Genomic DNA, 57671 nt, shown 5'->3' with positions numbered 1-57671 from the left:
TAAACCCTGAACAACTGGTCTGGCCAGTTAACCGGGAGCAATCGCTGGAGCTGCTTAAGCATTTTACCGATAACTGCCTCATGTTTTTTGGTACATTTCAGGATGCCATGCAATCCTCACAGTGGTCCCTTTATCACTCCAGGCTCTCTTTCTCGCTCAATTCGAAAATGATATCCCCTCAGGAAGTAACACAGGCTGTGGTAAAGACCTGGAGAGACAATCCTGATACGATATCCTTAAACCAGACCGAAGGCTTTATCAGGCAGATAATCGGCTGGAGGGAATACATGAGGGGGGTCTACTGGCTTAAAATGCCGGAATTTGAAAAAGTAAACTTTTTCAGTCATAAAAATCCCCTACCCGGTTGGTATTGGACAGGTGAAACTAAAATGAACTGTCTGAAACAATCCATAAAGCAATCGTTGGATTATGCGTATGCCCACCACATCCAGAGGTTGATGATCACAGGGAATTTCGCCTTACTGGCCGGAGTACACCCCAATGATGTTGACGCCTGGTACCTGGGCATTTATATTGATGCCATACAATGGGTTGAAATAACAAATACCCGTGGTATGAGCCAATATGCTGATGGGGGTGCTATCGCTACCAAACCCTATACAGCCAGTGCCAATTATATCCATAAAATGAGTAACTATTGTGATGGATGCTCTTATAACTACAAGGAAAAAACATCCGAGAATGCGTGTCCGTTCAATAGCCTTTACTGGAATTTTCATGACCGAAACCGTGCACAGTTGGGAAACAATCCAAGGCTGGCTATGGGATATCGGTTATGGGATAAAATGGCTCCAAAAGAAAAAGCAGCTATATTGGAGAAAGCTGATTGTTACCTCAATCAAATTGAGAGTCTATAAATTTTTTTTAAAAAATATATTTATAATTAAGATAAGCGGTTCTGTCGCATCTGTTTGTTAAAATCCAAGAAATTCGAGTACTATAACTTTATGCTGCCAGTTTGCAGAATGATTTGAACGTAGTTGCCCCAGGATTAATCATCTGATTCTTTCTCAACATATGTATAACTTCTATTCCACTAAATGTTCTCTTAGCTGATTCAAAACTTTTAAAGCCTAAGCTGTTTTGTATTCTCCATTTTATAAAACGATGATTTTGCTCCACAATATTATTAAGATATTTACATTGACGAATTTTAATTTTAGGGAAAGAACGTTTATTATAAACCTTGATAGCCCCAGTATTGGAAACACTTTTATCAATATTGATGACTCTTGGTTTACAATTATTAGTAATCGCTTTGATTAAAAAAGATTGGGCACTCATCCTCTGCCTTTTTCTGGTCAACAGAAAATCAACTGTATTGCCTGATTTGTCAACTGCCTTGTACAGATAAAACCAAACATCTTTTCACTTTAATATATGTTTCATCCATTCTCCAACTCGTCCCAACGAAAAGTTTTCTCTTTTTCATTTGCAACTCAATAAATGGTGTAAACTTATACACCCAGCGCTGAATCGTAGCATGGTCAACCTAAACGCCGTGAATCTTCATTATCTCTTCAACATTGCGGTAGCTCAAAGTAAACCTAAGCTTAAAATATACGGCCTGAAGAATTATAGATTTCGGATAGCAATGATCTTTGATATTCATGAAATAAAGATTTTAAAGACCAAAGGTAAAACATATGTATAGATGCGACAGAACCATAACAGCCTATTTATACTTTTAAACAGTCCGGGGAAGCGGAGTCTTGATCAGATACAAAAAAGCCATCGGGTTCCAATGGCTTTTTTGTATCGTTCTTATTCGCCTGAGGCATACCCCAGAGGAGTATTCCCTGATTTACAGTCCTGACTAGAATCATTCCGTATCTATGGCAATTTTACCATAAAAGTTCTCATCACCCTTTTTGTATTCCAGCAGGCTATGGGCTTTACCTATCTCCGTCAGCGAGAACACCTTGTTGACTATCGGTTTTAGCTTTCCGGTCTCGACCAGTCGTGTCAGCTCATCGAGTTTGTTCCTGTTCTGTCGGGTAAAGACAAAATGGTAGGTGGCATTTTTACCCCATGCGTGAATAAGGTTCTGCGGGATCTCTATATCCACCAAGGTCACTACCTGGCCTAACTGGCTTAGAATCTTTCCGCTGTCAGACAGGGTATTGCCCCCGATGGTATCGATAATGATATCAACCCCTTTGTTATCGGTCAGGCGCTGAATGGCGGCAATATAATCCTCATTTTCATAATCAATCACATAATCGGCTCCCAATCCGGTTAGGAACTCATGATGGACCTTGCGTGCCGTAGTGTAAACGATGGCGCCCATTGCCTTTGCAATCTGAATGGTAGGTATACCTACACCACCTGCCCCGCCGTGAATAAGAATGGTCTGATTGATTTTCAGCTGTGCCCTTGTAACGAGCATCTCCCAGGCTGTACCGGCAGCAAGGGGAAGTGATGCAGCCTCCAAATGGCTGATGTTTTTTGGTTTTATACCAATGATAGATTCATGTGCACAATGGTATTGGGCATAACTTCCCTGGCCTTTAAAAATTTCAGGGGTATAATAGACCTCGTCCCCGACTTTAAAATTCTCCACTCCCGGTCCCAGTTCGACAATCTCACCGGAGACGTCATGGCCTGTTGTAACCGGCAATACCAGTTCGTTTCGGTAATCACCCCTGCGCACCTGGTAATCCAGAGGATTTATGGAAGTGGCTCGTACCCTTACAAGGACTTCCTTGAAGCCGGGTCTTGGGGTTGGTATATCCAAAATTTCGAAATTCTCTACAGAGCCAAACTCTTTTATAACTGCTGCTTTCATATTAATTAGTAAATTAGGTAAAAACCTAAATGTTATTTAAAAAATTTAAAGTTTATATTTTATATGGTTGGCCAGATCCTGAAGTAACTGCTCGTTCCTTTTATAGTAGGTCCATTGGCCCTTCCGGGTAGCAAGAAGGATCTTTGCTGCCGACATGGTTTTCAGATAGTCGGATACAGTAGGTACCGACATTCCAGCTTTTTTGGCAATATCGGATACGCACACACCCAATTGGGGCGTTTCGTCACTCAGTTCCTCTTCAGGGAAATGGGCAAAGGGATCCTTTAACCAGGTAAGAATATTTAAACGTGTCTCGTTGGAGAGTGACTTTAGTATTTCTAATAATTCCATGGGTACAAATTTAGGAAATTACCTAATTACCTACAAATATAAATACATATTTTTTTGTGAAATACGCTATTCCCACTATTTACGGGCCCTGACAGATAGAAAAACACCACCATATCGAAAAAAAAGGTATGCTTTTTCGACAAATACGGCCTTTTCTGATACTTTCGTACTGTCAAAAAACGGCTTTAGTCGCCTACATACCTCTGTATTACAACTGAAAGTGTCAACAAGCTGCGTTTCAGCCAGCAGGATTCATTACTAAGGTTAAAGCCGATGGCGTTCCGTTTGTTTGTGCATAAAGTAGTATTCTTTTATCTTACGAAGTAATCCAAATAATACATTAGTCAAAAAAATGAAACGAAGATATTTCTCACAGTTTGCCATTTTATCTGGGTTATCGTTACCACTTATATATTTCTAAAAGGTTGGCATTCTCAGATAAGCTTACCTTAGGTATATTGTTTTTGATTTCGACTTTGAATTCGGGAATAAGTTCTACTGTTTTAAAATCAATAGGCTGTCCTTCTATCATATAACGTGCTATTTGATCAGTAAGCTCTCGTTTGTCTAAATAGGCTGCTCCTACGGTAATAAAATCATCAACGGATAGGATTTCATTATTATTTTTTTCTTTTCTTATCGCGTACAGGTCCAGTAACATATTCCTGAGGGTAAATTTTCCGTTTGATACTACTCTGATTTGGTTATCGAGGTAAAAAGCGTAAATCAAACCTCGTCTGTAGGGAAGTTTTCCATAAGTAGCGTAATCGGTCCAGTATTTTGCAGCGATTGAATCATTATGTACGCCTTTTATCTCACTCTGGTAATGCTGTTTGAAATTATCTTCATTAAGGTAATTCAGAAATTCTTCCTCATCATAAAGTTTACTATTTGCCAGATTAATGAGTGCGGTATAATCGTTAAATCCTTCACCAAACCATTGGTGGTCAAAGCTGTCTGTACCGAACATGATTTTTATTCCTATCCAGGTATGGGCAGTTTCGTGTGCGGTAACGTAAATTTCCCATGTTCCAAATTTCCTTCCCAATTTCATTATAAAGCCATTGTTTATCCCGAAACCGCCTGCCCCAATTTCTGTTTGGTTGTTTTGCAGTGCCGTTACGGACAGAAAATAAAACGGAAAATCGGTATCGTTCCAGAACCTGTGGATGCTTGGGAAATAGCTTTTAAAAAAGGGTATGAGACTTCCCTGCAAATCATTACCATACCTATCTTCTTTTGTAGTTACACTAAAGTATGGGACACCCAAAACGCTGTATTCCATAACGCTAATATTATTTCCCATAACAAAGCACACTGCATTGGAAAGGTCCTCATAATAAACCGAAAGCTTTTCTGATGGACTTTTCTGAGATGGATCTATGGAATTAAAATAGCTGAAGTTTTTTGGGTAACTGTGCCATCTGAAAGATACCAGTGGATTGCTTTTATCGGTTACTGTCAAGGCAAACTGCTTGTTTACAAGGGTTAATACTCCTTCACTGATGACAGGTCTGAACAGTTCGGTTTGAGATGCCCGAGTGGGTAGATCAGGTGGAAGGGAACCGTCTATTTCATAACTAATTGTGTGTTTATTGGCTCCGTTGTGGTATACGGAGATCTGTCTGTTCACTTCATCTACCCTGACTACTTCCGGCTCTGAGGACGTGATATTTCTGATGACTTTAAATATATCGGCCTGCCCTCCCCAATTTGGGTCTCCAAATATAAAGACAGTACTATCTTTCTGATGTGCAGAATACGTGAGTTCAACTCTTAGTACTGATGACTGTCCATCCCACTTGAGTACATAGTCCATGAAAGGTTCCTCTTGTGCGTAAGAGCAGATTGTTAAAAGTACAAAAAGAATGAAGCTAATCTTGCTATTTTTTGGTGTCATAAGCTTATTTTTTTTTTACTAGTATTTTCGATTTGGATGGCTAGAGCTGCGGATAATTCTTCTTCCTACTCTAAATTACATAATGGTGTCTTCTACCTGTAGTATATATACTATCAATTAAAGTAACCGTTGTAGATTTATGTCTATCATATCCATGGCTATACACACTTATAAGCAGCCTGTTGGTATTCATTTGATATTTTTTTACTTAACTAAATGACTGATTTGTGGTCTGTACAATACCTGGTCGTACAGCTACAGCGATGGCCTGAACCTGTCTTCACCGATAGCGGATCCCACTTCGCTACGCTGCCGCAGATACCTAAAGGTATTTTAATGATTTTCCCCTTTACCGATACTCTTACATAGAGCGGACATGTGCCGTTTCGGCGCTGCTTATCGGTACGTATTATGCCCTTTACATAGAAATATCCCATACTGTTACATGCGCTACTATAAGATTGCAGCCCACCGAATGCATGATAGCAGCGGACCTTTCTCAATAGCAGACTCCGCTTTCCTCTTGTACTGTCATCTTTTTACCCCCTCCTACCGTCTTTCTTTCCGATCCGACCCAGGTGGGTAGTACGGAAACTATCATCAAACTTCAGCCCGAAACCAAAGAACCGGTCCATTGCCGAGTGGCCGAAAAAGATTACCCCTGTCAGCATAACCCACTGAAGGCCAAAACTGCAACCTAAAAGCAGAACCAGGACGGCCACCAGCTTGTGGTGGAAAACATTATAAAGCCGGGCACCTGCCTTTGTCCCCGCCAGGTAACCGATCATTGAAAGGTCAGGTAAGAGAAGACAGGCAGGAAAGACCCACCAGCTGTAGTCTAGATAGGCAAAGAAGGCAACGGACAGCAAAAACTGTCCGAGTTCCTCAAGCTTTATAAGCGTATTCATTCCTTTTGTCATTTGTTTTGCTTTATTAAATAGTACAAAACCTGAACTGCCCTCTACAGGAGCTCGGAGACTACCGAAACAGGCCCCGAAATGATCTTTTCAATAGGACATTTCCCTCCTATATCCAGTAGTTTCTGTCGCTGTTCGCTGTCAAGGTTACCCTCAAGGCGTACTTCCTTTATAAAGGTCACCTGATGCGTGGTGAGGTTCCTTTTGAAGCCCACCTTAATCTCGACACCCTTGAGATCCCAACCCTTACGGTCAGCATACATCCTAATGGTCATCACTGAACAGGCTGCCAGTGAAGCCTCCAGTAATTCGGTGGGGGTAAAACCCAGGTCCTCTCCGCCCACCTCAAGAGGCTCGTCGGCGCTAATAATATGGTTTTTCGCCTGTATTTCGGTTTTATATTTTTGCTTTCCTATTCTGGCAACAGTAGTTTTCATATTCTGATAGTTCGTTATTTTTTAAGTTTAGGTTCCGGTAAGGGTACTTTGGCTGTCTCATTGGGTACTCCGGCAAACCGGCCCTGTCTCCAGTTCTCTTTTGCCTGTTCAATAAGATCCCGGCTTGTGGCCACAAAATTCCATTCTATGAAGCGTTCCTCCGGGAAGGGCGCTCCTCCAAAAATGTATACTGTTGTTCCCGCTTCGATCTCAAAGTCGCACAAACTGCTGTCTTTAGCAACTAAAATCTGTTTGGGTCCGTAGCTGTGCCCTTCTGAGATTACGGTTCCTTCCAGGATGTACAATGCACTTTCCCCAAAGAGGTCCGCTCCCAGACGTACCGTTTTGCGCTCTCCCGATTTGATCTCCATAAAATAAAGCGGACTGTAGACCGGAACCGGTGATCTCTTTCCGGCCACTTCCCCCGCAATAAGCTTAAAATGTATTCCTTCTTCCTCCCAAACGGGTATCTCATCCGCCCCAATATGGGCAAAGGAGGGATCGCACTGCTCCCACTCTTTGGGCAGGGCTACCCAGATCTGCAGCCCGTGAAGGCCTTTTTCCCTACCTCTCAGGTAATCGGGGGTGCGCTCGGTATGTACCACACCCCTGCCCGCTGTCATCCAGTTTACCTCACCAGGCTTTACTTCCCTGGCCGTACCGAGGCTGTCACGGTGAAACACGTTTCCTTCAAATAAGAAAGTTAGCGTGGAAAGACCGATATGCGGATGCATATCAATATCGATATTCTCATCCGTGCCTAACGCTACAGGTCCCATATGGTCAATAAATATAAAAGGGCCTACCATCCGCTTTTTACGGAACGGAAGCAGCCGCCCCACCATAAAGTTGCCGATATCGGCAGCTCTTTCCTCTATTATGAGTTGTGTATTTGACATTAGCTGTTGAATTTAAGTTTGCTGATCATCGCATCGGTAATATCGTCCGAATAGATACTGAAGGAATTGATCAGTGTCCCTCTCACTGAATATTTTTTGGAGCTTATCGCATATATTATAGAAGCACTCTCTGCACTGGAGTCTTCCTCATCAAGCCTGAAATAGCCGTCTATCTCAAATTCATCGGGGAGCATATTGTAGATTCCATTACTGCACGCAATGCAGTTTCCCTTCAGGCTTAAGTCTTCTGTATATCCCAATTGCTTCAGGTCATTCAGAGCTTCAATCAGGTTGTCGTACGATCTCGCCTCAGGATTTCTTTTAAAATTGGTCATAGCCCTTAAATTTTTTACTTACGATACGTTTCCACTCCGGGTTTCTCTTAATATAGGCAAATACAAAAGGGCAAAACGGTAACAATTTTATCTTGTGCTCCTCCAGATAGTGAAGGGTTTTCTCAATTACGGCAGTCGCTGCCCCCTTACCTGCCAGTTCCGGTTCGGTTTCGGTGTGTACCAGAGCAATCTGGTTCCCGAATTCACCGTAATTTATAAAGGCATAGCTGCCATCGATCGCTATCTCAAAGCGTTTTCTATCCACATTCTTTACCAGTTGGATATCTTCAAATATTGGTTTCATATTGTATATGTATTGTCGCTACTTTCAAACAAGTATCGTCCGTTTTTATTTTTAATCCTCCAGGAGGTCGCCTGTATGTAAGGGGCGTGAATACATCTCCAGAGAACCGTCCGGTTTTTTGGGCCACTGTTCCATTGGCCTGTCCCAGTAGAGCTCCACCCCGTTTCCGTCCGGGTCATCAAGGTAGAGGGCAAGGGATACGCCGTGGTCGGAGAGCCCCGTCAGGGGATACTGCGCCTCCTTGAGTCTTTTGTATACCGCTGCCAGGTCCTTCTTCTGCGGATAGGCAATAGCGGTATGGAACAGTCCCACGCTGTGCTGATCTGCACGGGGGCTGTCCTTACTGTACCAGGTATTCAGGCCGATATGGTGGTGATACCCCCCGGCTGCCAGAAAAGCAGCCTGATCGCCATACCGCAGGGTGATACCGAATCCCAGCAGACCGCAGTAAAAATCTAAGGAACGATTCATATCGGCGACCTTAAGGTGGACATGGCCAATCCTGGTCCCGGCAGGAATTTCATATTCTTTTTCCATCATTGACAAAAGTGTTGGTGAGCCCTTCCCTCTGAGGTTGTACCAATTTGACGGTATAGCACTCTGGGCGTATATCAGGCTGCTGTTTTATCGTATTGTAAGGACAGCGCCGGCTTTTACCGGCACTGTCCTTTAATAGTATTGGATTACTTCTTGCCAAAGAGTGCCTCACGCAGTACGGCGCCAGCCTGGGTCAGAGCTTCCTGTACACCGGCAATATCAGAGAGCGGGTTAAGCATCCCGTAATCGTGTATCATTCCGTTGTATACCGTAACGGTGACCGGCACCCCTGCCTCATCCAGTTTGCGGCCGTAAGCCACACCCTCATCAAAGAGAATATCATTTTCGGCTACCTGAATCAATGCGGGAGGCAACCCCTTCAGTTCCTCCAGGGAAGCATTGATCGGTGAGACATATTTCTGTTTTCGCTCTTCCGGGTTGGGGATATACATGTCCCACATCCATTCCATGATAGGGGTGGTCAGAAACCTGCCCTGTCCGTATTTTTTGTAAGAGGGACGGCTGGTGTCAGAATCCACAAGCGGCCATAACAGGAGCTGAAAGGCAATTTTGGGACCGTTCTTCTCTTTGGCCATTAGGGAAACAACCGTGGACATATTACCGCCCACACTGTTTCCGGCTACTGCTAATCGGGAACCGTCCACACCAATTTCACTGCCGTGCTCGGAAACCCATTTGGTAGCGGCATAACCCTGATTGATTGCCACAGGGAACTGGGCATCGGGTGTTGGCGTGTAGTCGGGAAATACCGCTACCGCCCCACTGCTGACAACCAGATCCCTCACCAGGCGTCTGTGGGTAGGGTAATCACCCAATACCCATCCCCCGCCATGGAAGAACATAAATACAGGAAGTCCGTCCTTGGCTCCCTTGGGTTTTACAATGTGGATGGTAAGGGTCTGCCCGTCATGCGTAGTTATCTTCCTTTCGGACTCTTCAATATCGCTATAATCATAGGATACGGATTGCTGTGCATTTACAAGGACCTGTCGTGCCTCCTTAGGGGGCAGGGATTCCAGTGGTGGCCCGTCACCGCTGTTAAGCGCTGTCAGGAATATACGGGTCTCTTTTGAGATGTTCGGATCTTTTTCTCCGGGAATTGTCTGTGCCATACTAGTTGAATTTATTAAGATTGAAATAAAAAATAATACTGTTAGTGATAATCGTGAATGTTTCATAATGTGAAAAGTTTTAAGGGGTTACTACTATTTTAGAGTTCCGTTGTATTGGTGCTGAAAGGTGCCTGTCGTTTCGCTATTTTCAGTTCGGCCAGGTACTGATGGATCTGGCTTATTGCCATGGAACCCTCCCCAACGGCGGAAGCGACCCTTTTAACAGAGCCCTTCCTGACATCTCCTACGGCGAAAAAACCGGATATGCTGGTCTCCAGGGACTGTGGTTTCCTGTGCCTGTAAAGTGCGCACTGTCCCTGTAAGTTGTCAGTGACGTCCGGACCGGTATAAATGAAACCTTTATCATCCATGGCAATCAGCGAACTGAGCCAGTCAGTGCAGGGTTTTGCCCCTATGAATGTGAAGAGATTGGAAATCCCTATCCTTTGCTTTTCCCCAGCCGTATCCAAAACTACTGATTCCAGATGATGCATCCCGTTAAGGGCAGTGACCGAGCTCTTGGTGTGAACGATAATATTGGGCGTTGTATAAATACGCTGGACCAGGTAGTCGCTCATTTTAGCCCCCAGGTCCTCCGCACGGATAATAATATGGACCTCATGGGCATGATCTGCCAGAAACAGCGCTGCCTGGCCCGCCGAATTGCCACCACCCACAACCCCGACAAGCTCATTTTTGCAGGCGGAGGCATTCATGGCCGTGGCCGAGTAAAAAACCCCGCTGCCTTCAAAGTGGTCAATGGTGTTTATCGGCAGACGCCTGTACTCTGCACCGGTGGCCGCAATGACCGCCCTGGCATTAATGTTTTTACCATTGGAGACACATACGCTGAAATGGTCGCCGTTATACTCTACCTTTTCGGCCTTCTGGGGAATCGAAAGGATACAGCCAAACTTCTGCGCCTGTATGTAGGCTTTGTTGGCAAGATCGTTACCCGATATTCCTGTGGGAAAGCCCAGGTAGTTTTCGATTTTCGAACTTTTACCGGCCTGTCCCCCCGGTGCGTTGCCGTCTATTGTTACCACACTGAGGCCTTCCGATGCCGCATATACACTGGCAGCAAGGCCTGAGGGCCCCGCCCCCACCACCAGTACATCATATATCTCGTCGCCAAAATCGGATAGTACACCGGTCTCTCTGGCCAGTTCGGCAATCGTGGGCTTTTTTACTATCTCACCGGTAATGTTTATAAGAATGGGCAGATCATCATCGCTGAGACTGAAACTCTCCAGCAATTGGCGCGCATGCCCTGATGCATCGGTATTGTGGAAGGTATGCCAGATATGGTTCTTTTCCATAAAATCACGCAGGGCGTAGGTATCCCTGGATTTTTCTGAACCGATGACCTGAATCCCCCCGTTAAAATCCCTCAGCATCGTTTCCTGGCGCTGTATAAAGGCGCTCAGCAGCACATCACAGATATCACTGTGCTTTGCGATGACCTCCTTAAGCCGTGTCGGGGTAATACGAAGGACCGTACTCCCCTTTGAGGCATAGGCATCAAAAGGGATGCTGCGCTCGGACAGCATACTGTTGTCACCGGTAAACTCATTGATACCGTGGGTGGCAAGCACCTGATTTTCATTAAAGGGATCCTTAATGTGTATGGCGCCCTGCAACACAACATAAAAATCATACGCGCTGTCCCCGACACGGAAAACTGCGGTCTCTTCTTCAAATGTGATCAGGTCTGCAAATCCCCTTAGGGTAGCAATCTGCTTCTGGGTCAGAACAGGAAATCTGGGATCGGTCATAGTGGAAAATTATTAATTGTTATATTTCGTCTTATATACCGCTTTTTGTAAGGCTAATCGATACCGTGTTTTTTTAGGAATTCGTTAAGCTGCGGTATGGTCGGGTTCTTTATGAAATCATCTGCAAAGACAACTGTCGGAAACTTCAGTTTACCCTCATACAGGTTTCGTATCCTGGTATTTGCCGCATCATCGGTCTCCACATTGAAATCATCAAATTCAATCCACCGGCCCTGCATGTAATTACGAAGGGAGGAGGACTTAGGACACCAGTCGGTCCCGTACAGCTGTAATTTCTGCTTATTCATGTCTTTGAATCAGTTTGTTGAAAATCGGATAAATCCTCTCGGCATTGGATACCACAAAAGGTGTAAGGGACATCAGCAGTATCGATACCGCCAGAAATATCTGGTAATTGTTATCACTGATCAGTCCATGGCTCAGTCCGCTCTGTGCCAGTACAAAGGAGAATTCCCCGATCTGTGCGATGGAGAAACCAACAGCAAAAGCCGTCTTCCACTCCAGCCCCATTACCTTAACGGCAATAATGCCCGCCATAGCCTTTACAAAAAAGGCAAACAGGGTCCAGAACACGATCCATCCCAAATCGGTCAGGAATACCTGGTAATTGAGAAGCATACCCATCGAAATGAAAAAGAAACTCATAAACACATACCGGAATGGCAGAAAACACGAAATGGCCATGTGGTTGTAATCGGTTTCTGCTATAATCAGGCCGGCCACAAAGGCGCCCAGTGCCAGGGAAAGCCCCAACTGTTCGGTCATCAGGGCAATACCCGTTACAATAAATACGGTGGCAATGAGAAAGACCTCCTGGCTCTGTACCTTCATTACCGTTTTCAGGAAGTAAGGGATCACATAGCGTGTCAGGAGATAGGCAATGCCGCCCATCAAAACCAGTTTACCCAGTAACCATCCCAGTGCTGTCAGAGAGTCCCCTCCCTCGCCGGCAAGAAGGGGTGTGAAGAGCATCAGCGGAACAATCATTACATCCTGAAACAGTAATACCGCTAAAATGAACTTCCCGTGAGCCGTGGCTATCTTGTTGGAATCCTGGAGGGTCTTGATCACAATGGCCGTACTGCTTAAGGCATATAAGAAACCCCAAAAGACGCTCTCCTGCCAGCTGGGCCGCATCGCAAGCCAGATAAGCCCGGCCGTCAAGGCAATGGTAAATAAAACCTGTGCGCTCCCGCCCCCCAGAACGTACTTCTGGATCTTCTTAAGGTTGGTAAAGGAAAATTCAAGGCCAATGGTAAACAATAACAGTATGATTCCTATCTCCGCATAGACCTCAACCTCCTGCATATTGGCAAAATAGGCTGACGTGTTCGGGCTGAGCAGGATTCCGGTAATGAGATAACCGATGATATACCTTATCTTAAGGAAACGGCAGATAATGATGACAGCTGTAGCCACGCCGAAAATGGCACAAATATTTATAAGTATATGATGTTGCATGACAGGATTTTTACGATTCTTTGTAACCCAATGCCCCGGAAGGGCAGGCATTAATCTGGTCTTTTATAGCCTGCGCCGGGGCATGCTCGGGTGTAATCCATGGCGAACCTTTGGGATTGTAGACCTTCGGAAGGGTCTTCACGCAGATACCGGCATGGATGCACTTTTTAGGTTCCCAGGTTATTGTCAGATTGTCTTTTCTGTATTCTTTTATAGTTGCCATAATAGTCTGATTTATGATTTTAATACGTCCTTAATGTCTTCCGACTTTTTAAACATCATTGCCGCAAAGGGACACAGGGGAATGATCTTCACTTCCTTTTCCCTGGCCATCTCTACAATCTTATAGAGCATCTGCTTCCCTACACCCTTTCCGTTATAGGCCGGTTCAACTTCCGTATGGTCGATAATGATCAGCTCCGGTCCGGCTATCGAATAGGTCATCATCCCCGCCCGTTTTTCATTCTCCCTTGCCAGGGCATGACCCTTGGAATCGCCTTGCTGTAGTAGTATTTCCATAATTATTGGTTTTTATAGTATTATTCGTAACGTTTATTGCCACAGGATAGAAATGCCCAGTGCCTGTCTAGATCCTTTAAAAAAGCTGCCGAAAACAGCACTTTATCCTTGCTGCCCTTTTCAGGACGATTTTACAAACTGAAGGACGATACCTATTCTGACACTGTCGCTTACCACGATGTTCCCCTGTTCGGTCAGGGCACTCCAGGTAAGGTTAAAATCCTTTCGGTTCACCGTTACATTTCCCTCAAATCCCGCTTTGGTCTGTCCATAGGGATCGATAGCAATGCCATTGAAATCCATATCGATAGCGATTTCTCTGGTAATGCCTTTTATTGTAAGCACGCCCAACATCGTTTCCCCGTCAAAGGAGGTGGAGGTGAAGCGTATCTCAGGATAGTGTTCCGCATCGAAAAAATCAGGTGACTTCAGATGTTCGTCCCTGTCTTTGTTTCTTGTATTGACAGAGGCCGTCTTGGCCACAAAGGTAAAATCCGCATCAATGAAACCCTCATTTGTGGCTTCAGCTCTTGCGCTATACTCGTCAAAATGACCGGTCACCGTTGTGATCATCATGTGCTTTACTTTAAAGCTGATCTCCGAATGCGCCGGGTCAAGGTTCCATAGTGTTCTTGTCTTTTCGCTCATTTAATTGAATTTAGTTTAGAATTAAGCTATTCCTTCTGAAAGCCGCCATGGCAATTCACGGCGACCTCCTCTTTTATGTGTACTTGGTATTTGCCCTTTCCGACAGTACTAACCGGTTAACCGATAATTTAACCATCTGCCTTTTGTACCTCCCCGCTACTCCGACGTTCCCTGATATAAAGCGAATCGCATGCCATAGAATTAAATAACTGAAAATCATCATTTTAGAAAAAAATAAGCCAAAAATAATTTCTGAATTATCGTAAATTTCTAAAATATGAGAAATTTACACCCAACAGTCCGCAGTACCGGTGCCCACTATTTGTTGGGGCTTGACTCTATCCCTGCATTACGGGTTCCGTATCCTAAAGCCTTACCTGAGCACCAGCAAACCCAAGCAGTATGTCCTTACCCATGCCCATATCGCTGAGATAATCCCCTGAATTGAACCAACTGCCTCCCAGAAGAAGCAGGACATCCGGGGTAGCCTGATAGGTGATGGCTCCGGAGATCTGACTCCCTATGTAACTGGAAGTCGCATTATTCGATTCAAAAAAAGGAACCATATTGGGCCTGTATAAACCGTCTTTTTTGCTATAACGCCATAAAAACGCATAGTCAAAGGAAAAAGTTATCTTCCCGGTAAGGTGGAGTTTTACACCGGGATGAACATCCATAAGGTTGCTTGGCGCGATTGGAGCTGCCATGCCAAAGTAGGCTCCGGGACCGAACATAGTGTTGAGTGTCTGCTGATTGCGATCATACGGATTGCCGTCACCACTGATAATATCGGCTTTGCATCCCAGCTCGGGAGCGTATTTCATATCAGAAAAACTATAGGTTGTCGAAAAGGCGATACTCCAGGCTGATATGCCGCGACGGCCAATCGATCCGAACTGATACCCCCCTTCCAGGTCATAGTTCCATCTGCTGTCCTTACTGAAGACACGCGCAGCAAGGGTATGTCTTTTTTCCATACCCGGCCCGTCATAAAAAAGTGCATGGCGGTTGTAAAATCCCAAATAATAGAAATTCAGGTTAGGAAGTGATCCAAAAGTGGTACGGTCCAAAAATAATCCCCACACTTTTAGCTCTGGGGAAGACCGGTCGTCAAAAATACCAAGCTTATCCAGGACCGCATGCAGGTAAAACATACTGGCCCGAAACTTCTCCCTGGCATAAATCCCCTCCACACCATCAAAAGATCTGCGGCTGTTGGGGGCATCCCTGAGAGAAATCAGGCGTTGTGACCCGAAACTCACCTCCTGCCTTCCAAGGCGGATAGTAAGAGGTATACTCTCAAGGGGTTGAAATTCCATAAAAAGCTGGTGGGCTTCCAGGGCGTTTTCCTCCACAGGCACCGGAGCTATCCTGCTACCTGCCAGGGCACTCTGCAGTTCCGCAAACAAGCGAAACCGATTACCGAATTGCAGTTCAGTGTGAAAAAGCCATCTGCTGAGCAGATAGCCGTCAGGGTCCCTCGAGGCAGGGTTCCAGTTCTCATTATCCAGGAGAAGGTACTGAAACCTACAGCTGCCACCAAAACCGGCATGCCCATCTTTACCTATCTGAATCCGTTTCAGGCTTTTGTACCCATCTGGTGCTGAATCCCCCAGCGTGAGGGTATCCTTCTGTTGCCGCCCAAGCGTCATGGACTGCTGTGCCGCAGCACAACAGCAGATACACAGGAAAAATAAAAAGAAAAGGCGGGTCATTACATACTTTTGTTTATAAGGTTCAGTACAGTAAGGCCTTACCCCTACATTACTGAACCGATAAGATTTAGGAGGTTGTTTTAGTTTTGCATTTCAGATCTTTTACAGCTGCCCTTTTATCAGTGGTATAACCTCTGAACCTATCAATCCGATGGATTCCAGCAACTGTCCGTGCGATAAGCCGGCATTATCCATCTGAAAGGTAAACCGGTCCACGCCCCCGAGCGCCTTGCTGTGTCGTATCAGCTTCTCGGCAACCTGCTCGGGGCCACCCACCACAAGGGCACCCTGAGGTGCGGTCATGGCATCAAAGCCGGCCCTGGTCACAGCCGGCCAGCCCCGTTCCCTACCCAATTTGGTCCACTGCTCGGCATAACCTGGATAGTAATCTGCTATAGCCTTCTCATCACTGCGGGCTACATAGCCCGGTGAATGCAGTCCTACGCGCAAGTCCTGCGGTAAGAATCCTGCTTTTGCCCCGGCCTCCCTATAAAGGTCAACAAGGGGACGGAAACGCTCCGTTTCGCCCCCAATAACTGCGACCATCAGAGGAAGCCCGAGCATACCTGCCCGTACAAACGATTCCGGGGTACCCCCCACACCCAGCCATACCGGTAATTTTTCCTGAAGCGCCCTCGGGTAAACAGGCTGGTTGTCCAGTGCCGGGCGGAACTGTCCTTTCCAAGTGACAAACTCCTCATCGCGGAGCTGCAAGAGCAGGTCCAGCTTCTCCTTAAAGAGCGCATCATAATCCCTCAGGTCAAAGCCGAACAGCGGATACGCCTCCGTTGCCGAACCACGTCCCACAACCAATTCTGCACGCCCTTTGGAAATAAGGTCGATTGTCGCAAAATTCTGGTATACGCGTACCGGATCGGAAGTACTCAGTACCGTTACCGCGCTGGCAAGACGGATACGTGTGGTCCTTGCTGCGGCCGCAGCAAGGATTATTGCCGGTGCGGAATCCAGAAATTCCTTCTTATGGTGTTCTCCTATGCCAAACACATCCAGCCCTGCCCGGTCGGCGGCGGTGATCCTATCGAGTAACTGTTCCATAGCTGCTACACTGCTGAGTGTATTGCTGCCATATCGTGCCGAGGCAAAACTATCTATTCCGATTTCCATTATTCCTGCTTTCTTTTATGGGTTTAACTATTTGTATTTGCTAAAGTGTACCGAATGCGGGTAAGCGTTACGGTTCCTATAAGGGCTTTACAGTGCCCCTCATGGTATAAAAACTACCGTCAGGTAAGGTGGCATTGCTGTAGATCACGCCGTTTTGATGATCTTCCACATGGGTAACTGTCGCTCCGGAAGCTTCCTTCCATGCTATCATATATACATCGGGCCGTATTTCCGCCAGGGTGATAGCCACTCTTTCCGAATGGCCTTTATCAGTAAGGCCTCCACCATCTAAGACCGTAAATACCATACTGCTTTCCGATTCGAAATGCAGTTCCGTTTTCAGGATACCTACATCCATAAGGTACCTTTTGCCTGTTAGTTTATTTGCCATAGCCTGCGATATTAAATGATGTCATGGCATTACCGCTGGCCGATTCTGAGGCTGGGGTCTCCTGCTGTACTACATCCCAATGTTCCGCTATCTTACCGTCTTCCAGTCGGAAGATATCCACTACGATAACCGGGGCCGGACCCCAGCCATGGACAAGACTGTGGGTAATCACAATATCACCCTGCTCCACTATGATACCGGGCTGCCACTTAAATTCCTTATCAAGAAAGGGCAGCAGCTCTATCAGCCCCTTGTGTCCGTTTATCATTGAGGGATTGTGCTGCAGGTAGGATTCCTGCCAATAGCGCTCTATGGCACTGCTGTCCTTTTGGTGAAACAATTCATTCATTGCTTTCAGTACGATTTCTTTATTGTTCATTGTATCTTTATAATGATTAAAAATTTATTTTTTTTATTATCAGTAATTGCGGTTATGGTTGCTGATCAACAGCCTTTTCAGGGAAGGGCTAATGGCTACGCTTTTCAGAATCTCCCGATTCAGGCCGCTTTATACGTCCATACTTACCGGCATAATAGTCCCGGTATGCTTCCGCTATCCCGGCAGCACTGTTCATCACAAAGGGCCCCTCGGCCACAATGGGCTCCCTGTAGTGTTCTCCGCCAAAGAGCAGTACATCGGCATTTTTTCCTGTGGTGTTCTCCAATACAATCTCACCGGCATCACGGTCAAATTCCACAAACTCCCCTGTCTCATATTCTACGCCGTTAAGACTCATGTTGCCAATAGGCAAAACAGCGGCAACCTCGATATCCTGATCAAAGGAAAGGATGAAATTACCGGTAGGGTTCAGTTCTATATGATAAAGGAACTGCTTTGAGTAGTCCGGTATTCTCGAGTGCAGCTCTTCATAATCCCCGGCAATCACCTTAATGCTGCCATGGCCTCCGGGTAATGCTTTTTGAGGAACCTCGCTCCTTTGAATGGCCAGGTATTCCGGTTTTTCAGCCTTGTTCTCTGAGGGAAGGTTGATCCAGAACTGGAAGGCATGGGTGCTATTACCGCCGCTTTGTGAGTCGGTATTAAGGGTCTCATCATGAATGATTCCATTACCGGCCTTCATCCACTGGATACCTCCCGAATATACTTTTGCGTAATTACCGGCGCTGTCAAAATGCTCATCCTCACCTTCTATGATATAGCTTAAGGTAGCAATGCCCCTATGGGGATGCGCGCCGGTTCCGGTGTTACCTGCTGAGGACCGGACCTTCGGGACGATATGGTCCAGAAACACAAAAGGTCCTACCGCATCACTATACCTGTTGGCCAGAAGCCTGTAGATGGTCAGTTCCCCGATATCTGCCCGTTGTCCTTTTGTTGAAAAGCTTGTTTTCTTTTTCATATAAAAACCTTTAAATTAATCAAGGAACACATACAGGGACCTAATCCTCCCCTGCTCAAAAATGACAATGTCCATTCCGGTCTGCACCGGTGGTTTTCCCTTTGGGCCCACACCCCAGATCAGCCTGCCAAGATCATTATTAATGACAACGGGGCTGAGCCTGGTAAAAATAAAATCCCCTGGCATCTGAGCCAGAACACCACTCACGCTCTCATTTATAGCGCCGTATCCTTTTATGTGGTGATTAACATGAAACAAACCGCAGTCCTCCTCATAAAGGCTTTCAATTACCTGTAGTCTTATCTCGCTGTTACGCTGGTTCCAGACCTGCTCCAGATTCTTTTCCAAAACCGAAGCCAATGTTTTATTATCCATACCTGTTTTCTTAAGTTAAAAAAAGCCGCCCCTGACTCGTGCCAGGAACGGCAAACCTTTTATTGATTCTCTTTCGGCACCGGAGTTGCTAAAAGCTGTAGCTCCCAAGCCAGGGCAATACCGCTTGCCCCCATATGTTCCAAGACCACCTGGGAAAGCGCTGTAGCTGTTTCGGCGCGCGCCCAGTCACGTTGCCATTCTGACACCACCGCAATCCAGTTAATGGGCACTATCCCTACCTGGACCATACGGCGTACCGCCATATCATGCGCCTCCGCAGAGGTAGAACCACTGGCGTCAGTAACCACAAATACGTCATAACCTTCCCCTATTGCCTGAATGGCAGGCATGGCCACACATATCTCTGTCCATAAGCCCGCAATTATAAGCTGCTTACGGCCACTTTCTTTGACAATATCAGTTACCTTCGGGTCTTCCCAGGTATTGATAAAAGTCCTGTTGATGGGTTTTTGCTCCGGAAATACATCCTGAAGCCCTTTGATAATGTACCCCCCGCGCTCTTCAATAACGGTAGTTAGTAAGGTCGGCACGTTGAAAACTTTTGCCGCCTTGGCAAGCCCTACAACATTATTTATGACCATCGTGGGTTCATGACTGTTAAGGTTGGTAAATTGGTAAGGCTGATGATCGATCAGCACTACGATACTGTCTTCAGGTCGCAATAGCCCCTCAAGTCCGATTTTTGGAATTTTGTTCATAATTGTAATGATTTTGAGTAAAGATTTATTTAAAAAAATTGTGATACTAATTTATTTCCCCCTTAATTATCAGGGGAATAAGGATACATAAAGGTTCCGGAGGCATACGATTGGGGCGCTACGATAACCTGGGTTGCGTTGTCTTTAAAGGTTTCAATACTTTTGTTTCTTATATTCTGAAACTGAACCTGAACCACACGCGCCTGCTCCCATTCACCACCCTTTGCAAAGCGGATGGTGCCCATCACAGTCTCAAAGGCATTGCCCCTGCAGTATTCGGATAATTTTTCATCGTTCAAACTGCCGGTGTTTCTCACGGCCTGCTCCAGTACCTGTAGTTGTGCATAGGCCAAGGGTACCACGTAATAGCCCAGTAAATCCGTTTTTTCTACCATGGCCTGCCGCTGATACTCAGCAAGAAGCTCCCTGACACCGGTAAATTCCATTTTGGGCACCGGAACCCAATATTCATAATTGACAATACCGTTTAGAAGGGGGCCAAGGTCCGTCTTTACCGAGGCACTCTGCGGGCCGATCATGGCACCGCCCAGCATCTTGGGACGATAGGAACCGCTACTGATCGCCTTGATAAGCCCTACCGAATCACTCAGGTAGGAACAGATAAATAAGATATCGGCATTAACCCTGCCCAACTCTTCGATAACCGGGGTAAAATCAACCGTTGACAGGGGATAACGGAACTCTTTAATCACTTCCAGTCCGTACTTTGCCGCATTGGCCCTGGCCCCGATCACAGGGTTTATTGAAAATTCTGCCTCGGCGGAAAGCAATACCACCGTTTTGGGTGCGGGGCTTTGCGCGGCCGCAAGCTCAAAAAAACCCTCGGTAAGGGCCGTATTCGGACGCATTCCGGTGGGTATCATCGCAAAATAGTTCGGATACCCTAATTCGTTATTTACTCCCAGCCCCATCAGGCCGATCAGGAATTTTTTATGTTCCATGACAACAGGCATCGAGGCGGCAAGCGTATTGGTTCCGTAGCCACCCAAAACAAGATCTACCCGGTCATTATCCAGCAGGTCCCTGTAAATGGTGGCGGCGTGTGCTGCATCACCCCTGTCATCGATACAGGTTAGCATTACACTGCGGCCCAAAAGGCCGCCCCTGCTGTTGATATCCCGTTCCCAGATCTGATGCGTCAGCCTGGCAGCTTTTGCATTTTCAGATACCGGTCCTGTAAGGGAGAGGCTATAGCCGATTCGGATTGGAGATGTTTTCATGGCACTGTTTTTAAGTTTTCTAATAGATCCGGTAGGAATTCCCATCGGAACCGCTACCTGTAGAAATAGAACCTAATTCCGTGCCACACGAGTAAAACACTCATTAACAACATGTTACACAACAGGAAAGGATTATTATTTTTCTGATTTTTCGTAAATTTCTCATATTTAAGAAATTATTGATCTTTTATTTACCGCTAGGCAGATATAAAAACCACGATAATACAGGTATTGGGCTCAGGACAGCATAACTTATCGCAGCAGGAAGTTGAGTTGAGTCCCAAGCGGCAGGTGCCCGGGCGGATCAATGTAATGCGGGGAACAGAAATAATCGGATAGCAGGTTATACCCCATAGCCCGTAATGAAGGGGTGGATAGTATATGGTGGTTACTGTGCAACCGGATTCGGGGATTTTTTCGGTTATGTCTTTACCTTGAGCCCGACCTGCTTTTCAATGCCCAGCCGCTTCATTTTGGCAAATAAGGTCTTGTCTTTCATCTTTAGGATTGCCGCGGCACCGTTAGGCCCGCTGATGCGCCAGTTGGTATGGTCAAGCACCTCAATGATATAATCCCGCTGTTTGGTCTCAAAGGAAACAAAGCCACAGGGACGGACCAAAACATCCTTTTCGGGTATCCAGCTGCCCGGTCTTAGCGTTGTACCGTTTTCCACTATTACCGCACGCTCAATGAGATTTTCGAGTTCCCTGATATTACCGGGGAAGTCATAATTCATCAGACAGTCGATGGTCTGAGTCGATAAACGACGGAAAGCCTTGCCTGCCTTTGCAGCATATTTCTCCAGGAAAAACTGCGCCAAAACAGGAATATCGTCCCTGCGGTCACGTAAGGGCAGATTGTATATGGGAAAGACATGAAGACGGTAGTACAGGTCCTCTCGGAAAAGCCCTTCGCGAAGCATTTCCTTCAGGTCCCTGTTAGTGGCTGCTATGATACGGACATCCACCTTAATCGTCTTGGTTCCGCCCAGCTCGTCGAACTCACCTTCCTGCAATACCCGTAAGAGCTTGGGTTGAAGCTCAAGGGGCAACTCTCCGATCTCATCCAGAAAGATGGTACCCCCGTTGGCAAGGGCAAACTTACCCATCTTATTGGTTACCGCACCGGTAAAGGCACCCTTTTTATGGCCGAAAAGTTCACTCTCGATAAGCTCCTTGGGCAGGGTGGCACAGTTGATCTTGATAAGGGGACGGTTTTTTCTTCGGCTATTGCTGTGGATGGCACTGGCCAGTAATTCCTTTCCAGTACCCGATTCACCAGTAATGAGTACCGTGGTTTCGGTAGGGGCTACCTGATCGACCTGCATCAGTACCTTTTTGTAGGGTTCACTGTCACAGATTATGTTTTTGAAGTTGATTTTGCTGCTGATCTCCTCCTGCAGGTACTCATTCTCATTCTCAAGACGCTCCTTCAGTGACTTGATTTCCTGCAGTGCCTCGTAAAGCTCGAGATCACGCATCTTCTTCGCGGTGATATCGCGTACCACGGCGCAACTGTAATCAGCACCGTAATACTTCAGCTGGCTTGCGGTAATGTCCACCGGGAACTTCGTACCGTCTTTTCTGGAAACCAGCCATTCGAATCGGTGCGATCCTCTTTCCCGGAGTTCCCGGAAATGCGATTCCCAGAATTCCGGCGTAAGAGAAGGGTCAAGGTCAAACATCGTTAATCCGTCCAACTGCTTCTTACTGAAGCCCAGTTTTTCGATCAGTGATTCACTGTAGTGCAGTAATTCCGCCTTATCATTATAGACATAGATAAGATCCTGAGCATTATCGATAATGGTCTTATAGAGTGTGAGGTCATTCTCCTTCTGCTTGATCTCGGTGACATCCTGATACACACCCGATATCTTATAAATCTTATCGGCTTTCAGGATAGGCTTTGCGATTGCCCTGATATATCTTGGGGGGCTACCCTTAAGCTCAAAAACCTCATCAAACGCGACGCCTTTCCTCATGACCTGCCCCAGCAGGGTCCTAAACCGCTCGGTGTCGGCAAACTGATGAATAATTCGTGAAGGCAAAAGATCTTCAGTATCGTCGGTTCCGAATATATTCAGTGCACAGGCAGTTGCCATAAGCGATCCGTCCTGAAGGTTCAGTTCCCAACCGCCCACGCTTCCTATCACCCGGGTATTCTCTATCAGGTTCTTATAAAAACTGGTCTCGGTTATCTCCCTGAAAGTCGCACATATAAATCTATTCCCCCGAAATGAAAACTGCTGCACGAATACTTCTCCTGTATAGAATTTACCGTCTTTTGTCTTGTGTGTTGCAATAAAATTAAGACTTCCTTTTTGTACTACCTCTTCCCAATGCTGCTTCCAGCTTTCAGGCGTTACCGTAATATTAATATCTTCAATCCTAAGATAACTTATTTCTTTTCTGCTATAACCCGTTTCCTTACAGAACATTGTATTGGCGAATATGATTTTACCGCTACTATCCAGCCACACCACCTCATAGGGTAGATTATCCATCAAGGTTCCGGCAATATGCAATTCGTCACTGTAAATATCCATGATTAAATTTTTGAGATAAGTACCAACCTGGAGCCCTTCCTAACCATGATCACCTGAACGTCCCTCAGGTCCTGAACACCATTTTATTACTACAGGCAGTACAGGTACTTTGCTTTTGTATTCCATAAACACAGGAGGATAGCAGGGTTGCAGCGATTCTAATACAGCACTTATTGTGATTAAAGCAAAGCTATGCCATACCAAGTAAAAAGACGTAGACAAATGACGATAAAAGAGGAATCGATAAAGCACTACAGAATCAAAAAATCAAGCACCGGTTAATACAGATTAAAAGCTATTGCTACAGCGACTGTCTCCGTACCCGGCTTAAGGTATCCTTTGTAATCCCAAGATAGGATGCGATAAGGTGTTGGGGAAAACGTTGTAAAAATTCAGGGTAGCACGCTGCAAAATCATCATAGCGGGCTTTAGCGGAAGAACTGATCGAGGAGGCTATCCTTTTCTGGGAAGCGATACTGTATTTCTCATCGAGCCTCACTACAAACTCATTAAATATAACGGATTGCCTGCATAATTTCTCCTTATTTTCCTTAGTGATGATAAGCATTTCACAATCCTCACAGGCCTGAATGTTATATTGGGTAGGTGTAAGCAGCGTAAAGCTTTCGCGGTCGCCCGCCCACCAGTTTTCAATATAGAGGTTAATTACATGCTCTTTCCCTTTATCGTCGAGATAATACTTGCGCATGGAGCCCTTTACTATAAAGGCAAAATAATCCGCTATCTGCCCCTCTTGGAGCAGGTAGTGCCTTCTCTTTAGTTTCCTTGGAGTAAAATGACCGGCTATCATTTCAAAGTCCTTCTCTGAAATTAAGGCGGAAACATATCTGTTAAGGTATGCGTGCAGGGACTTCATTAAAATGGCATTTTATAACTACAAATTTAATGATTTTTTAAGTTTTCTTTCCGCGTCACCCTTTTTTGGGGTAAGTAACTGTTTTTTTAGGACTGAAATCCCTGTCTCATTACTTGACCCAAAAGCGGTAAATTCCCGCGAAAGGTAGTGGTTGTAGGGCAAAACGTCCCCTGCTGCTGATTCACTTACGGGTCCTGATCCGGACATTTGTTCATAAAATATATTTGGAATGTTTGTTCCGTTTACCTTATCTTTGCGGAACGATTATTCCGTAATTAATTTAAACAGTTAAAAAAAAAATGAGTACATTAAAAGACAAGATCGCCGTAATAAGCGGCGCAAGCGCAGGTATAGGTTTTGCTACCGCCAAGGAATTTATTGCCCAAGGTGCCAAAGTGGTGATCACGGGCCGCAATCAGCAGGCTCTGGATCATGCTGTAGCGACGCTGGGGCCCAATGCCTTGGGTATCCGCGCCGATGCCGCCAGTCTATCCGATACGGAAAATTTAGTGGAGGCAGTCCAATCCCGTTATGGTACGGTAGATATCCTGGTGGTCAATGCTGGGGTATCCTTTCAGCAGCCGGTAGGACAGCTTACCGAGGCCATTTTCGACACACTTACTGATATCAATTTTAAGGGGGCCGTATTTACAACCGAAAAGTTTATACCCATCCTTAACGATGGCGCCTCAGTGGTACACATTACCTCGGTTTCAGCCTATACGTTTGCTACCGGGACGAGTATATATTCTGCAAGCAAAGCAGCCCTAACAGCCTACAGCAAGTCGGCAGCAGTGGAACTGGCCGGGAGAAAGATAAGGGTAAATACCGTAGCCCCTTCCATGACCGAAACAGACATGATCTACAGGGGAGAGTTGGGAACCGAGGAAGTGCATAACTTCCTTAAAGAGAAATTCATGCCGTTCAAGCGTTTTGCCAGGCCTGAAGAAATCGCAGGGCTTATTACCTATTTAGCATCTGATGCCGCTTCCTTTATTTCTGGTTCTGAATTTACCATCGACAGCGGGGCCTCGGTCAACGCCGTACGTCTGTAATTTTTTTGCCTAAAAACGGAACATTCGTTCCTGAATTTATTATCTTTGCAGTGTAGTACTACTACACTGCAAAGATTTTTTTATGGCAAGGACAAAAGTATTTAACGAACACCAAGTATTGGACAAGGCTATGCACCTGTTCTGGCAGAAAGGCTATAACGCGACTTCTGCGCAAGACCTGGTAGACTATCTCGGCATAAGCCGCTCGAGCCTCTATGATACCTTCGGGGATAAACATTCCCTATTTGTAAAGGCCTTAAAGCAATACCGCAAAGAAAAGATTGATCCTGTGGTCACTACCGATGTCCCGGAGGATGTGGAGTCCTACATCAGGTTCTTTTTTGAAGCCGTTCAGGCCGAAGCCCTGGACAGTACAGCTTCTAAAGGGTGTTTTGTTATCAATTCGGTAGTTGAACTGGCTCCTGTTGATTCCGAAATCGCAGCCATTGCCAATGCCATTATGCACGATACCGAAGAGGCTTTATACAAAGCCATAAAAAAAGGACAGGATGCCGGTGTCTTCACCTCAAAATCGCCCGCCCGTTCCCTGGCTCGGTTTGTTTTTAACTCGCTCAACGGGCTGCGTGTTACCGTAAAATTTGATGCAGATAAAAAAATGTTTGAGGACATTGTAGCGGTCTGCCTGTCAACCCTGAAGCAATAGTAACCGGCATGCGGTACAGCTTTTTAGCTATCTGTTATTAAGGCCTATATTACGCTTACCTTTAAATTATACCGATCGTTTGGTAATTAAATTTTATTTTGTATCTTTGCCCTATGAGACCACAAAAGATAGACGATCAGAAATTACTGGAGGCTTTAACCCACACATTCCGCTTAAGGGGCTATGAAGGGGCAAGCCTGAAGGATCTTTCAGAAGCTACGGGACTAAAGAAAGCGAGCCTGTACCATAGGTTCCCGAAAGGGAAACAGGAAATGGCCGAAACCGTTCTAAAACACATGGAAGCTTGGGTAGCACAACACGTATTCCAGGCACTGCAGCAACCGGACACCCCCGCTGAAATCCGTCTGACCGAAGCACTGTCCCACATCAGGACACTCTACAACAACGGGCACGACAACTGCATATTTAAAGCCTTCTCGATGCAGGAAGCATCGGACCTGTTTGAGCCCCTCATTAACAGCGGCCTAAAAGACTGGCTGGATGGTTTCACGGCATTTGGCCAATCAGCTGGTTTCCCTCCTGCTAAAGCAAGGGATATGGCATTAGCTACACTTATAGCCATTCAGGGCAGCCTTATACTGAGCAAGGGACTAAATAATACGCTTATTTTTGAGAATACCCTGAAGGATATCTACATAAAGTATCTAAAAGAATAAAAAAATTTAATCATATATTTTACCAAACATTCGGTAATTAATTTTAATCTTAACTCTAAAAAACGATGAGAAAACTAATTTCAATAAGCCTGATACTGCTACTACTTAGCTGCGGGCAATCAGAAAACACACCGCAAACAGAAAGTGTGACAACAGAAAATGAATCAGACGGACAAACCACAAAGTTCAGGACACTGGAAATCGAAGGTATCACCATAGCATACCGTGAGGCCGGAAACCCTAAGAATCCAACGATTGTCCTGCTGCACGGCTATCCCTCATCCTCACATCAATACAGGAAGGTACTCGATGGCTTATCGGACGATTTCCATCTGATCGCACCCGACTATCCCGGATTCGGAAACAGTGACTTTCCGTCCTCTGAAGAATACGAGTATACCTTTGACAATATGGCAAAAACCATCAATGCGTTTCTGGAAAAGAAAAAAATCACCTCCTATGCCATCATGATGCAGGATTACGGTGCTCCCATAGGTTTCAGGATAGCTACTGCAAATCCGGAAAGGGTTACAGCCATAATCACTCAGAACGGAAACGCCTACGAGGAAGGTCTGGGGGAGGCATGGAAAGGCATCAGGGACTTTTGGGCTGACAGAAATGAGCATACCGAGAACGCCCTGCTGCCGGCCTTTACTATGGAAGGCCTGAAGTGGCAATACACCCATGGCACAAGAAATCCTGAAAACGTGAATCCCGACACCTGGCACCTTGACTATCTAAGAATGTCCCGCCCAAATGCACACCGGATTAATCTTGACCTGTGGTACGACTATCAGAATAACCTGAAACTTTACCCGAAATGGCAGGAGTATCTCAGGACACATCAGCCTCCCGTTCTGGTGGTATGGGGAAAAAATGATGAATACTTTCCTGAAAGCGGTGCTGCCGCATTTAAAAAAGATGTCAGGAACATAGACTACAACATCTACGATACGGGTCATTTCGCCCTGGAAGAGAATGCAGAGGAAATTATGGAAAAGATCAGAGCATTTATGAAAAAGTCGCTCTAACCCCCTGAAAACAAGACCAAGAAGTAATGGAAAGATACGGCTACCTTATTTTATACCGGTAAAACCTAAATATTTACCCCTATGCATCCCGGTATCTTTACTAATTTTGCATTAAACCTAAATTGTAAGCTCATGAAAGGCAAACTATTGCTACTAACAGGCATACTGTCACTTCTGGTGGCAGGATGCAATAAAAAACCTGATCAGGGAGCAGACCCTTCCCTCACAACGGCCCATGCTTCAGAGGATACTACAAAGTCTCCCGTTCTGGAAGAGGTCTTCAGTGACAGTACCTACCAGCTGACAGGGGTAGCCGTATCACCGGACGGCCGCTTGTTTACTAATTATCCGTATTGGCTGGAGCATCATGCAGCTTCCGTAGTCGAGATCAGGGAAGGAAAGCCTCTGCCTTATCCGGATACCGGGTGGAACAGTTTTCAGAAAGGCGATCAGGGCTCCGATACCTTTGTTTGCGTACAGGCTGTAGTGGCCGACGACAAGGGATACCTTTGGATCGTCGATGCGGCCGGCATCGGACTCGGACCCGTATACAAAAAAGCCAATAAGGTCGTGAAGGTCAGACTTTCCGATAACAGTATCGAGCGTATCTACAGGTTTCCTGAACAGGTCGTCGGGACAGACAGCTATCTTAACGACATCAGGGTTGACAACACTAACGGTTATGCCTATATGACCAGCTCTTCCAACGGCGGAATAGTTGTGCTCAATATTGTTTCTGGGGAATCCCGTTTTGTACTGCACGACTCTCCGAGCGTAAAATCCGATCCCTCCTACCATTTTACCTTTAACGGTAAGGAATTCGCCATGGCCGATGGAAGTATTCCTAAAATCCACTCTGATGGTATTGCCCTTTCACCGGATAAGGCTTGGTTGTATTACAAGCCGCTGACCGATGACAAACTCTACAGGGTGGAGACGAAACTTCTTAGGGATTTTGCCACTCCGCTGAAAACCATTGCCGGAAATGTACAGGACCTGGGTCATTTCGTGACAACCGACGGAATGGTATTCGATAAGGCCGGTAACCTCTATTTCGGGGATCTGGAGCGAAGCAGTATTGTGAAGATCACACCCGATCTGGAAATGCACACACTGATAACCGATCCTGAAAACCTGATATGGCCTGACAGCTACAGTGTTTCCCAAGACGGATACCTATACATTTCCCTGTCACAGATACAGCTCATGCCATGGTTCAACAATAACGTCGACAAAACAGAAAAACCCTATAGGATCGTGCGTCTAAAAATCTGATACAATACCGTATTACAGGCCATAATTTATAAAGAAGCCATTTCCTCGATCCCGGAGAAACCGACAGATAATAAAAATAGTAATCAAAACAGATAGCAACATGAAAGCAATACTTATAAACGAAGCAGGGACCACCGATAAACTCACATATAGTGAAATACCAGTTCCGACAATCACCGCTGATGAAGTCCTTGTAGAGGTGAAAGCAATCAGCATCAACCCGGTTGATATAAAAAGCCGTGCCGGTAAAGGCGTATACGGCAGGCTTAAGGAAGAGCTGCCCATTATCTTAGGCTGGGATATCAGCGGTATTGTTGTGGAGACGGGAACTGATTCCGGCTTCAAAAAAGGCGATGAGGTATTCGGTATGGTAAACTTCCCCGGACACGGCAAGGCCTATGCCGAGTACGTTACAGCACCGGGCAGCCAGCTGGCACTTAAGCCAGCTAACATATCCCATGGCGAAGCGGCTGCCGCTACCCTTGCGGCCCTCACCGCGTACCAGGCACTGGTACACAAGGCACAGGTAAAGCGTGAAGATAAGATCTTGATCCATGCCGCCTCGGGAGGCGTAGGGCACTTTGCCGTTCAGATGGCCCGACATCTTGGCGCTGTTATAACAGGGACCTCCTCGGGAGCGAACCGTGAGTTTGTACTGGGACTTGGAGCTCAGGAACATATCGATTATCACGGCTATGACTGGAAAAATGCCCCTTCGGAATTTGATTTTGTTTTTGATACCGTAGGTGGGGACAACATTGACAATTCCATCGCTGTTGCCAAGGCCGGGGGAACCGTGATAAGCATCCCAACCGGACTTAGCGAGGCCGTAACGGAAAAAGCGGCGGCCAAAGGCGTAAACGGCTATTTCTTTCTGGTCTCATCCAGCGGGGACGATATGAAGGTTATTGCGGAGTGGCTGGCCAAAGGATATATCAGGTCGCATGTTTCCGAAGAGTTCGCTTTTGGCGAAATGGCTAAGGCACACCAACATATTGAGACCGGCAGGACAGTCGGCAAAATCGTTGTAACCCTGTAATAATTGCGGCAGGCGCCGGAACTCAACCCCTAAGCACGAGGGACTACGCTTAATGCAATCCTCTCCCCTATCCTCTCGCATCATCCTGCGTCCTAGGAAAGGATGCAACACTCTCGCTCGTAAATGGGTAAAAACTGTTATATTTGTTTTTACCCATTGCCTTACAAAAAAAACAGGTTATGCACATCGAAAACTCTTTAATGCCCTTTGACATTGAAAAAGAAACCCTGACCCTATGGAGCCGCAGGCCCCATAAGCATAATTTCTTTGAACTCGTCTTTATTGAGGAGGGAACCGGTAAACAATGTATAAACGGTACTCTTCTTCCCTATCAGGATGAAAGTATTTTCCTTTTGCCACCATACGATTGCCATTCCTTTGAAATTGAATCGGAAACTACTTTTGTCTTCATCCGTTTTAATGCCCTTTTCTTTAAGGAGGACAAACGAACTTTGATGGATTATAGCCAATGGTTCGCTAACCTCCATTTTATCTTAAGCAGCTACAATCGAATACCTGGCGATATCATCCATTCCGATTCCGACAGGGCTGTGATGACCAGCCTTATTCGAAGCATGCAAAGGGAAAAAGAGCAAAACAGCGCGTCGGAGTCCATCCTGCGAACCAATATGGTGGCCCTGCTTAATCTACTACTGCGGAATTTTGAGAACAGCTTTCTGGAAAAGCATCAGGACAAAGATCTTCAGACACGTGATTTACTGCAGTACATCCAGTACAACCTCTTTGATAACAGTAAGCTGAAAACCGATATAATAGCTGATGAGTTTAAGTTATCACCCAACTATGTTGGTGAATACTTTAAAAAAAAGACCGGGGAAAGTCTTAAGGAATACATTCTTAAGGCCAGGGTAAATGTGGCGCAGAGCCGGATTGAATACTCGGGACAGAGCCTGAAAGAGATAGCCTATGACCTCGGGTTCACAGATGCCAGCCACATGACCAAAGTAATCAAGAAATATTACGACGATGCGGGGACTTCCTGCAGCAGCTTTGCGTGATCTTCACCATCTGTATCCCTCACAATTGACATTCTAAAAAGGTTACCTGACTAACAACTATCCCTAACTAGGGTGTGGTCTGTTATTTCCTTAAAAAAATATATCTTTCCCTGCTCCTTTTGGGAGCACGTCCTTAAACCTGCAGAACATCCAACGCTATAAGATCGTAATCCCGATACAGATACAATGTTTGGCGGAACCGACGCTCCGCAAGCTGCTTTATCATTAACCTGCCTTCTCTGCCCACACTAATACGTCCCGACAGGTGTCGGTCCCATCAAAAAATAAATTAAGGTATTTAGTTTAAGGCCCTTTTTTGAGAAGTCTAATGGTTTTAACACTATTAATTATGCTGTTACGCAAGATTATCCCTGTTTTTCATCATGTATAGACTCTTCTTTTAAAAAATTCATTAAATTAATCCTTTAGTACTTTAAGACGTAAATCCTTTTATGTTTATAATCCCATACAGTCTTAAATTTTGCGAAAAAACGGTGAGCAATAAGTAAAAAATTATCTTCTGTTAACCCTATAGCTTTTCTAACAGGACTAAAATCCCCTTCAAATTTATCGATTGCTATAAAATCTGTCACCAGATCAGCGTCCATTTTTACTTTATTCAATGAAAACAGGTTAGTACCATAACCGTCTTTTCCATAATTTATAAGATTTTTTTCCCTTATAAGTTTCTTAGCGTCATTGTCGGTTATTGCTAATAATCCATAACTGCCACCTGTATCGAAAAGTCCGAGAATATCAATATCAGTTACCTTCATTTTAATAATCGGAATATTGGGTTGATTTCTAATTTCAAAATCCAATATGGCCAGTATTTTTTCTCCATTAAGAAAATCTTTTGACAATTCTCTTACAGAAGTATTTTTGTAGAACGTAAGTTTTCTCTTAATATAATCGAGCTTGAACAGGTATCCCTCGAAAAAATCGAAACCTATATAGCCTATACAATCAGGCGTGATTCGATTCTGCAAAAAATCCAAATTAGCACTTTCAATCTGTTTTAGGTTCTGAAAATGTAAGCCATTTACTAAACGTACCTCTTTAATGGTATCATTGGTATACACTTTAAATTTTTGACCGCTCGCAACAAAACCATTCCCTGATTCTCTTTGGGAGGATAAGGGAACCATGTTATTATTGATTTCCAAAGCTTCCTGCTTACCGGTATCAAACATAAACTTACCTTTAACACCGTTTACTTCACCGGAAATAAACGGAAAGGCATTCACAAGTGTCAGGGGAAAGGAAATGCTGTCTGCTGCCAGTCGGAATTCCTGCTGTATGGCGGATTGATCTGGATTTTGGGCCTGTAAAAAAGCAGTCATTATTAAGAATGCCAGTGTGTAAATTGTTTTCATGTTTAGATTTTTTATTTAAGGTCTGTCTACTATTATTTTGCAATAAATGTTGGGGCCACAGTATCAACATCCTCCTGACCTACCGGAGCAGCTGTAGTTACCACAAACGACTATTATAGTACAATTTTCACACCATACATATAAACAACTAATTACCAGTAATTTATAGTGTTTACTGTATTTTTTATTTACTATTTTTAGTCATTTTCTATTATTTAATAAAAACTCGACAGCCAGGTCCCGATAGACTTTTGGACGTACACAGAACGTTATCTTATAGGTAAAAGAATGAAACCAAATAACACTCCCTTAACATACTATCCATAATTTAACTATATATCGTAAAATAAAAAAAATCCAAAAAAAATCAAACAACTGAAAAACAGAGCATTAAAACAAATGGCAACAAATTCGCTTATACCGTAAGTGTTTAAACATTTCAATCGGCTTAGCTCCGCAAGGCTGTTAACATCAAATAAAGAATTATGGAATCATTTATTGGCATCAGGAAAGAAAATATCCTACAGGTCACCGACTCGCTCAGCAAACTGCTTGCAGACGAGTTTCTGCTGTACACCAAAACCCGAAACGCCCATTGGAATGTAGAGGGAAACGACTTTTACAACAAACATCTCTTCTTTGAATCCCAGTATCGCCAACTCGATGAAATTATGGACAGTGTAGCCGAAAGAATACGAACTTTGGGACACTATGCCCCGGCTACCTTAAAAGACTTTTTAGAGTTAACCCAGTTGACCGAAGTATCAAGGTCGGAAAACAACGGTCCCGGATTTATCAGGGATCTTTTAATGGATCATGAGAGCATTATCATGTTCCTTCGCGAAAGGATTGACCTTTTTGCTGCTGAGCTAAAGGATTATGGCACCAGTGATTTCATTACATCACTGATGGAAAGCCATGAAAAAATGGCCTGGATGCTAAGAGCTCATCTGAAATAAAACCAATGAGATTCCAAGGTATACATTACACGACCCTGCTTCTGTCGGCTGTTGCGGGTTATTGCGACACGGTAACCTTTGTCGCCGGTGACACTATCTTCTCGGCCCATGTAACCGGTAACTTTATTGTTTTTGCCTATCAGATCATCAAAGGCGGGGATATACAGGCATGGATAAAATTAATTACCTTTCCTGTCTTTATTATCGCGGTAATGTGCGGGGGTCGGCTGTCTGAGAAATCTGGCGAAAAGCGCCGGATCCTGTTAGCCGAAGCGTTGCTATTAGTTGTGGCAGGTATTCTGGCTTATGTTTATCCCGAAAGTAATAACAAGGGAATAATGTACCTTTACGTAATGATTGTTGTTTTTGCCCTAGGGCTGCAAAATGCATTTGGGAAACTGTTCCCTAAAGCCACGTATGGACCCACAACGGTTATGACAGGCAATGTCACTCAGGCATCACTGGACATACGCAATCTACTGATAAACAGAACTGTTGCCCCAGTCGCCCTTATCAGTATTAAAAAGCAAGCCATTGCAATAACGGGGTTTCTGACAGGGTGTGTATCGGGTGCTTTGTGCGCAGCTGAATTCGGGCTGAAAGCGATACTTGCAGCAGCCCTGCCAATGCTGCTGTGTTATCTCGACGAAAGAAGGAATATTGAATAATTTTAACTTAAAAAAATGGTATATCGAATAGTACTTATACTTGCCTTGTTGTTTCCGCTCAAATCCATTGGTCAGCAAACCGATGATGAGAAAATGCATGCGCTGGTGGAGAAACTGCAACATGGTGAAGATAACCAGGAGAAGGCAGATAAGCTGTTGGAAGCGGTACACTATTATCTGGAGAAGGATAAACATTCCAAAGAAGATATGGACCGTGTTGTTTTACTGAACCGCAAGGCAATGCAGATCAGCAGAAAACTCGACCTTAAAAATACTATTGCCCAAAGTATGCTGCTTGATGCGGAAATAGCAATTAAAAAAGGTGATACCATTACAGGAAACAAGTTAAAACACAAGGCGCTGAATTATGCAAAAAAATACAATCTCAATAAAGAAGCTGCCAATATTTACTCCTCTCTGGGTTATTTTGCCTCAAATAACGGCGACCCGAATTCTGTTAACTATTTCATTAATGCGGCATCATTATACAAACAAGCGGGTAAGATTGATAAAGAAGCGGAAATGTATTGTAAACTATCCATTATTTTTAATAGTATGGATAAGCCTGCTACATCCATAAAATATGCCTTACAGGCTGTTGAAATCAAAAAAAAACTGGAGGATGCAAACCTTTTTCAGGAGTACACAGTACTTGCTATGGATTACAGGGTTCAGGGGAATTATGAACAAGCGCTATCCTTTGCTCTTAAGGCCGAAAAGACGATGGACAGCGTCAAGGTTGGCGGCTTATGGGTAAGTCTGTTGTACGATCTTTTGGGAACCATATATTCTGAACTTAACTTCTATGATAAATCGGTTGAATACTACAAGAAAGCCATCGCCGTATCAAAAGAGAACAATGATACCGAAGGAGTAACCGCAATAACAATAAACACCGCCCGAAGCCTGTATCACAGAGGAAAGATTACAGAAGCGCTGGAAGTACTGGATAATGGTTTTCAGTTTTACCATAGCAGTGATTGTGATGTGGAATACCATTCATTATACATGCTGATATACTGTAAACTGAAGCAGTACAATAAAGCCAGGCACTATTATGAGCAACTTCTGAAATGCAGCAATAATCTTGAAGGAAGGCCCCATATAGAGCAGGAAAAAATCTATTATGCCATAATAAGCTACCTGACACAGACCGGACAGGCCGACAAAACCTACTCTTACATCGGCAAACTAAAAGAGCTGGCAAAAGTACATAATGACCTATATAACCTGTCGCAGCTGGAACATACCCAATTTCAGTCCGATTCGGCTACAGGCAATTATTTAGGTGCTATTCAGCATCTGAAGAATTATAAAACTTTTAATGATTCCCTTTTTAATATCAATAGCTCCAAACAGTTTTCAGACCTACAGTTACAATACGAGACCGAGAAAAAAGATAAGAACATCAAGCTCCTGACACAGCAAAGCGAGCTGCAGCAAACAAAACTGGAAAAGGAAATGGTAATACGCTATATCTTTATCGGGAGTTTGGTTATATCCTTCATAATCCTTGCACTGGTCTACAGCGGGTATTGCATCAAACGAAAAACGAATGCGGTCCTGGAGGCCAAACAGGAAGAAATAAACCGCCAGAACAAAAAGCTGCGCAACCTGGTAGAGGAAAAAGAGTGGCTCCTGAAAGAGATTCACCACAGGGTTAAAAACAACCTGCAGATCGTGATCAGCCTATTAAACACGCAGTCGGCCTATCTTGACAATGAGGATGCCCTGCAGGCCATTCAAAACAGCCAGCACAGAATGCATGCCATGTCGCTTATCCATCAAAAGCTGTATCAGACCGATAATCTTGCAAGTATCAATATTTCCTGGTATATACAGGAATTGACAAACTATCTTAAAGACAGTTTTGATAATGACAACAAAATACGGTTTGAACTCAACATACAATCGGCAGAATTAGACGTGGCACAAGCTGTACCGCTCGGTCTCATCCTGAATGAAGCCATAAGCAACGCTATAAAATATGCCTTCCCCAACCAAAAGGGCATTATCACTATTACCTTTAAGGAGACCCAGGAAAACACATTCCTGTTACAGATTACCGATAACGGTGTCGGCCTCCCCGAAGGGTTTGAACTTACTGAACTGGATTCCCTGGGTATGAACCTTATGAGAGGGCTGGCCGAACAGCTTGACGGAGCATTTGACATTACCACCGGCAACGGTGTAACCATAACGATACCATTTACGAAAAGAGGTACTGATATTTAAGCAAAATGACAGATGAATATGAATGAAAAAATACTGATTGTTGAAGATGAATTTATAGTTGCCAATGACCTGAAAATGATATTGAAAAAAGGCAACTACAATGTGATGGGGATAGCCTCTTCCGCAACGCAGGCAAGAACCATGATTGCGGCCAAAAGACCCGACTGGGTCCTGCTGGATATCATACTTAAAGGCAACGAGACGGGAATAGACCTCGCCAGGGAACTGGCAGCGGTAAAAATACCGTTCCTATTCATATCGGCCAATACGAATCAAAGCATCCTGGAGGCTGTAAAAAAAACAGGCCCGTACGGCTTTATGGTAAAACCCTTTAGGGAAAAAGACCTGTTGGTAATGCTCGATATAGCCCGTTACAGACATAAAATCGAAAACCAGCAGGAATTAAAAACGGGAGAGATAGAGCAGGCAGCCCCTGACTTTGGTGAGATTATCGGACAAAGCCCGAACCTTAAAGAGGTACTCCATAAAGTAAGTCTCGTTGCCCCCACGGATACTTCGGTACTGATTACAGGGGAAAGCGGCACGGGAAAAGAACGCATTGCCCACGCCTTACATAAGAACTCGGACAGAAAAAACAAACCGCTAGTTGTGGTCAATTGCGCCGCCTTACCATTGTCGCTGGTAGAGTCAGAACTATTCGGGCACGAAAAAGGAGCCTTCACAGGAGCCAACAGTCTGCGTACGGGCAAGTTTGAACAGGCCAATGGCGGAACGGTGTTCCTTGATGAAATTGGCGAGCTTCCCCTTGATGCCCAGGTAAAACTATTACGTGTGCTTCAGGAAAAGGAGATAGAACGCATTGGCGGAAACCATACCTTTAAAGTGGATGTGCGTATTATAGCCGCTACAAACCGTAACCTGGAAAAAGAAGTCGCAGAGGGTCGGTTCAGGCTCGATTTATATTACAGGCTAAATGTTTTCCCTATTGAGCTTCCTCCACTAAAAAACAGGAAAGACGACATCCTGTTGCTGGCCAATCATTTTCTTTTAAAATTCAACAAGGCAAACGGTAAGGGCATTACGGGGTTTAGCGACAAGGCACAACAACAGCTCTTACAATACAGCTGGCCCGGCAATATACGCGAACTGGAACACCTTATTGAGCGCAGTTGGCTTTTAGCCACAGGCCATGAAATCGATAGTATTGAACTGCCCGCGGACTCCGAAAGCTTGGGGGAAACCGCTCCGGGTGAACTATCCTCCCTGGAGGATATGGAACGTAAACATATCATGCAGGCCTTACAGGCCAGTGGCGGAAAGGTATTCGGATCGGGAGGTGCTGCCGAAATGCTGAAGATCCCCGCTACCACCTTGTATTCAAAAATGAAAAAACTTGGCATACAGCAGGAACATTATTAATTTCAAAATAAACAGATCATGACCGATATTAAATTGGAACTGGACGATAAAAAACACGGTGCTTTTTACCTTCATGAAGAGGGTAAAAAAATGGGCGAAATGGTGGTAAGCGTACGTGATAACAAATTAACGGTATACCATACCGAGGTAGACCCGGCAGCTGCGGGTAGGGGTTTCGCCGGATTACTCCTGGCAGAGATGGTAAAATATGTAAGGAAAAACAACCTTATGGTCATCCCACTGTGCCCTTATGTACACGCACAGTTTAAAAGGCACCCGGACACTTACCAGGATATCTGGTTTAGGGAAAATAAGTAAAACAAGCTAACCCGATAATTATTATTTTTACTGTACAAATTGTACCACATGACCCACAGTGCGGAAAATAACGAGATACTAAAAAGGATCATGCAGCGTGAGCAGGAACAGTTGCTACTGCTGTCACTATGCGAAAGCCTTGCCATGGCCGAAAACAGGGCTGATTTAAATCAGGTTGTAACCCAGGAACTGAAATCAAAACTGGGGTTTGAACATTTCTCACTGTTTCTCCAACACCAGGCTAAAGAAGGTCATGTTCTTTTTTACAGCAGTGAGCACCCTAAATTCCTTCGGTTTAAAGACGAGGTGCTCAAAACCGATTTTTTTGACAGGGTTTTAGGTTCTCCCGATCCTGTACTACTACCAACACCGGAAATAATCAAAACGGGGCTACAGCCTATTGTGGGTGATGGTTATAAAAACACCATCAGAAAGGCTTTATTTTACACTATTCCCTCAAAAAGATTTCAAGCCGTACTATGCCTTGGTTACAGTAAAGACGGGAAGACCGAACGGGAAGACCTGCGACTTGTAAGACAACTTTGTAACCAGCTTACTATAACCCTAACCAATATCCTTTTACTGGAGAGGCATATCTCCGTCAATGATCCTAAAAATCAATTGACACAAGATGAAAAAACGCCTGTTTCAAGCCAGCATATGGCTATTGAAGGAGACAGTGCGCCCATGCAAAAGGTACGTACCCTGATCAGTTTGGTTAGCCCTAGTGACACCGGAGTCCTGATACTCGGTGAAAGTGGTACCGGTAAGGAGCTTGTAGCAAGGGCCATACACGAAAACTCGGATAGGAAAAACAAAAATCTTGTCAAAATAAACTGTGCTGCCATCCCCGGAAATTTATTGGAAAGCGAATTGTTCGGCCATGAAAAAGGCAGTTTTACAGGTGCCATTTCCCAAAAGAAAGGAAAGTTTGAAATAGCCCACAACGGTACGCTTTTCCTTGACGAGATCGGGGAATTGCCAATGGATCTTCAGGTAAAACTATTAAGGACATTACAGGAAAAGGAAATTGAACGGATAGGAGGACATAAAGCCATAGCAGTAAATGTGCGTATAATAGCCGCCACTAACAGGGATTTACAGCAGGAGATCGCTAAAGGAAATTTCAGGAAGGACCTTTACTACAGGCTTAACATTTTTCCAATTTATATCGCCCCCCTGAAAGAACGGAAAGAAGATGTAAAAAGCCTGGCAAAGTTTTTTGTACAGCGTTTCTGTATCAAAAACAAACAGAATGTAAAAACCATTTCAGCAAAGGCAATGAGAAGTCTTGAAATGCATAACTGGCCGGGTAATGTTCGCGAACTGGAGCATACCATAGAGCGTGCCGTACTTTTGTCTCCCGAAAAAACAATTACGGAAATAGAAGTATCCTCCTATACCGATACAGTGCATACTACTGACAATAATACAGTCATAAAATCATGGCGTGAATTTGAAAGAGACTATCTCCTGAGTGTGCTTAAGTTTTGTAAAGGGCGCATATCAGGCGATAACGGTGCTGCTGCCCTTCTCGACCTTCCTTCCACTACCTTAAAATCAAGAATGGACAGGCTGGGCATCAAAAAAAGGCATTACCTGTCTTAACTGCATATATTGTTTTTATAATTCTTGTATTCCTCATTTGTTTAAAGAATATCAAAAAAATAAAAATTTCAGCTCTCTCCCGTTTAAAGCGTTCTTATACGCTTTTTTATTTACCCATTTACTTACTCACGTAAATCCTCTTCCATAAATTACTATATATCGTAACAACCAAATCTTACAAAAAACACAAACAACTGAAAATCAAATAACTAGAGATAAGGACCAGACTTTGCCTGTGAATTATAAATTAAATCATTAAAATTTAAAACACAGTAATTATGAAAAACCTAGTTGTAACCGCAGTTGTATTGTTTGCATCACTGACAGCTTTTGCCCAAAAACCAAGCCCGTCACTGTTAAGCCCAACCAACCACACCTTAGTACTGATAGACCACGAGAGCCAAATGGCTTTTGCAACGCAGAGTATCGCTATAGACCAGCTACGCAACAATACAGGCTTAGTAGCAGGAGCCTCAAAAATTTTCAGTGTACCCACAGTGGTTACGACAGTGGCCGAAAAATCGTTTAGCGGACCTGTTTTTGCCGAAATTGAAGAATTCTATCCACAGGCTACCTCAAACTATATCGATCGTACTACCATGAACACATGGGAAGATGCAAATGCCTACAAAGCCATTACCGGAAAAGGTAAGAAAAGACTTGTGCTTGCCGGACTATGGACAAGCGTATGCATTGTAGGACCGGCTCTTTCTGCAATTAACGACGGATATGAGGTATATGTAATTACCGATGCCTGTGGAGATGTATCTAAAGAAGCGCATGATATGGCTGTTACAAGAATGGTACAGGCAGGTGCCAAACCAATGACCTCTTTACAGTACTTATTAGAACTGCAACGCGACTGGGCTCGTCAGGAAACCTATAAGACCGTTACCGATTTGGTTAAAAAATACGGAGGTGCTTATGGTGTTGGGGTTCAGTATGCTCATGATATGCTAAAACATTAATAGCAACTTTTTTATCTGTAAAAAGGCTGTGTCCCCGTATTCAAATTGCTGATTAATACACAGCCTTTTTCTCCTTGAGTAATCAATTCATCTAAAAAAAATTAAATATGAAACAACGTATTACCCTTTTTGCATTATTGTTTTTTGCAGTATCGGCTATGGCTCAGTCGCCCGACCTGATAGTGTATAATGCCAAAATACATACGCTGGATAACAATAATACCATCAGTGAGGCCATAGCAGTTGCTAACGGAAAAATCATAAAAACCGGAAATGATAAACAGATACTTAAACTTAAAAGTAAAAGTACAACTGTTATAGATGCACATGGTAAAACCATGATACCTGGAATTTTTGACTCTCACATGCATATAATCAGAGGCGGACGCTTCTTTAATACTGAACTACGATGGGATGGTGTTCGTTCTCTTCAAAAAGCTCTTACCATGCTTAAAGAACAGGCGCAACGTACCCCTAAAGGCCAGTGGGTTCGTGTAGTGGGCGGATGGAACGCATGGCAGTTTGAAGAAAAAAGACTTCCTACCCTACAGGAAATAAACGAGGCTACAGGCGATGTACCAACCTTTGTACTACACCTTTACGGGCATGCCTATCTCAACAAAGCCGGACTAAAAGCCCTGAATATTAACCCGGACACCCCAAATCCGTCCGGAGGACTTATAGAGAGAGATATTCACGGAAATCCTACGGGATTACTGGTAGCAGAACCAAATGCTTTTATTCTTTATTCCACACTTTCTAAATTACCTGAGCTTACCGAAGAACAAAAAATAAACTCTACCAAATTGTTTATGACAGAAATGAATCGTTTGGGGGTTACAGCCATTATGGATGCCGGAGGAGGATTTCAAAACTATCCGGATGATTATGGCATTACCACAAAACTTTGTGAAAGCAATGAGCTAACCATAAGGATGCCCTACTACCTGTTTGCACAAAAAGCAGGAAGTGAACTTGCCGATTATACCCGCTGGATCAGTTCGGTAGAAATAGGACAGGGTTGTGATGTGCCTGATGATGGAGTTAAACGATTTGGTAAAATGCCCAAGATGGAATATCATGTTCAGGGAGGCGGAGAAAACCTGGTAATGAGCGCAGGAGATTTTGAAAACTTTGATAAGCCTAGGCCTGATTTAAATCCTGCCATGGAACAGCAGCTTAAAGCTGTACTTTCACTACTTATAAAAAACAGATGGCCTTTCAGGCTACATGCTACTTACAACGAAAGTATTACCCGTTTTTTAAATGTTATTGAAGAGATAGATAAAGAAACGCCTTTAGACGGCCTGCTTTGGTTCTTTGATCATGCCGAAACCATATCCGATGAAAACCTGCAAAGGGTAAAGGCATTAGGAGGCGGTATTGCCATACAGCACAGGATGGCCTATCAGGGTGAGAATTTCATAAAACGCTATGGCAAAGCCGCAGCGGCAAAAACAGTACCTATCAAAAAAATGACGGATATGGGTATTAAAGTCGGTATGGGTACAGACGGTACTCGTGTAGCCAGCTTTAACCCCTGGGTAGGCTTGTACTGGCTTACTACCGGAAAAACACTTGGCGGACTTAAATATATGGCTGAAGAAAACATACAGGACAGAACGGCTGCAATAAAACTATTCACTCAGGGAAGTGCCGCCCTTGTACGCCTGGATGCCGACAGAGGCATGCTTAAAGAAAATTATCTGGCTGATTTTATACTGCTTTCAGACGATTACTTTACTGTACCCGAAGACAGGATACTTAACATGCAATCGGTTTTAACGGTGGTTAATGGTAAGGTAGTATATGGTAATAATGAATTTGAGCAGTATGGCCCTGAAAAAGTAAAAGCTATCCCGGCATGGAGTCCTGTTAATTATTACGGAGGGTATCAAAACAAGTAATCATGAAAACCTTTTGGCAAAAAAATAATCGTAATTGGGATACAATAAGCCTTGGACTATTGTTTTTCAGGGTAGCAGTGTCTGTTGAACTTATCTTGGTTCACGGGCTTAAAAAAATGGGAGTTGGAGTCAGTACTGCCGAGGTAGTACCAAACCCGCTACACCTGCCCGAAGCCCTTAACCAAATATTTGCTACTACAGCAAATGTTATTCTTCCGCTATTTGTCCTTTTGGGAGTAGCAACAAGGCTGGCAGTACTGCCAATACTTGCTGTTACCCTTACAGGCTACTTTGTGGTACATGGCAGCGATCCGCTGCCGGAAAGAGATGTCCCCTTTATGTACAGTACATCATTCCTCTTGTTACTGATTGCCGGACCTGGGAAATACTCGCTGGACGCTATCCTATTCAAGAAAACTTCAGTATAAGAAGCATTTCACTTATTATATTGATACTTATGGTCTTTATAAATCGGAGTATTTGCTGGCTCCCTTGGAAATACTAATTGCTCAATCAGCCTGAAGTTAGATACCTAAACCCATTCGACAATTTAATTTATAAACATTTGTCTACTTACCACTCCTGTGCTGATATAATTTTGTACCAAACGATATGACAAACAGAAATTCTCGATATGATGTTTGATTACTAAAAAATATCAAAAAATTCTTCCTCAAAAAGTTCAGGAATTTGAGTTTGTAGTTCGCTTCTTAGCAACAAAATCTTTAGAAAAGGCCCGTTTCTTTTCTAGGAATGAGAATACTTCCTAATACTATTTCATCTGAAAAGGATTGCCAGAACTGCAATATACCGGTTCGGATGCTAGTGAATACATTGTTTTTTGTGATGGAGAGTTAATGGGAGTTCAAAAAAGTACATAATGGAAAAGTATGTTGTTCATACAAGCAACCCAGGTTATTAACCTATTAACATTAATAGAAATGAACATTATTAGTAAACCATATTCCAACAGATTATCCATGAGATGGACTTTTCCTGCCTTATTATTTATACTACTGTCTTTTGGGAATCACAGAACTCTTGCCCAGGTCCGAGATATTCCTATCGAGGTAGTTGTAGGGAATCGGGCCGTTGCCCATCAGATGTATCTGAATAAATATTTGGATTCCACCAGCCGCTTTGGGTATTTTGGATACCTACGATATGAAACACCCTATGAAAATCGGCGGGAAAGCACTTTTTTCGGACAGTCGTTGGTCTTTTATGATGTAGCGGAGGGCATTAGTCTCGGTGGTGGCGGTTATGTCAGCAACGTTGGTTTTTTACCCCAGCTCATTGCAGGATATAGTCGTAATACCGGCAACATCTCCTTAATGGCTTTCGGTACGTTTGAACCGGTAAAATCACCAAATAGCGAAATCTTCGTGCTTGTCACCTACAGCCCGCCATTGAATAAAAGTGGCAGCCTGAGATTATTCTCACAGCTAATGGGTTCTTATAATTTTAATTACAAAGACAATCTCAAATACAACTTTGCAAACCAGTACTTGCGGTTGGGGTTGGGCTATAAAGACTGGCAATTCGGCTTGGCCACTGATTTGGTACAAGAAAGACCCATTGGGTTGCTACCCACAAATACCGGTATATTTTTAAGACGATTGCTGTAAAAGCATGTAATCTCACTTTAAAAGTTCCATAGTTGTGAACCATCATTTGCTTACCAACATATTTTAGCATATTTCTATTTACCATAACTTTTAAAATCACTCACATGTACATAAAACGCTATCTCTCTCCACTTATCATTTACTATTACTCATGGCGAATGGTTCTTTTCAGCATTTTAACAGGTTCCATAGCTATTTTCGCCTATAAGTATTTAGGCTGGACCTGGGTTGCAATCCCCTGGCTGCCCGTATCGCTGGTAGGTACGGCTACTGCATTTTTTGTTGGATTTAAAAATAACCAATCCTACGACAGAAGCTGGGAGGCACGCAAGATCTGGGGCAGCATTACCAACCATAGCAGGTCATTTGCTGCTGCATTAAGGGCTTATGCCCTTAAAAACAATTCATCAGAAACAGACTCAGATGATGTTAGGGTGATGATACACAGGCATATCGCTTGGCTTTATGCTCTGAAACTAGCTATGAACCAGCGTACGAGCTGGGAGCATAAAGACCGTGCAAGCAAACGCCAGCGTACTATGCTGCATGGAAAGCAGGTTTCGTGTGATCTGCAAATTGAAAGCTACCTTACGGGTTTTGAGCACGTTGCACTTGATAAGAAAAAGAATCTCTCAACGCAGATCCTGGACAAGCAGTCACAGCACCTTGCCAGGTTACGACATGCAGGTGGGATTGACGCTTTTCAGCATGTTTCCTTACAGACTATCATTTCGAACTTGTATGACGAACAGGGAAAAACAGAGCGTATTAAAAATACACCATTTCCACGCCAGTATGCGACGACTTCTAATCTGTTCATTTTCGTCTTTTTGACATTACTTCCTTTCGGATTGTTGCAACAATTTGTCGAATTGGGTGAAAAATATTTGCTCCTGATTCCTTTTAATATGATTGTCTCCTGGGTCTTCCTATTCATGGAATATGTAGGAGATATTAGCGAAAACCCATTTGATGGCCTTTTAAACGATATTCCCATTGCCACTATCGTCCGAAATATTGAAATTGACCTGATGGACATGTTGGATGAGGAGCAGGTTCCGGAAAAGTTGCAGCCCTATTTCGGAGCCCTGTTTTAAAACTCTCCAAAAATGATATGAGACCTTTACTATTGAATACATCAGCAAACAACTCTTTGAGATCGCACAAAGTTTATTTTCTCACACATAACCAGCTTTAGGTGTATATTCTAGGAATCATTAGGTTATACTGACAGCTGCAAACCGAGAATTAGCAATCAACACAGGTAATTATGAAAAACTTTTGGCAAAATATCAATCTTATATGGTAAGACAAGCCTCGGACTGCTGTTAGTAATTGCCGGACCGGGGAAATACTCGATACGCGTTATCCTATTCAAAAAAACTTCAGCATAAGCATTTCACTTATGAAAAACTTCCTTATAATATTGTTACTCCTGACACTAACCGGCATACAGGCACAAACCCCACCCCGCTTCAGTTTCCTGCGGTATAATGATGATTTTGGTTATCTGGTAACAGATTCTACCTCTTCATTTTACAAAAAAATCAAGTATTTACCATTAGGCAATAATACTAACAATTATATATCCTCAGGCGGTGAAATACGCTTTCAGTATATAAATACCATTAATGAAAAATGGGGTGATGATTCTACAGGAAATGACGGTTACTTAATGACAAGATATCTGGCACACCTTCATTTACATACTAAATATATAAGGTTATTTTTTCAGTTACAAAGCAGCTTTGCATACAGTAAGATTGATGTGAGCCCTGTTGATGAAAACCCCCTGGATGTTCATCAATTATTTGCTGATGTGGTTTTTATGCAGCAACAGGACTCCGAGGTGTTTTTTAGGTTTGGACGGCAGGAAATATTGTTTGGTTCCCAAAGGCTTGTAAGCGTACGGGAAGGCCCTAACAGCAGACTGGCTTTTGACGGAGGTACAATTACTTATACCTCTGCAAATACTACCAACTGTTTGTTCTATACTCATCCCGTTGCTAACAGGCCCGAGGTTTTTGATGATCGCTTTAATACTGATGCAAAGCTGTGGGGTAACTATTTGGTTTTAAAAAATATTCCCTTTTTAAAAAACATTGATTTGTACTATTTGGGACTATATAAAAAACAAGCCGCTTTTAACGATGCTTCCGGTAAAGAAGTACGCCATTCCACAGGTATCCGCATCTGGAAAAACAAAGGTTCATGGCAATATGACTTTGAAGCAGTGGCTCAGTTTGGTAAAATGGAAGACAAAACCATTAGTGCCTGGACTTTGTCTTCCAATACCAGCTATCGGTTTTCAAATATAAAATTCAGTCCGGTGGCAGGGCTGAAAACAGAAATAATATCCGGCGACAGGCATTCCGATGATAATAAACTTGAAACATTTAACCCGCTATACCCCAGAGGGGCCTACTTTGGTTTGGTGGCATTGATAGGCCCTTCTAATTTATTTGATGTTCATCCATCAGTAAAAATAACCGTCAGTGAAAGAATAACTGCGGGTATTGATTATGATTTCTTTTGGCGGTGGAGTACTAATGATGGTATATATGCCCCTAACGTACAATTGCTATATGATGGTCAGGGATTAAGTGAAAAATTCATCGGTACTCAGCTTGCGGCAGATATCAACTTTGATGTAAATGCTTTTTTATCCCTAACAGTAGAAGGTGCCTGGTTTAACTCAGGGCCTTTTATTAAAGAAGCCGGAACAGGTAAAGATTATTATTACGGTGCTTTTACGGCACAACTCAGGTTCTAAACATCTATTTATTATTATAAAACTATAACGATGAAGGTTTGGCTTATGTCCTATAATCGGAAAAAGCCACGGTAACTACCACCATAACCAACTATAACGGGATGATTCAAAACTACGAATATAATAGGTCAAGGCAGTAATGAGCAGCCAATATCCCAAATAAATTATTAAACGGATAAGAAAAAAGGGAAGTCTTCAAAGAAGACTTCCCTTTTTGCTATTATTTACATTGCACGGTTATTTCACTACCGTGGCTTCAAGCTCCACTTTAAGGGTTTCAAACAAGCCTGTCACCTCCAACATGGTCAGGGCCTGCTGCATCCCGTGCTTTTCCACCCAGTCCTGAAGGATCTTAAAATGGGGCCATAGCTCTTCGGTAGAAGTGGTGTAAATCGTTAGGCGAACAATATTTTTACAATCGTAGTCTGCCTGATTAATCACTTTTTCCAGATTTTTGATGGCCAGCTCCAGTTGTGTTTTCATATCGGCTTTGCTGGATCGTCCCTCATCATCAATTGCCGTTTGGCCCGAAACATAAAGTGTACCCGTACTGTTCTTTACCTCTACTGCCTGGACATAACTGCGGGCATCCTGCCATGTCCAGGGGTTAATTACACGTTTTTCCATTTTTTCCTGATTTTTATCTTGCGAATACATTGCCGTTGTCGAATGAATTAAAAAAGCCGTTACTAATATTATCTTTTTCATTGTACTTTGTGGTTTTAATTACAAGTACAAAATTATCGATAGATTAGTAGTCTTACCTGTGATGTATCTCACAAGTATTAGACAACGATGTAATAAGGATGTATTTCCTATTGATATAAACGGCTTAAAGTTTCGCGGGATACGCCTAGGTACGCGGCAAGCTGGCTTTTGGAAACCCGTTGCAGCAGCGATGGATAACGCTTTAGCAGTTTTACGTACCTGTCCGTAGCATTGGAACTCAAAAGGGAGAGGATACGCTGCTGTGATGCGATATGTCCCGAAACCGCTTTCTGGAGAAAAAAATGTTCCATTTTAGGAAATGCGACACATAGTTCTTGGTAATCCTGTAACGTTAAGCAGAGGACATTGGTATCTTCGAGGCATATAAGAGACATTGTTGCCATCGTTCCGGTATTAAATGCCAGATAATCTGTTTCCCACCAGTCTTCCATAGCAAAAGAAAGGATATGCTCCTTTCCGGAGGCATCGGTATAGAGTAGCTTCAACAGTCCGGAAACCACAAAATATGTGTAAGGTACCATTTCATGCTGTCGGATTAAAAACGTTCCCTTTTTATATCGCTCTGCTCTGAAATAAGAGGATATGGCTGCAAACTCATCATCGGTCAATGCTACTAACTCCCCGATATGTCTTTTTAATTCCTTCATACAGCAGGCTATTTTTATTTACCATTGTAACTATGCAATTAACTACAGTTGAGTAGGTAGTGGCCTTGCAGTTCAAAGATAATAAACTTCTCCCGGTTGACGACCTAGTAAACGACCCGTAAAATAAGCTGGTAATCTTTGATTCTTTTTCTAGTAATCATCTACAATAAGGTGTACTACTTTGCCACTCTCATACAGCCAGAAATAATCCAACCTATAATTTAACGTATTGGCTTCGTAAATGATTGATTATAGTATGAATTTCTCCATTATAATGCTCAGCCTTGATGTATACAAGGAATAATTTATACCTTCGCATATATAGAATTAGTGTTCTTAAATAGTCGGATAATTAGCTTTTGCTATCATTATATAATCTGTGGCAAAATCGTGGCAATTTTATTTCCCGGATTTGCATTTGCAGGAATGACGTGGGTTTGAGCGATTAAGTTCGAATCCTGCTCTCCGCACAAAAAAAGCTTCGATGAAAATCGGAGCTTTTTTATACCTAAACTTAGTGTCTATCTAGTTATAAACATATTTCCACTTTCTATATTACTGGTTATCAATATATTCCTTAAAATATATATGTGACATATTTTCAAAACCCTGCCAGTTACATGTTTTATCCATTATTGTGTCTTTTAGCTCTGAAGAGTTAATCACATAAGTCATCATACCTGTACTATTACACTCGTTTTTACCTTTAATTGCTAAAAGTTCGGCTTCAAACTTTTGAATGGCCTTCTTCATTTTATCTGTTAGTAAAATTTCATAACCATCTTTATTAATATCATAGTAATTATCCCCTTCCCTCTTTATAGTATAAGAAGAAGTCATTGACGCCATACAGCCTCCAGATCTGCTTATTGTATATGAACTTCCGGATCTAAGATTATAAATAGGTGTTTTATTTATATAATTATCAGAATAAATAGAATCGTAAACAATTGTAATAGTCTTGGAATCACCATCATTTAGTTTAATTTTTCTTGAGATATAATCTCCAAGCATAGAAAAATATTTCAATTCATACTCATCATCCGGTAGGTTAATAAGCTTTATAGTATCATTTACATCAAAACCTTCATATCCTTTAATTTTATAGAACAAAGAATCACTTGTTTTAATATCCAAAAACAATAAATTAATAGATGCATTACAATTAGGATCTACTCTTGTAATAATTACATTAAGGCTATTATCGCCCTTATTACAGCTAAGAAGTAATATTGGAAACAAAAAAAGAAAAGCCTTTTTCATAGTGGTAGAATGTAAGGTAAAACAAAAAACCTCCCATAATGGAAGGTTCTAAAATAACTATAAAAATCTGATTAATCAGCTTTGTGCCTTTACAGCCTGTAATTTATGATAATAGGTATAAGAAACACTTAGTAATATCAATACAATAATAGGCGCTATTGCTGTTGCAAAACCCTGTACTACTGTGTGTGCTATAATAGCCGAGATAAACACGATACCAAAACCTGTATAGGCCCATTCCTTAAACCTGGCAGGGACCTGAGGCAGCAGTATAACAAACAAACCTATTATTTTTGCTATACCCAGCTCTATCCTAAAATAATCAGGGAAGCCCAAAAGCTTAAAAGCCTCTTCCATTTGCGGTATTAATAAATATAAAAATCCGGATACACCGCCCATAAGCATAGCCAGCGATGTTGTTATCCAATAAATAATCCTGTTTTTCTTCATTGTAAAAATCTGTTTGGTTTTATACCACAAACTTACGTACATTTACTTTCTAAAAGTTAGCAGTTACCCAAAGGTAAGCACTAACATACAGGTAAGTAAAAATGAAAAACTCAGAAAAAGTACACGACCAGCAAAGCTGTACGGCAGCCTTAAATGCCATGAGCGATTCCTTTTACGTTATAGGCGGTAAATGGAAACTTCGCATTATAATATCACTGCGTAACGGCCACACGCGTTTTAACGAGATACAACGCTCCATACCGGGACTCTCGGCAAAGGTTTTATCGGGCGAATTAAAAGACCTCGAGGCTAACGGACTTATAGAACGAAAGGTATATGCTGAAACTCCGGTTGTTGTAGAATATGTTATAACGCCATACAGCGATACTTTAGAGCCAGTATTGAATGCACTGGTTAGCTGGGGAGAGCAGCACCGCAACAAAATACGCGAAGGGGTCTTTTAAACTGTTACTATTTAATTTTAACATTTAAAGGAAATTACTTAACTTAGGATAAGTAATTCAAAACCCGCCAATTATGAAACTTCTTTTTACTTTATTGGGAAACCTGTCTAAATTAGTTTCACTGTTAGTATTTCTTTGCGGACTCGTAACACTCATTCTTGCAGGTGTTGATTTTGTTGAGGCGCTTAAGGTTGTTTTTGAAGATGCCACCAATAAACCTGCACTTATAGCTGCCGGCATGCTTAAAACAGTAGATTTTGTACTTATATCATTAGTATTTTTTATTTTTTCGTTGGGTATAAGCGTATTATTTACAGAAGAATCGGAAGAGAAAACAAAAATGGTAGCCGCATTACCTAAATGGTTACAGATGAAGAACCTTACCGAACTTAAAATAATATTATGGGAAACCATACTAACCACTTTTGTAGTTAGCTATATTGCCGATTTGGCGCTGCACAAAGTACTTAAGCACGGTAACTTTACCACGGCACAATTAATACTTCCGGGTGCTGTATTTTTACTGGCTGCGAGTTTGTACTTTCTTAAAAAAGGAGAAAAATAAAACCTACTTGTCAATAGCTGTTTTCTCTCTTTTAAATTTCCCTTTAAACAAATCTGAAAACAAATCGGTAAAAACCACATTTACCTGAATGGCATCATAACTTGAGGTTTTATCTGGTCTTGGCAAAAGTTCGTTTACATAAGACAGCTCTACCTGAAACTCATTGACAAATGAATAACCAAAACCAACAGTTAAACGGTTTCTGTCAAAAAAAGTGTTACCACTAATACTGCTTCGTGTTTTAAACATAACCTCATCAGACATAAACGTATAAATAACTCCAGGTTTAATTATAGGTCCGTTTAACGGATAGGTTGCCTTAGCCTGCATTCTTAACCGCATAACCACTTCAAAATAACCGGCATCATTTTCCAGGTGCCTGTCTTCCAGCCTGCCCCTTAAGTTGGTTCGCAGCCTGGTTTTTGTCATCAAATAAGTGAACTGTGCAGCCAACCTATGCTCGGGAGATTTGTCCTGTAAAAGCTCTGGCACGTTTGTATTGTAAAAAAAAGCATAGAAAAAGGATATCTTAACTCTTTCGGAGGGATAATAGTGTGCCCAGCCTCTGCCGTAAAACTGTATTAAATTGTAAAAAATATTATTATGCTCAGGTATACCACTGGTTGTTATACCCATATCGGCCTCAAGCGACCATTTCTCGTTAACATCCTTTACAAAAGCATACTCATTCCAAAACTGCATATAGTTTTCAGTTTGGGAATAAGCGGCAAAACCTGTTAGTAACAACAGGTAAAGCCATATCTTTTTATAATTATTGCCGGGAAGCACTTTGTTTATTATTTAGGGAAAAGGAAAATAAGCACGGCTCTCCAGCCCCAATCGGCTTTAGACCCATCGGGAGCTGCAAGGTTAAACCTTGGCCCAACAACAATAGATACTTTTTGCCCGCCCAGGCTTGTTACCCCGCTTAGTGTTGGGTTAAGCCATAAGGTAGTATTGCTGTTTTGCCAGTCCTGGGTCATTTCCATGTTAGCTCCCAGTCCTGCGCCACTTTTCCAGTTATAGGTAAAAAACGGCTGAAGGAACATTTGGCTCACATCGGGTCTGTCACTGCTACCAGCTACACTCCAAATCTGGTTTACAAGAGCACCATACGTCCATCCGTTAGATTGTTTTAAAGCAACAGCTGTTGGCCCAACACCAAACTTTTTGGTGGTTAGGTAATCGTCTGTACCTACCGGTAAAAGTAAAGCAGGCCCTACACCCCATGTAAGTCCGTTTTTAGAGTTTTTAGGACTCATAAAACTACTCACAACCGCATCGCTCAGTCCGTTTTGTTTCTCTCCCGGCCCGGTAATATTATATTGGGTTACCACAGGAAGGATTACCCTGTTTATCAGGTTCCAGTTCTCATTTAGGCTTACCGGAATAACAGGCTGAAAATTCATGGTATTTCTGGATCCGTTAAGGCCACCTATACCATAATCGCTGTTATTCTGAAAAGGTACGCTTATAAGCGATGCAATGGGGTTAGCTAGTTTTTTGGCAAGCGCTTCTGCATCGTCCTGTGCTTTTACTGTAAGCATTCCTAAAAAAAGGAAAGCAGATATAAATATTTTTTTCATAGAGCTTAAGTATTAGTTAATGATAATTCTTGTTAGATATATTTAAACCCCAACCCTGCTTAGGATTGGGGATAAAATGATTATAACCATAACCTATTTAAATGAAACTAACTTTAATAAAACCACACTGCCCCTATCATTACAGATGAATAGGTCATACTACCCACATTATCTATATCAGAAGCATAATTGTATCTGTAAGAAAGGTTAAGCCCTATATTAGCGGCTGCTTTATACTGAAGGCCCACTTCAGGCTTAACCAAAAATGCCCAGCCGTCGTTTACAACTTCAAAAATCCCTATATCGGCTCTTTTGTCTACATACATAGTGCCCAAGCCTATGCCTAAGTAAGGCTTTACATTAGGGCTGTTACCAAAATAATATGCCCCGTTTATATAAAGTGGTAATGCATTTACATAGTTAAACTGTTTACCCGAAAGGGTTTGTGTACCATCGGTTAGTGAGCTGTATCCCTTTTCTTCATAAAAGGTTTGCAACCCAATACCAAATCCGATACTTACATTGCTCTTTAACATAAAAGCATAATCTACGGCTACTCCCCTTCCGCTTACGTTATCGGTAAAATCCTTAAGGTCACCCGAAGGAAGCCCAATTGAATAATTTACCGAACCAAACGAATCCTGAGAAAATCCCTGTGCGCATATAAGGGAAAAAATTGCTATTAAAACTATTTTTGTCTTCATATTACAGGGAGTTAATTGTTAAACGGAGATTGCATAAATGCCTGATCGATGTTAGTGTCTATCCTGTCTATTATATAGGCATCACTACCTTCTAAAAGGCCGTTTACAACACATACCCATTCTACCGGCACCTGATTATCTACAATGCCCGAAGGGCTTGTCATTTGTATCACTACCGTACCTACACTAAATCCGCTTACATATGTTGGGAAGTAGCCCGGGTAGTACCAGCCCCATCCTGGAAAATACCCCGGATAATACCAGCCCCACCAGTCTACACTATAGTATAGGAAATTAGAGTCCATTGCAGCAGCAAGCACTATAATATCAGGGTCATCGTTTTCATCCACTTCTGTCCATCCCTGTGCGTTAAGGTTAGTCCTCAACGAGTTTATTATAGCATTACTAAAATTAGTATCTATAAAATCGGGGTTGAAATTCTGGCTTCCGGATACATCAATTACTCCATCGGGTAATGAATAAGTATATGTTTGAGAAAAATTAAAATCAGGAGAATAATTCGTATAAACCGAGTCGAGTTCATCTGTATACTCAGGTCCGTCAGGATAACAGCCTGTTAGTAGTATAAACAGAGAAAAAAGTAAAATTTTACGCATAACAATCTTGTTTTAGTTAAAAAAAATCGGTATACTCAGAGAAGCCTGCATATACCTCAGCCAGTTTTGCAAACAGTTTTCTCTCATCGGCATTAAGATCTTTCCACGGACGAACATAGTCGGCAGGGTTTGAAATATTTGGCGGAAGCGGATTAAAGTCGGTTAGTTTGGTATCTTTAGGGATAATACCTTTTGCAATCATACGTGGTACTACCCAATTGCGATAGGCATCATAACCTTCGTCAAACTTGCCTTTGTATTTGTCTATAAATTCCTGTGGTGCATGGTGCGGTGCATGGTTAGCTCCCGGGCAAAACCACATATACCAGGGCTTGGAAGGATTGGTCGCTTTTTGATCCTGAATATACTGTATGGCCTTATCAGCTAAATCTTTAGATAAGTGATACCCATCTTCAGGTCCATAAGGCTGCTCTGTAAAATGATTGTCCTCTACAAGGTCAGGATACCACTGGTTAGTTTCTCCACCTAAGAAGCCATAATAACGGTCAAAACCTAACTGTGTAGGCCATTGGGTTCTTGAAGCTCCCGATGCCACATCCTGTTCCGGCACGTTGTGATCTTTACCTATCCAAAATGTACTCCAGCCGTTACTTTGTAATATTTGGCCAATTGTAGCACACTGTTTAGGTATACGGCCGTGTGCACCGGGAAAACCGTTAGCGGTTTCTGTAATTGCAGCATTACCGGTTAAGTGGTGGTTACGCCCTGTTAATAAGGTAGAACGTGTAGGCGAACATAAGGCAGTAGTGTGCCATTGGCTGTAAATAAGGCCATTATCGGCAAGTTTTTGCAGGGTAGGCATGTTAATAGCACCACCATAGGGTGACCAGGCTGCCTGCCCGGTATCGTCAAACAATACAAACAATACATTAGGTGCTCCTTCGGGTGCCGATTTAAGTGTATACGGGTCCCAATCGGCTTTAGAGTCCCTCACATCGAGCTCTATAACCCCTTTAAAGTTTTCTTTTCTTACCTGTCGGGGGTCAGACTGGGCAAAGGTTTTTGTTAATCCGGGAACAAGGCATAAAAGCACAAGCATTACGCCTTTTTTCATTGTAGTAACATTCATAACTAATTAATTTAGTGGTTCGATTAGATTTCAATAAATAGTAAAATCTATTGGTTAATGATGAAAATTAATTTTCCGCCAGTGATTAGTCCTGTGGTAGAGGCTCAAAGTCGTGCCAGGGTACGGCCGACCACTAATTGAATGAAAGTAAAAATAATGGTAGTGATTACAGTTTGTAATGGTTGATTTTTGCGTTTTTTATAAAAAATATTCTTAAACTCCTATTAAAATTAACAAAACATATTGCTGCAAAACAAGCTATTAACACTTTTTTGGGAATTGTTTTACAAAAAGAAGCCCTGATTAGTCAAGGCTTAAACAAAATTTATTTATCTGAATTGTACACTTTATTCCAGTCTTCTTTCATGTTAACTACTGTCCAGCCTTTTTGGCTGGCTTCATCAAGGCCTTTATCTAATTTCCCTATATGCGATTCTCTGTCGTAAGCCCACTCCCTTATGGAATCGGTATGGTGTACATACAGTTCAAAATTTTTGTAACTGTTTGAAGCGGCATATTGCAGCATCTGTAAATCGCCATCAGAATTTCCTGCTGCAAAAACAGGCTTGCGCCCTATAAATTTATTTATGGCAACAGGCTTACCTTCCTTGTCATCCATAAATTCAAGCTGAGGCAATATTCTTATAACCGGGTTTCCATTATTGTAGTCAAACTCGGTTTTATTACTGCTGCCTACAGTCTGGTTTTTTGGTATACCATAAACACCTTCGGCCCAGGCGCGCATAAAGCTCAAACCTCCACCTGAAACTATAAATACCTTAAAGTCGTTTGCCTGTAAATATTTTACAAGCTCCAACATGGGCTTAAAGATTAAATCAGTATAGGGTACATTTTTAGTTGGGTGTTTGGCGGTAGCAATCCAGTCTTTTACAATGGTATCAAACTCATCGGTAGTTACACCGCTGTGCGATACCATTACTATTTCCATAAGGCCTTTTTCTCCCTGCTGCATGAGTGCGTTCATATCGTTTTCCAATACGGCTTTATATGGCTGCTTGTTTTTCCATTCTGGATGGTCTGCCGAAAGGGATTTTATCCTGTCCATGGCAAAAAACAACTGGAAATAAGCCGGTTGCTCGCTCCAGAGGGTACCATCATTATCAAATGTGGCAATACGATCGGCTATCGGAATAAAATTAGCACTCCCATCGGTAGTAACATCTTTTACATAATTAATAATAGCCTCTTTGTTGGGCCCGTCATTCCATGATGGTAACGGGTCACTACTTTCGTTTACCTGAGTAATTTCTTTTCCTGACTCAGTATCTTTTGCAGGCTCCTGCTTACATGCCGATAATGAAATAAAAAGCATGAAGAAAGCAAACAGCCTTGTTACAGGGGTATTTATTTTACTATTCATAATTAATATGCAATTAAGGTTGGTTGAAACAAAATACTGCCGAACCCAAACAGCCCGGCAGTATATATTTAGAAAGTTTTATTTTGGATCTACACTTAATGGAGGAAGTGTTGTCTTTTTATCATTCAACATTTTTTTCACCTGTTCTATAGTTCTATAACGTTCTATTTGCATTTCTCCTGTAAAAGTTTCGCTTTGTGGAGCTCTTGGAGGAATTTTAGCATAGGTTTTCATAAGCTCTTCGACTGCCTGATTAAAAATTATTGCCGTCCAGGTCTTTTCGGTCCAGCTGTTCATAAAAAGGTCGTAACGTTCCTGAGGATCCTGCCAAAGATTATATATAGCAGGTATAGTTGCCACATAAGTTTCATCTCCTCTCCAACCCAATTGCTGACCCGGCATGTCACTACCTGCTATAGCTCCGTTATCTCCCCTAGTATTGAATACTGCTTTAAATTTCCCTATACGTATAGCTCCTGGAGACAATTCAGCTTCTGTAAAATAAAACCATCGGTCACGAAGCGGTTCTCCCTTCTTGAATAAAACGTTTGACATATCATAACTGTCAAATACCATAGCTACACCTTCCCTGTCTTTAGTTGGTAGTTCTACACCCGCAAGGCTTGCAAACGTAGCCATAAGGTCTAGCCCCCCTACAATGTCGTGGCTTTCACTATCTGCTTCAATCTGTCCCGGCCACCATGCAATAGCCGGCACACGGCTACCACCTTCTCTGTCGGTACCTTTGGTACCTCTAAATGGTGTATAACCGGAATCAGGGTGTACATCCTGCCATGCTCCGTTATCTACAGTATAAATAACAAATGTGTCTTCAGCAATACCCAATTCACGTATCTTATCCATAATGCGGCCTACGTTATAATCCATTTCAACTACAGCATCAGAATATTTGCTTTTACCAGGTGATTTTCCCTTAAACTGTTTAGATGGTAAATTAGGCTGGTGGTTTTTAGCAAAGTTAATACACATAAAAAACGGATCACCTTCTTTTGCATAAGCCTCAAGCTGTTTTAGGTTGTTTTCTGTCATCATCATATCCAGTTCCGCAATGTTCTCTTCAGTAACTTTGCTTATTTCACGGGCTTTTCCTCCTGCTTCCCCTTCAAGTATACCAGTAGTTACTTTCTTGAATAAATCTAACATTTCAGGTGACATTTCCGGATTCCAAGACTCAAAAGC

61 protein-coding genes and 1 pseudogene (1 of these 62 only partly in view) are annotated in these 57671 nt (G+C 43.0%); 22 read left to right on the top strand and 40 right to left on the bottom strand.

All coding sequences use genetic code 11. The features are described from left to right. The first annotated feature begins 167 nt into the window (after positions 1 to 167). Entirely contained in the window at positions 168 to 878 is a 711-nt protein-coding gene (locus FUA48_RS18640; protein ID WP_317130687.1) for a cryptochrome/photolyase family protein, read from the top strand. Positions 879 to 966: 88 nt separating this feature from the next. Here the strand turns inward: FUA48_RS18640 and FUA48_RS18675 are convergent. The 28 genes and pseudogenes from FUA48_RS18675 to FUA48_RS11905 all read right to left on the bottom strand — a co-directional run. Further along, a pseudogene (locus FUA48_RS18675) lies at positions 967 to 1374 on the bottom strand (IS6 family transposase); the annotation flags it as partial. Between the two features lie 469 nt (positions 1375 to 1843). Then, positions 1844 to 2809 (bottom strand): zinc-dependent alcohol dehydrogenase family protein, encoded by a 966-nt coding sequence (locus tag FUA48_RS12035; protein ID WP_147583758.1) that lies wholly within the window; start codon positions 2807 to 2809, stop codon positions 1844 to 1846. A 45-nt stretch (positions 2810 to 2854) separates the two neighbouring features. Then, positions 2855 to 3160 carry an ArsR/SmtB family transcription factor gene (locus tag FUA48_RS12030; RefSeq protein ID WP_147583757.1) on the bottom strand — a complete coding sequence of 102 codons (306 nt, stop codon included), beginning with the start codon at positions 3158 to 3160 and terminating at the stop codon, positions 2855 to 2857. 400 nt (positions 3161 to 3560) lie between these two features. Beyond that, positions 3561 to 4979 carry a gluzincin family metallopeptidase gene (locus tag FUA48_RS12025; protein ID WP_147583756.1) on the bottom strand — a complete coding sequence of 473 codons (1419 nt, stop codon included), beginning with the start codon at positions 4977 to 4979 and terminating at the stop codon, positions 3561 to 3563. 293 nt (positions 4980 to 5272) lie between these two features. Next, positions 5273 to 5497 carry an Arm DNA-binding domain-containing protein gene (locus FUA48_RS12020; RefSeq protein ID WP_129751059.1) on the bottom strand — a complete coding sequence of 75 codons (225 nt, stop codon included), beginning with the start codon at positions 5495 to 5497 and terminating at the stop codon, positions 5273 to 5275. A 102-nt stretch (positions 5498 to 5599) separates the two neighbouring features. Continuing rightward, a complete protein-coding gene (locus FUA48_RS12015) occupies positions 5600 to 5968 on the bottom strand; it encodes a DUF4260 domain-containing protein (protein ID WP_147583755.1) in 369 nt (122 codons plus the stop codon). A gap of 53 nt (positions 5969 to 6021) precedes the next feature. Further along, complete coding sequence (locus FUA48_RS12010) at positions 6022 to 6414, bottom strand: OsmC family protein (protein ID WP_129751057.1); 393 nt, start codon at positions 6412 to 6414, stop codon at positions 6022 to 6024. Between the two features lie 14 nt (positions 6415 to 6428). After that, on the bottom strand, positions 6429 to 7313 hold the full coding sequence (locus tag FUA48_RS12005; protein WP_147583754.1) for a pirin family protein: 885 nt from the start codon (positions 7311 to 7313) through the stop codon (positions 6429 to 6431). Further along, positions 7313 to 7648 (bottom strand): phosphoribosylpyrophosphate synthetase, encoded by a 336-nt coding sequence (locus tag FUA48_RS12000; protein WP_147583753.1) that lies wholly within the window; start codon positions 7646 to 7648, stop codon positions 7313 to 7315. Before FUA48_RS12000 ends, FUA48_RS12005 begins: the two co-directional genes overlap by 1 nt. Then, a complete protein-coding gene (locus FUA48_RS11995; RefSeq protein ID WP_147583752.1) occupies positions 7635 to 7952 on the bottom strand; it encodes a GNAT family N-acetyltransferase in 318 nt (105 codons plus the stop codon). Before FUA48_RS11995 ends, FUA48_RS12000 begins: the two co-directional genes overlap by 14 nt. Positions 7953 to 8003: 51 nt before the next feature. Continuing rightward, positions 8004 to 8492, bottom strand: a complete 489-nt coding sequence (locus FUA48_RS11990) for a VOC family protein (protein ID WP_240732451.1) — start codon at positions 8490 to 8492, stop codon at positions 8004 to 8006. 143 nt (positions 8493 to 8635) lie between these two features. Beyond that, positions 8636 to 9622, bottom strand: coding sequence for an alpha/beta hydrolase (locus FUA48_RS11985; RefSeq protein WP_147583751.1), 987 nt, complete (start codon positions 9620 to 9622; stop codon positions 8636 to 8638). 98 nt (positions 9623 to 9720) lie between these two features. After that, positions 9721 to 11397: an FAD-dependent oxidoreductase gene (locus FUA48_RS11980; RefSeq protein ID WP_147583750.1), complete on the bottom strand. Its 1677-nt coding sequence runs from the start codon at positions 11395 to 11397 to the stop codon at positions 9721 to 9723. A gap of 53 nt (positions 11398 to 11450) precedes the next feature. Beyond that, positions 11451 to 11705 (bottom strand): glutaredoxin family protein, encoded by a 255-nt coding sequence (locus FUA48_RS11975; protein ID WP_147583749.1) that lies wholly within the window; start codon positions 11703 to 11705, stop codon positions 11451 to 11453. Continuing rightward, positions 11698 to 12879 carry a cation:proton antiporter gene (locus FUA48_RS11970; RefSeq protein ID WP_168196978.1) on the bottom strand — a complete coding sequence of 394 codons (1182 nt, stop codon included), beginning with the start codon at positions 12877 to 12879 and terminating at the stop codon, positions 11698 to 11700. Before FUA48_RS11970 ends, FUA48_RS11975 begins: the two co-directional genes overlap by 8 nt. 10 nt (positions 12880 to 12889) lie before the next feature. Continuing rightward, positions 12890 to 13102: a (4Fe-4S)-binding protein gene (locus tag FUA48_RS11965; protein ID WP_129751049.1), complete on the bottom strand. Its 213-nt coding sequence runs from the start codon at positions 13100 to 13102 to the stop codon at positions 12890 to 12892. 11 nt (positions 13103 to 13113) lie between these two features. After that, positions 13114 to 13398, bottom strand: a complete 285-nt coding sequence (locus FUA48_RS11960) for a GNAT family N-acetyltransferase (protein WP_129751048.1) — start codon at positions 13396 to 13398, stop codon at positions 13114 to 13116. Positions 13399 to 13518: 120 nt separating this feature from the next. Continuing rightward, on the bottom strand, positions 13519 to 14046 hold the full coding sequence (locus FUA48_RS11955; RefSeq protein ID WP_147583747.1) for a YceI family protein: 528 nt from the start codon (positions 14044 to 14046) through the stop codon (positions 13519 to 13521). Positions 14047 to 14411: 365 nt separating this feature from the next. After that, a complete protein-coding gene (locus FUA48_RS11950) occupies positions 14412 to 15761 on the bottom strand; it encodes an alginate export family protein (protein WP_147583746.1) in 1350 nt (449 codons plus the stop codon). A gap of 102 nt (positions 15762 to 15863) precedes the next feature. Further along, positions 15864 to 16886 carry an Atu2307/SP_0267 family LLM class monooxygenase gene (locus FUA48_RS11945; protein ID WP_147583745.1) on the bottom strand — a complete coding sequence of 341 codons (1023 nt, stop codon included), beginning with the start codon at positions 16884 to 16886 and terminating at the stop codon, positions 15864 to 15866. Positions 16887 to 16962: 76 nt separating this feature from the next. After that, complete coding sequence (locus FUA48_RS11940; protein ID WP_147583744.1) at positions 16963 to 17277, bottom strand: MoaF-related domain-containing protein; 315 nt, start codon at positions 17275 to 17277, stop codon at positions 16963 to 16965. After that, on the bottom strand, positions 17267 to 17656 hold the full coding sequence (locus FUA48_RS11935) for a nuclear transport factor 2 family protein (protein ID WP_147583743.1): 390 nt from the start codon (positions 17654 to 17656) through the stop codon (positions 17267 to 17269). The genes FUA48_RS11940 and FUA48_RS11935 overlap by 11 nt, the downstream gene beginning before the upstream one ends. A gap of 88 nt (positions 17657 to 17744) precedes the next feature. Then, complete coding sequence (locus FUA48_RS11930; protein ID WP_147583742.1) at positions 17745 to 18638, bottom strand: pirin family protein; 894 nt, start codon at positions 18636 to 18638, stop codon at positions 17745 to 17747. Between the two features lie 15 nt (positions 18639 to 18653). Beyond that, the gene (locus tag FUA48_RS11925; RefSeq protein WP_147583741.1) at positions 18654 to 19013 is read right to left on the bottom strand and encodes a nuclear transport factor 2 family protein; all 360 of its coding nucleotides are present in this window, start codon (positions 19011 to 19013) and stop codon (positions 18654 to 18656) included. Positions 19014 to 19072: 59 nt separating this feature from the next. Then, positions 19073 to 19732, bottom strand: coding sequence for a hydrolase (locus tag FUA48_RS11920; protein WP_147583740.1), 660 nt, complete (start codon positions 19730 to 19732; stop codon positions 19073 to 19075). 62 nt (positions 19733 to 19794) lie between these two features. Further along, entirely contained in the window at positions 19795 to 20973 is a 1179-nt protein-coding gene (locus tag FUA48_RS11915) for an amino acid ABC transporter substrate-binding protein (RefSeq protein ID WP_147583739.1), read from the bottom strand. A gap of 421 nt (positions 20974 to 21394) precedes the next feature. Beyond that, entirely contained in the window at positions 21395 to 23518 is a 2124-nt protein-coding gene (locus FUA48_RS11910; protein WP_147583738.1) for a sigma 54-interacting transcriptional regulator, read from the bottom strand. Between the two features lie 301 nt (positions 23519 to 23819). After that, on the bottom strand, positions 23820 to 24395 hold the full coding sequence (locus tag FUA48_RS11905; RefSeq protein WP_147583737.1) for a Crp/Fnr family transcriptional regulator: 576 nt from the start codon (positions 24393 to 24395) through the stop codon (positions 23820 to 23822). Positions 24396 to 24694: 299 nt separating this feature from the next. On the opposite strand from FUA48_RS11905, the gene FUA48_RS11900 reads away from it, so the two are divergent. The 7 genes from FUA48_RS11900 to FUA48_RS11870 all read left to right on the top strand — a co-directional run bounded on the left by FUA48_RS11900 (position 24695) and on the right by FUA48_RS11870 (position 31155). Beyond that, positions 24695 to 25450, top strand: coding sequence for an SDR family NAD(P)-dependent oxidoreductase (locus FUA48_RS11900; RefSeq protein ID WP_147583736.1), 756 nt, complete (start codon positions 24695 to 24697; stop codon positions 25448 to 25450). An 82-nt stretch (positions 25451 to 25532) separates the two neighbouring features. Beyond that, entirely contained in the window at positions 25533 to 26114 is a 582-nt protein-coding gene (locus tag FUA48_RS11895; protein ID WP_147583735.1) for a TetR/AcrR family transcriptional regulator, read from the top strand. A gap of 113 nt (positions 26115 to 26227) precedes the next feature. Then, positions 26228 to 26791, top strand: coding sequence for a TetR/AcrR family transcriptional regulator (locus tag FUA48_RS11890; RefSeq protein WP_147583734.1), 564 nt, complete (start codon positions 26228 to 26230; stop codon positions 26789 to 26791). A gap of 65 nt (positions 26792 to 26856) precedes the next feature. Beyond that, complete coding sequence (locus FUA48_RS11885; protein ID WP_147583733.1) at positions 26857 to 27822, top strand: alpha/beta fold hydrolase; 966 nt, start codon at positions 26857 to 26859, stop codon at positions 27820 to 27822. Between the two features lie 132 nt (positions 27823 to 27954). Beyond that, the gene (locus FUA48_RS11880) at positions 27955 to 29097 is read left to right on the top strand and encodes an L-dopachrome tautomerase-related protein (RefSeq protein ID WP_147583732.1); all 1143 of its coding nucleotides are present in this window, start codon (positions 27955 to 27957) and stop codon (positions 29095 to 29097) included. A gap of 100 nt (positions 29098 to 29197) precedes the next feature. Next, positions 29198 to 30136: an NADP-dependent oxidoreductase gene (locus tag FUA48_RS11875; protein ID WP_147583731.1), complete on the top strand. Its 939-nt coding sequence runs from the start codon at positions 29198 to 29200 to the stop codon at positions 30134 to 30136. A gap of 179 nt (positions 30137 to 30315) precedes the next feature. Beyond that, complete coding sequence (locus tag FUA48_RS11870) at positions 30316 to 31155, top strand: helix-turn-helix domain-containing protein (RefSeq protein WP_147583730.1); 840 nt, start codon at positions 30316 to 30318, stop codon at positions 31153 to 31155. Between the two features lie 425 nt (positions 31156 to 31580). Here the strand turns inward: FUA48_RS11870 and FUA48_RS11865 are convergent, their stop codons facing one another. Next, positions 31581 to 32531 (bottom strand): hypothetical protein, encoded by a 951-nt coding sequence (locus FUA48_RS11865; RefSeq protein WP_147583729.1) that lies wholly within the window; start codon positions 32529 to 32531, stop codon positions 31581 to 31583. A gap of 485 nt (positions 32532 to 33016) precedes the next feature. Here FUA48_RS11865 and FUA48_RS11860 point away from each other — a divergent pair, with 485 nt between their 5' ends. The 12 genes from FUA48_RS11860 (at position 33017) to FUA48_RS11805 (ending at position 46975) form a co-directional block, all read left to right on the top strand. Beyond that, positions 33017 to 33490, top strand: a complete 474-nt coding sequence (locus tag FUA48_RS11860) for a Dps family protein (RefSeq protein ID WP_147583728.1) — start codon at positions 33017 to 33019, stop codon at positions 33488 to 33490. 5 nt (positions 33491 to 33495) lie between these two features. Then, positions 33496 to 34158 (top strand): YoaK family protein, encoded by a 663-nt coding sequence (locus tag FUA48_RS11855; protein ID WP_147583727.1) that lies wholly within the window; start codon positions 33496 to 33498, stop codon positions 34156 to 34158. 15 nt (positions 34159 to 34173) lie between these two features. Next, on the top strand, positions 34174 to 36393 hold the full coding sequence (locus tag FUA48_RS11850; protein WP_147583726.1) for a tetratricopeptide repeat-containing sensor histidine kinase: 2220 nt from the start codon (positions 34174 to 34176) through the stop codon (positions 36391 to 36393). Positions 36394 to 36411: 18 nt separating this feature from the next. Then, complete coding sequence (locus FUA48_RS11845; protein ID WP_147583725.1) at positions 36412 to 37773, top strand: sigma-54-dependent transcriptional regulator; 1362 nt, start codon at positions 36412 to 36414, stop codon at positions 37771 to 37773. A gap of 18 nt (positions 37774 to 37791) precedes the next feature. After that, the gene (locus FUA48_RS11840; RefSeq protein WP_147583724.1) at positions 37792 to 38091 is read left to right on the top strand and encodes a GNAT family N-acetyltransferase; all 300 of its coding nucleotides are present in this window, start codon (positions 37792 to 37794) and stop codon (positions 38089 to 38091) included. Positions 38092 to 38139: 48 nt separating this feature from the next. Beyond that, entirely contained in the window at positions 38140 to 39699 is a 1560-nt protein-coding gene (locus FUA48_RS11835) for a sigma-54 interaction domain-containing protein (RefSeq protein WP_147583723.1), read from the top strand. Between the two features lie 278 nt (positions 39700 to 39977). After that, complete coding sequence (locus FUA48_RS11830; RefSeq protein WP_147583722.1) at positions 39978 to 40667, top strand: hydrolase; 690 nt, start codon at positions 39978 to 39980, stop codon at positions 40665 to 40667. Between the two features lie 107 nt (positions 40668 to 40774). Further along, positions 40775 to 42574: an amidohydrolase gene (locus tag FUA48_RS11825; RefSeq protein ID WP_147583721.1), complete on the top strand. Its 1800-nt coding sequence runs from the start codon at positions 40775 to 40777 to the stop codon at positions 42572 to 42574. 2 nt (positions 42575 to 42576) lie between these two features. After that, positions 42577 to 43002 carry a DoxX family protein gene (locus tag FUA48_RS11820; RefSeq protein WP_147583720.1) on the top strand — a complete coding sequence of 142 codons (426 nt, stop codon included), beginning with the start codon at positions 42577 to 42579 and terminating at the stop codon, positions 43000 to 43002. Positions 43003 to 43554: 552 nt separating this feature from the next. After that, positions 43555 to 44202 carry a hypothetical protein gene (locus FUA48_RS11815; protein WP_147583719.1) on the top strand — a complete coding sequence of 216 codons (648 nt, stop codon included), beginning with the start codon at positions 43555 to 43557 and terminating at the stop codon, positions 44200 to 44202. A 104-nt stretch (positions 44203 to 44306) separates the two neighbouring features. Then, entirely contained in the window at positions 44307 to 45299 is a 993-nt protein-coding gene (locus FUA48_RS11810) for a bestrophin family protein (RefSeq protein WP_147583718.1), read from the top strand. Positions 45300 to 45607: 308 nt separating this feature from the next. Beyond that, positions 45608 to 46975, top strand: a complete 1368-nt coding sequence (locus FUA48_RS11805) for an alginate export family protein (RefSeq protein ID WP_147583717.1) — start codon at positions 45608 to 45610, stop codon at positions 46973 to 46975. Between the two features lie 237 nt (positions 46976 to 47212). Here FUA48_RS11805 and FUA48_RS11800 read toward each other — a convergent pair whose 3' ends face one another. The 4 genes from FUA48_RS11800 to FUA48_RS11785 form a co-directional block, all read right to left on the bottom strand. Further along, on the bottom strand, positions 47213 to 47602 hold the full coding sequence (locus tag FUA48_RS11800) for a RidA family protein (protein WP_147584992.1): 390 nt from the start codon (positions 47600 to 47602) through the stop codon (positions 47213 to 47215). A gap of 188 nt (positions 47603 to 47790) precedes the next feature. Then, positions 47791 to 48351 carry a Crp/Fnr family transcriptional regulator gene (locus FUA48_RS11795; RefSeq protein WP_147583716.1) on the bottom strand — a complete coding sequence of 187 codons (561 nt, stop codon included), beginning with the start codon at positions 48349 to 48351 and terminating at the stop codon, positions 47791 to 47793. 555 nt (positions 48352 to 48906) lie between these two features. Further along, the gene (locus tag FUA48_RS11790; protein WP_147583715.1) at positions 48907 to 49614 is read right to left on the bottom strand and encodes a hypothetical protein; all 708 of its coding nucleotides are present in this window, start codon (positions 49612 to 49614) and stop codon (positions 48907 to 48909) included. 75 nt (positions 49615 to 49689) lie between these two features. Next, positions 49690 to 50064, bottom strand: a complete 375-nt coding sequence (locus FUA48_RS11785; RefSeq protein WP_147583714.1) for a DoxX family protein — start codon at positions 50062 to 50064, stop codon at positions 49690 to 49692. A gap of 101 nt (positions 50065 to 50165) precedes the next feature. Between FUA48_RS11785 and FUA48_RS11780 the strand changes: the two genes are divergently transcribed. Together FUA48_RS11780 and FUA48_RS11775 are read left to right on the top strand one after the other, a co-directional pair. Then, positions 50166 to 50528 (top strand): winged helix-turn-helix transcriptional regulator, encoded by a 363-nt coding sequence (locus FUA48_RS11780; RefSeq protein WP_129751296.1) that lies wholly within the window; start codon positions 50166 to 50168, stop codon positions 50526 to 50528. Positions 50529 to 50601: 73 nt separating this feature from the next. Beyond that, positions 50602 to 51093, top strand: a complete 492-nt coding sequence (locus FUA48_RS11775) for a YqhA family protein (RefSeq protein WP_147583713.1) — start codon at positions 50602 to 50604, stop codon at positions 51091 to 51093. Between the two features lie 3 nt (positions 51094 to 51096). Here FUA48_RS11775 and FUA48_RS11770 read toward each other — a convergent pair whose 3' ends face one another. From FUA48_RS11770 to FUA48_RS11740, 7 genes are all read right to left on the bottom strand, one after another. Next, entirely contained in the window at positions 51097 to 51882 is a 786-nt protein-coding gene (locus FUA48_RS11770; RefSeq protein ID WP_147583712.1) for a DUF2490 domain-containing protein, read from the bottom strand. A gap of 8 nt (positions 51883 to 51890) precedes the next feature. Next, positions 51891 to 52679 (bottom strand): transporter, encoded by a 789-nt coding sequence (locus FUA48_RS11765; protein ID WP_147583711.1) that lies wholly within the window; start codon positions 52677 to 52679, stop codon positions 51891 to 51893. Between the two features lie 113 nt (positions 52680 to 52792). Continuing rightward, positions 52793 to 53383 (bottom strand): OmpW family outer membrane protein, encoded by a 591-nt coding sequence (locus FUA48_RS11760; protein ID WP_147583710.1) that lies wholly within the window; start codon positions 53381 to 53383, stop codon positions 52793 to 52795. 11 nt (positions 53384 to 53394) lie between these two features. After that, on the bottom strand, positions 53395 to 54000 hold the full coding sequence (locus FUA48_RS11755) for a DUF4136 domain-containing protein (RefSeq protein WP_147583709.1): 606 nt from the start codon (positions 53998 to 54000) through the stop codon (positions 53395 to 53397). 16 nt (positions 54001 to 54016) lie between these two features. Further along, entirely contained in the window at positions 54017 to 55090 is a 1074-nt protein-coding gene (locus tag FUA48_RS11750) for a sulfatase-like hydrolase/transferase (RefSeq protein WP_240732450.1), read from the bottom strand. Positions 55091 to 55415: 325 nt separating this feature from the next. Continuing rightward, complete coding sequence (locus FUA48_RS11745) at positions 55416 to 56471, bottom strand: HAD family hydrolase (protein WP_240732449.1); 1056 nt, start codon at positions 56469 to 56471, stop codon at positions 55416 to 55418. Between the two features lie 78 nt (positions 56472 to 56549). Then, positions 56550 to 57671, bottom strand: the 3' portion of a protein-coding gene (locus FUA48_RS11740; RefSeq protein ID WP_147583708.1) for an arylsulfatase. Its footprint extends 492 nt past the window's final position; the window shows 1122 of its 1614 coding nt (coding positions 493-1614); its start codon lies off the right edge, out of view; the stop codon is at positions 56550 to 56552.

Origin of the sequence: Flavobacterium alkalisoli (assembly GCF_008000935.1) — a bacterium.
Lineage (GTDB): Bacteria > Bacteroidota > Bacteroidia > Flavobacteriales > Flavobacteriaceae > Flavobacterium > Flavobacterium alkalisoli.
Note: the sequence above shows the minus strand (reverse complement) of the source record. Positions and strands in the feature narration are given on the sequence as shown.

Bases quoted from the DNA above. Each gene is read 5' to 3' on its own strand.
- FUA48_RS18640 (WP_317130687.1), top strand. From the start codon at position 168: ATGATATCCCCTCAGGAAGTAACACAGGCTGTGGTAAAGACCTGGAGA.
- FUA48_RS12035 (WP_147583758.1), bottom strand. From the start codon at position 2,809: ATGAAAGCAGCAGTTATAAAAGAGTTTGGCTCTGTAGAGAATTTCGAA.
- FUA48_RS12030 (WP_147583757.1), bottom strand. From the start codon at position 3,160: ATGGAATTATTAGAAATACTAAAGTCACTCTCCAACGAGACACGTTTA.
- FUA48_RS12025 (WP_147583756.1), bottom strand. From the start codon at position 4,979: ATGGACTATGTACTCAAGTGGGATGGACAGTCATCAGTACTAAGAGTT.
- FUA48_RS12020 (WP_129751059.1), bottom strand. From the start codon at position 5,497: ATGGGATATTTCTATGTAAAGGGCATAATACGTACCGATAAGCAGCGC.
- FUA48_RS12015 (WP_147583755.1), bottom strand. From the start codon at position 5,968: ATGAATACGCTTATAAAGCTTGAGGAACTCGGACAGTTTTTGCTGTCC.
- FUA48_RS12010 (WP_129751057.1), bottom strand. From the start codon at position 6,414: ATGAAAACTACTGTTGCCAGAATAGGAAAGCAAAAATATAAAACCGAA.
- FUA48_RS12005 (WP_147583754.1), bottom strand. From the start codon at position 7,313: ATGTCAAATACACAACTCATAATAGAGGAAAGAGCTGCCGATATCGGC.
- FUA48_RS12000 (WP_147583753.1), bottom strand. From the start codon at position 7,648: ATGACCAATTTTAAAAGAAATCCTGAGGCGAGATCGTACGACAACCTG.
- FUA48_RS11995 (WP_147583752.1), bottom strand. From the start codon at position 7,952: ATGAAACCAATATTTGAAGATATCCAACTGGTAAAGAATGTGGATAGA.
- FUA48_RS11990 (WP_240732451.1), bottom strand. From the start codon at position 8,492: ATGATGGAAAAAGAATATGAAATTCCTGCCGGGACCAGGATTGGCCAT.
- FUA48_RS11985 (WP_147583751.1), bottom strand. From the start codon at position 9,622: ATGGCACAGACAATTCCCGGAGAAAAAGATCCGAACATCTCAAAAGAG.
- FUA48_RS11980 (WP_147583750.1), bottom strand. From the start codon at position 11,397: ATGACCGATCCCAGATTTCCTGTTCTGACCCAGAAGCAGATTGCTACC.
- FUA48_RS11975 (WP_147583749.1), bottom strand. From the start codon at position 11,705: ATGAATAAGCAGAAATTACAGCTGTACGGGACCGACTGGTGTCCTAAG.
- FUA48_RS11970 (WP_168196978.1), bottom strand. From the start codon at position 12,879: ATGCAACATCATATACTTATAAATATTTGTGCCATTTTCGGCGTGGCT.
- FUA48_RS11965 (WP_129751049.1), bottom strand. From the start codon at position 13,102: ATGGCAACTATAAAAGAATACAGAAAAGACAATCTGACAATAACCTGG.
- FUA48_RS11960 (WP_129751048.1), bottom strand. From the start codon at position 13,398: ATGGAAATACTACTACAGCAAGGCGATTCCAAGGGTCATGCCCTGGCA.
- FUA48_RS11955 (WP_147583747.1), bottom strand. From the start codon at position 14,046: ATGAGCGAAAAGACAAGAACACTATGGAACCTTGACCCGGCGCATTCG.
- FUA48_RS11950 (WP_147583746.1), bottom strand. From the start codon at position 15,761: ATGACCCGCCTTTTCTTTTTATTTTTCCTGTGTATCTGCTGTTGTGCT.
- FUA48_RS11945 (WP_147583745.1), bottom strand. From the start codon at position 16,886: ATGGAAATCGGAATAGATAGTTTTGCCTCGGCACGATATGGCAGCAAT.
- FUA48_RS11940 (WP_147583744.1), bottom strand. From the start codon at position 17,277: ATGGCAAATAAACTAACAGGCAAAAGGTACCTTATGGATGTAGGTATC.
- FUA48_RS11935 (WP_147583743.1), bottom strand. From the start codon at position 17,656: ATGAACAATAAAGAAATCGTACTGAAAGCAATGAATGAATTGTTTCAC.
- FUA48_RS11930 (WP_147583742.1), bottom strand. From the start codon at position 18,638: ATGAAAAAGAAAACAAGCTTTTCAACAAAAGGACAACGGGCAGATATC.
- FUA48_RS11925 (WP_147583741.1), bottom strand. From the start codon at position 19,013: ATGGATAATAAAACATTGGCTTCGGTTTTGGAAAAGAATCTGGAGCAG.
- FUA48_RS11920 (WP_147583740.1), bottom strand. From the start codon at position 19,732: ATGAACAAAATTCCAAAAATCGGACTTGAGGGGCTATTGCGACCTGAA.
- FUA48_RS11915 (WP_147583739.1), bottom strand. From the start codon at position 20,973: ATGAAAACATCTCCAATCCGAATCGGCTATAGCCTCTCCCTTACAGGA.
- FUA48_RS11910 (WP_147583738.1), bottom strand. From the start codon at position 23,518: ATGGATATTTACAGTGACGAATTGCATATTGCCGGAACCTTGATGGAT.
- FUA48_RS11905 (WP_147583737.1), bottom strand. From the start codon at position 24,395: ATGAAGTCCCTGCACGCATACCTTAACAGATATGTTTCCGCCTTAATT.
- FUA48_RS11900 (WP_147583736.1), top strand. From the start codon at position 24,695: ATGAGTACATTAAAAGACAAGATCGCCGTAATAAGCGGCGCAAGCGCA.
- FUA48_RS11895 (WP_147583735.1), top strand. From the start codon at position 25,533: ATGGCAAGGACAAAAGTATTTAACGAACACCAAGTATTGGACAAGGCT.
- FUA48_RS11890 (WP_147583734.1), top strand. From the start codon at position 26,228: ATGAGACCACAAAAGATAGACGATCAGAAATTACTGGAGGCTTTAACC.
- FUA48_RS11885 (WP_147583733.1), top strand. From the start codon at position 26,857: ATGAGAAAACTAATTTCAATAAGCCTGATACTGCTACTACTTAGCTGC.
- FUA48_RS11880 (WP_147583732.1), top strand. From the start codon at position 27,955: ATGAAAGGCAAACTATTGCTACTAACAGGCATACTGTCACTTCTGGTG.
- FUA48_RS11875 (WP_147583731.1), top strand. From the start codon at position 29,198: ATGAAAGCAATACTTATAAACGAAGCAGGGACCACCGATAAACTCACA.
- FUA48_RS11870 (WP_147583730.1), top strand. From the start codon at position 30,316: ATGCACATCGAAAACTCTTTAATGCCCTTTGACATTGAAAAAGAAACC.
- FUA48_RS11865 (WP_147583729.1), bottom strand. From the start codon at position 32,531: ATGAAAACAATTTACACACTGGCATTCTTAATAATGACTGCTTTTTTA.
- FUA48_RS11860 (WP_147583728.1), top strand. From the start codon at position 33,017: ATGGAATCATTTATTGGCATCAGGAAAGAAAATATCCTACAGGTCACC.
- FUA48_RS11855 (WP_147583727.1), top strand. From the start codon at position 33,496: ATGAGATTCCAAGGTATACATTACACGACCCTGCTTCTGTCGGCTGTT.
- FUA48_RS11850 (WP_147583726.1), top strand. From the start codon at position 34,174: ATGGTATATCGAATAGTACTTATACTTGCCTTGTTGTTTCCGCTCAAA.
- FUA48_RS11845 (WP_147583725.1), top strand. From the start codon at position 36,412: ATGAATGAAAAAATACTGATTGTTGAAGATGAATTTATAGTTGCCAAT.
- FUA48_RS11840 (WP_147583724.1), top strand. From the start codon at position 37,792: ATGACCGATATTAAATTGGAACTGGACGATAAAAAACACGGTGCTTTT.
- FUA48_RS11835 (WP_147583723.1), top strand. From the start codon at position 38,140: ATGACCCACAGTGCGGAAAATAACGAGATACTAAAAAGGATCATGCAG.
- FUA48_RS11830 (WP_147583722.1), top strand. From the start codon at position 39,978: ATGAAAAACCTAGTTGTAACCGCAGTTGTATTGTTTGCATCACTGACA.
- FUA48_RS11825 (WP_147583721.1), top strand. From the start codon at position 40,775: ATGAAACAACGTATTACCCTTTTTGCATTATTGTTTTTTGCAGTATCG.
- FUA48_RS11820 (WP_147583720.1), top strand. From the start codon at position 42,577: ATGAAAACCTTTTGGCAAAAAAATAATCGTAATTGGGATACAATAAGC.
- FUA48_RS11815 (WP_147583719.1), top strand. From the start codon at position 43,555: ATGAGATGGACTTTTCCTGCCTTATTATTTATACTACTGTCTTTTGGG.
- FUA48_RS11810 (WP_147583718.1), top strand. From the start codon at position 44,307: ATGTACATAAAACGCTATCTCTCTCCACTTATCATTTACTATTACTCA.
- FUA48_RS11805 (WP_147583717.1), top strand. From the start codon at position 45,608: ATGAAAAACTTCCTTATAATATTGTTACTCCTGACACTAACCGGCATA.
- FUA48_RS11800 (WP_147584992.1), bottom strand. From the start codon at position 47,602: ATGGAAAAACGTGTAATTAACCCCTGGACATGGCAGGATGCCCGCAGT.
- FUA48_RS11795 (WP_147583716.1), bottom strand. From the start codon at position 48,351: ATGAAGGAATTAAAAAGACATATCGGGGAGTTAGTAGCATTGACCGAT.
- FUA48_RS11790 (WP_147583715.1), bottom strand. From the start codon at position 49,614: ATGAAAAAGGCTTTTCTTTTTTTGTTTCCAATATTACTTCTTAGCTGT.
- FUA48_RS11785 (WP_147583714.1), bottom strand. From the start codon at position 50,064: ATGAAGAAAAACAGGATTATTTATTGGATAACAACATCGCTGGCTATG.
- FUA48_RS11780 (WP_129751296.1), top strand. From the start codon at position 50,166: ATGAAAAACTCAGAAAAAGTACACGACCAGCAAAGCTGTACGGCAGCC.
- FUA48_RS11775 (WP_147583713.1), top strand. From the start codon at position 50,602: ATGAAACTTCTTTTTACTTTATTGGGAAACCTGTCTAAATTAGTTTCA.
- FUA48_RS11765 (WP_147583711.1), bottom strand. From the start codon at position 52,679: ATGAAAAAAATATTTATATCTGCTTTCCTTTTTTTAGGAATGCTTACA.
- FUA48_RS11760 (WP_147583710.1), bottom strand. From the start codon at position 53,383: ATGAAGACAAAAATAGTTTTAATAGCAATTTTTTCCCTTATATGCGCA.
- FUA48_RS11755 (WP_147583709.1), bottom strand. From the start codon at position 54,000: ATGCGTAAAATTTTACTTTTTTCTCTGTTTATACTACTAACAGGCTGT.
- FUA48_RS11750 (WP_240732450.1), bottom strand. From the start codon at position 55,090: ATGAATGTTACTACAATGAAAAAAGGCGTAATGCTTGTGCTTTTATGC.
- FUA48_RS11745 (WP_240732449.1), bottom strand. From the start codon at position 56,471: ATGAATAGTAAAATAAATACCCCTGTAACAAGGCTGTTTGCTTTCTTC.